Annotated in this window: 52 protein-coding genes, 1 tRNA gene, 1 pseudogene and 1 riboswitch (1 of these 55 cut by a window edge); of the genes and pseudogenes, 31 read left to right on the forward strand and 23 right to left on the reverse strand. The window is 71.1% G+C overall.

Annotation, left to right across the window (positions count from 1 at the left end):
• Both ABZT47_RS34745 and ABZT47_RS34750 read right to left on the reverse strand, forming a co-directional pair.
• A pseudogene (locus tag ABZT47_RS34745) lies at nt 1-317 on the reverse strand (SGNH hydrolase); the annotation flags it as partial.
• A 624-nt stretch (nt 318-941) separates the two neighbouring features.
• Nucleotides 942-2,015: a PLP-dependent cysteine synthase family protein gene (locus tag ABZT47_RS34750; RefSeq protein WP_354851879.1), complete on the reverse strand. Its 1,074-nt coding sequence runs from the start codon at nt 2,013-2,015 to the stop codon at nt 942-944.
• Between the two features lie 286 nt (nt 2,016-2,301).
• Between ABZT47_RS34750 and ABZT47_RS34755 the strand changes: the two genes are divergently transcribed.
• Together ABZT47_RS34755 and ABZT47_RS34760 are read left to right on the forward strand one after the other, a co-directional pair.
• Nucleotides 2,302-2,898, forward strand: a complete 597-nt coding sequence (locus ABZT47_RS34755; RefSeq protein WP_354851880.1) for a sigma-70 family RNA polymerase sigma factor — start codon at nt 2,302-2,304, stop codon at nt 2,896-2,898.
• A 108-nt stretch (nt 2,899-3,006) separates the two neighbouring features.
• Complete coding sequence (locus ABZT47_RS34760) at nt 3,007-3,390, forward strand: RidA family protein (RefSeq protein ID WP_354851882.1); 384 nt, start codon at nt 3,007-3,009, stop codon at nt 3,388-3,390.
• Between the two features lie 101 nt (nt 3,391-3,491).
• On the opposite strand, the gene ABZT47_RS34765 is transcribed toward ABZT47_RS34760, so the two are convergent.
• Complete coding sequence (locus ABZT47_RS34765) at nt 3,492-4,328, reverse strand: DMT family transporter (RefSeq protein ID WP_354851884.1); 837 nt, start codon at nt 4,326-4,328, stop codon at nt 3,492-3,494.
• Nucleotides 4,329-4,412: 84 nt separating this feature from the next.
• On the opposite strand from ABZT47_RS34765, the gene ABZT47_RS34770 reads away from it, so the two are divergent.
• The 3 genes from ABZT47_RS34770 to ABZT47_RS34780 all read left to right on the forward strand — a co-directional run bounded on the left by ABZT47_RS34770 (nt 4,413) and on the right by ABZT47_RS34780 (nt 6,391).
• Nucleotides 4,413-4,994, forward strand: a complete 582-nt coding sequence (locus ABZT47_RS34770) for an XRE family transcriptional regulator (protein ID WP_354851886.1) — start codon at nt 4,413-4,415, stop codon at nt 4,992-4,994.
• 174 nt (nt 4,995-5,168) lie between these two features.
• Entirely contained in the window at nt 5,169-5,474 is a 306-nt protein-coding gene (locus tag ABZT47_RS34775) for a hypothetical protein (protein ID WP_354851888.1), read from the forward strand.
• 152 nt (nt 5,475-5,626) lie between these two features.
• Nucleotides 5,627-6,391, forward strand: a complete 765-nt coding sequence (locus ABZT47_RS34780; RefSeq protein ID WP_354851890.1) for a polysaccharide deacetylase family protein — start codon at nt 5,627-5,629, stop codon at nt 6,389-6,391.
• Nucleotides 6,392-6,397: 6 nt separating this feature from the next.
• Here ABZT47_RS34780 and typA read toward each other — a convergent pair whose 3' ends face one another.
• Nucleotides 6,398-8,251, reverse strand: coding sequence for a translational GTPase TypA (gene typA / locus ABZT47_RS34785; RefSeq protein WP_354851892.1), 1,854 nt, complete (start codon nt 8,249-8,251; stop codon nt 6,398-6,400).
• A 509-nt stretch (nt 8,252-8,760) separates the two neighbouring features.
• Between typA and ABZT47_RS34790 the strand changes: the two genes are divergently transcribed.
• Together ABZT47_RS34790 and ABZT47_RS34795 are read left to right on the forward strand one after the other, a co-directional pair.
• Nucleotides 8,761-9,516: an alpha/beta fold hydrolase gene (locus ABZT47_RS34790; protein WP_354851894.1), complete on the forward strand. Its 756-nt coding sequence runs from the start codon at nt 8,761-8,763 to the stop codon at nt 9,514-9,516.
• A complete protein-coding gene (locus ABZT47_RS34795) occupies nt 9,513-10,640 on the forward strand; it encodes an acetate kinase (RefSeq protein WP_354851896.1) in 1,128 nt (375 codons plus the stop codon). Before ABZT47_RS34790 ends, ABZT47_RS34795 begins: the two co-directional genes overlap by 4 nt.
• A 212-nt stretch (nt 10,641-10,852) precedes the next feature.
• Here ABZT47_RS34795 and ABZT47_RS34800 read toward each other — a convergent pair whose 3' ends face one another.
• Nucleotides 10,853-12,289, reverse strand: a complete 1,437-nt coding sequence (locus ABZT47_RS34800; RefSeq protein WP_354851898.1) for an aldehyde dehydrogenase — start codon at nt 12,287-12,289, stop codon at nt 10,853-10,855.
• Nucleotides 12,290-12,710: 421 nt separating this feature from the next.
• Between ABZT47_RS34800 and ABZT47_RS34805 the strand changes: the two genes are divergently transcribed.
• Entirely contained in the window at nt 12,711-13,610 is a 900-nt protein-coding gene (locus ABZT47_RS34805; RefSeq protein WP_354851899.1) for a hypothetical protein, read from the forward strand.
• 246 nt (nt 13,611-13,856) lie between these two features.
• Here ABZT47_RS34805 and ABZT47_RS34810 read toward each other — a convergent pair whose 3' ends face one another.
• Entirely contained in the window at nt 13,857-15,194 is a 1,338-nt protein-coding gene (locus ABZT47_RS34810; protein ID WP_354851900.1) for a GH1 family beta-glucosidase, read from the reverse strand.
• 70 nt (nt 15,195-15,264) lie between these two features.
• On the opposite strand from ABZT47_RS34810, the gene ABZT47_RS34815 reads away from it, so the two are divergent.
• Both ABZT47_RS34815 and ABZT47_RS34820 read left to right on the forward strand, forming a co-directional pair.
• Complete coding sequence (locus ABZT47_RS34815) at nt 15,265-15,921, forward strand: TetR family transcriptional regulator (protein ID WP_354851902.1); 657 nt, start codon at nt 15,265-15,267, stop codon at nt 15,919-15,921.
• Between the two features lie 90 nt (nt 15,922-16,011).
• A complete protein-coding gene (locus ABZT47_RS34820) occupies nt 16,012-16,437 on the forward strand; it encodes a MerR family transcriptional regulator (RefSeq protein ID WP_354851903.1) in 426 nt (141 codons plus the stop codon).
• Between the two features lie 85 nt (nt 16,438-16,522).
• Here ABZT47_RS34820 and ABZT47_RS34825 read toward each other — a convergent pair whose 3' ends face one another.
• The 3 genes from ABZT47_RS34825 to ABZT47_RS34835 all read right to left on the reverse strand — a co-directional run bounded on the left by ABZT47_RS34825 (nt 16,523) and on the right by ABZT47_RS34835 (nt 20,370).
• Nucleotides 16,523-18,670: an ABC transporter ATP-binding protein gene (locus ABZT47_RS34825; RefSeq protein ID WP_354851905.1), complete on the reverse strand. Its 2,148-nt coding sequence runs from the start codon at nt 18,668-18,670 to the stop codon at nt 16,523-16,525.
• 92 nt (nt 18,671-18,762) lie between these two features.
• Complete coding sequence (locus tag ABZT47_RS34830) at nt 18,763-18,942, reverse strand: hypothetical protein (protein WP_354851907.1); 180 nt, start codon at nt 18,940-18,942, stop codon at nt 18,763-18,765.
• 804 nt (nt 18,943-19,746) lie between these two features.
• Nucleotides 19,747-20,370, reverse strand: coding sequence for a pentapeptide repeat-containing protein (locus ABZT47_RS34835; RefSeq protein ID WP_354851909.1), 624 nt, complete (start codon nt 20,368-20,370; stop codon nt 19,747-19,749).
• A gap of 186 nt (nt 20,371-20,556) precedes the next feature.
• Between ABZT47_RS34835 and ABZT47_RS34840 the strand changes: the two genes are divergently transcribed.
• From ABZT47_RS34840 to ABZT47_RS34855, 4 genes are all read left to right on the forward strand, one after another.
• Complete coding sequence (locus ABZT47_RS34840; protein WP_354851911.1) at nt 20,557-21,849, forward strand: extracellular solute-binding protein; 1,293 nt, start codon at nt 20,557-20,559, stop codon at nt 21,847-21,849.
• Between the two features lie 72 nt (nt 21,850-21,921).
• On the forward strand, nt 21,922-22,809 hold the full coding sequence (locus tag ABZT47_RS34845; RefSeq protein WP_354851913.1) for a sugar ABC transporter permease: 888 nt from the start codon (nt 21,922-21,924) through the stop codon (nt 22,807-22,809).
• Nucleotides 22,806-23,681 (forward strand): carbohydrate ABC transporter permease, encoded by an 876-nt coding sequence (locus ABZT47_RS34850; RefSeq protein WP_354851915.1) that lies wholly within the window; start codon nt 22,806-22,808, stop codon nt 23,679-23,681. The genes ABZT47_RS34845 and ABZT47_RS34850 overlap by 4 nt, the downstream gene beginning before the upstream one ends.
• A gap of 93 nt (nt 23,682-23,774) precedes the next feature.
• Entirely contained in the window at nt 23,775-25,091 is a 1,317-nt protein-coding gene (locus tag ABZT47_RS34855) for an MATE family efflux transporter (protein ID WP_354851917.1), read from the forward strand.
• 80 nt (nt 25,092-25,171) lie between these two features.
• Here ABZT47_RS34855 and ABZT47_RS34860 read toward each other — a convergent pair whose 3' ends face one another.
• Nucleotides 25,172-26,119: an ArsR family transcriptional regulator gene (locus tag ABZT47_RS34860; RefSeq protein WP_354851918.1), complete on the reverse strand. Its 948-nt coding sequence runs from the start codon at nt 26,117-26,119 to the stop codon at nt 25,172-25,174.
• A 142-nt stretch (nt 26,120-26,261) separates the two neighbouring features.
• Between ABZT47_RS34860 and ABZT47_RS34865 the strand changes: the two genes are divergently transcribed.
• Nucleotides 26,262-27,845 (forward strand): MFS transporter, encoded by a 1,584-nt coding sequence (locus tag ABZT47_RS34865; protein WP_354851920.1) that lies wholly within the window; start codon nt 26,262-26,264, stop codon nt 27,843-27,845.
• On the opposite strand, the gene ABZT47_RS34870 is transcribed toward ABZT47_RS34865, so the two are convergent.
• The 3 genes from ABZT47_RS34870 to ABZT47_RS34880 all read right to left on the reverse strand — a co-directional run bounded on the left by ABZT47_RS34870 (nt 27,823) and on the right by ABZT47_RS34880 (nt 30,635).
• Nucleotides 27,823-28,257 (reverse strand): nuclear transport factor 2 family protein, encoded by a 435-nt coding sequence (locus ABZT47_RS34870; protein WP_354851921.1) that lies wholly within the window; start codon nt 28,255-28,257, stop codon nt 27,823-27,825. The two genes, ABZT47_RS34865 and ABZT47_RS34870, sit on opposite strands and share 23 nt — an antisense overlap.
• Nucleotides 28,258-28,400: 143 nt before the next feature.
• The gene (locus tag ABZT47_RS34875; RefSeq protein ID WP_354851923.1) at nt 28,401-29,372 is read right to left on the reverse strand and encodes a zinc-binding dehydrogenase; all 972 of its coding nucleotides are present in this window, start codon (nt 29,370-29,372) and stop codon (nt 28,401-28,403) included.
• A 57-nt stretch (nt 29,373-29,429) separates the two neighbouring features.
• On the reverse strand, nt 29,430-30,635 hold the full coding sequence (locus ABZT47_RS34880; RefSeq protein ID WP_354851925.1) for an MFS transporter: 1,206 nt from the start codon (nt 30,633-30,635) through the stop codon (nt 29,430-29,432).
• Between the two features lie 70 nt (nt 30,636-30,705).
• Here ABZT47_RS34880 and ABZT47_RS34885 point away from each other — a divergent pair, with 70 nt between their 5' ends.
• Nucleotides 30,706-31,197 (forward strand): MarR family transcriptional regulator, encoded by a 492-nt coding sequence (locus ABZT47_RS34885; RefSeq protein ID WP_354851926.1) that lies wholly within the window; start codon nt 30,706-30,708, stop codon nt 31,195-31,197.
• A gap of 61 nt (nt 31,198-31,258) precedes the next feature.
• Here the strand turns inward: ABZT47_RS34885 and ABZT47_RS34890 are convergent, their stop codons facing one another.
• Entirely contained in the window at nt 31,259-31,699 is a 441-nt protein-coding gene (locus ABZT47_RS34890; protein ID WP_354851928.1) for an ATP-binding protein, read from the reverse strand.
• A gap of 140 nt (nt 31,700-31,839) precedes the next feature.
• Here ABZT47_RS34890 and ABZT47_RS34895 point away from each other — a divergent pair, with 140 nt between their 5' ends.
• From ABZT47_RS34895 to ABZT47_RS34905, 3 genes are read left to right on the forward strand one after another with little or no spacing between them, the layout of a single operon-like run.
• Complete coding sequence (locus ABZT47_RS34895; RefSeq protein WP_354851929.1) at nt 31,840-32,724, forward strand: helix-turn-helix transcriptional regulator; 885 nt, start codon at nt 31,840-31,842, stop codon at nt 32,722-32,724.
• Nucleotides 32,658-32,852 carry a DUF397 domain-containing protein gene (locus tag ABZT47_RS34900; protein ID WP_354851931.1) on the forward strand — a complete coding sequence of 65 codons (195 nt, stop codon included), beginning with the start codon at nt 32,658-32,660 and terminating at the stop codon, nt 32,850-32,852. The genes ABZT47_RS34895 and ABZT47_RS34900 overlap by 67 nt, the downstream gene beginning before the upstream one ends.
• Complete coding sequence (locus ABZT47_RS34905) at nt 32,843-33,028, forward strand: DUF397 domain-containing protein (protein ID WP_354851933.1); 186 nt, start codon at nt 32,843-32,845, stop codon at nt 33,026-33,028. The genes ABZT47_RS34900 and ABZT47_RS34905 overlap by 10 nt, the downstream gene beginning before the upstream one ends.
• 6 nt (nt 33,029-33,034) lie before the next feature.
• On the opposite strand, the gene ABZT47_RS34910 is transcribed toward ABZT47_RS34905, so the two are convergent.
• The 5 genes from ABZT47_RS34910 to ABZT47_RS34930 form a co-directional block, all read right to left on the reverse strand.
• Complete coding sequence (locus ABZT47_RS34910; RefSeq protein WP_354851935.1) at nt 33,035-33,262, reverse strand: substrate-binding domain-containing protein; 228 nt, start codon at nt 33,260-33,262, stop codon at nt 33,035-33,037.
• 917 nt (nt 33,263-34,179) lie between these two features.
• The gene (locus ABZT47_RS34915; RefSeq protein WP_354851937.1) at nt 34,180-34,662 is read right to left on the reverse strand and encodes a MarR family transcriptional regulator; all 483 of its coding nucleotides are present in this window, start codon (nt 34,660-34,662) and stop codon (nt 34,180-34,182) included.
• Between the two features lie 17 nt (nt 34,663-34,679).
• Nucleotides 34,680-35,543 carry an MBL fold metallo-hydrolase gene (locus ABZT47_RS34920; protein WP_354851939.1) on the reverse strand — a complete coding sequence of 288 codons (864 nt, stop codon included), beginning with the start codon at nt 35,541-35,543 and terminating at the stop codon, nt 34,680-34,682.
• Between the two features lie 176 nt (nt 35,544-35,719).
• Complete coding sequence (locus tag ABZT47_RS34925; protein WP_354851941.1) at nt 35,720-36,841, reverse strand: LacI family DNA-binding transcriptional regulator; 1,122 nt, start codon at nt 36,839-36,841, stop codon at nt 35,720-35,722.
• 110 nt (nt 36,842-36,951) lie between these two features.
• Nucleotides 36,952-37,734, reverse strand: coding sequence for an IclR family transcriptional regulator (locus ABZT47_RS34930; protein ID WP_354851943.1), 783 nt, complete (start codon nt 37,732-37,734; stop codon nt 36,952-36,954).
• Nucleotides 37,735-38,231: 497 nt separating this feature from the next.
• Between ABZT47_RS34930 and ABZT47_RS34935 the strand changes: the two genes are divergently transcribed.
• On the forward strand, nt 38,232-39,695 hold the full coding sequence (locus ABZT47_RS34935) for a benzaldehyde dehydrogenase (protein ID WP_354851945.1): 1,464 nt from the start codon (nt 38,232-38,234) through the stop codon (nt 39,693-39,695).
• 271 nt (nt 39,696-39,966) lie between these two features.
• On the forward strand, nt 39,967-41,151 hold the full coding sequence (locus tag ABZT47_RS34940) for an MFS transporter (protein WP_354851947.1): 1,185 nt from the start codon (nt 39,967-39,969) through the stop codon (nt 41,149-41,151).
• On the opposite strand, the gene ABZT47_RS34945 is transcribed toward ABZT47_RS34940, so the two are convergent.
• Nucleotides 41,102-42,397, reverse strand: a complete 1,296-nt coding sequence (locus ABZT47_RS34945; protein WP_354851949.1) for an ABC transporter substrate-binding protein — start codon at nt 42,395-42,397, stop codon at nt 41,102-41,104. The genes ABZT47_RS34940 and ABZT47_RS34945 overlap by 50 nt on opposite strands.
• Before the next feature lie 219 nt (nt 42,398-42,616).
• Between ABZT47_RS34945 and ABZT47_RS34950 the strand changes: the two genes are divergently transcribed.
• The gene (locus ABZT47_RS34950) at nt 42,617-44,056 is read left to right on the forward strand and encodes a glycerophosphodiester phosphodiesterase (RefSeq protein ID WP_354851951.1); all 1,440 of its coding nucleotides are present in this window, start codon (nt 42,617-42,619) and stop codon (nt 44,054-44,056) included.
• Here ABZT47_RS34950 and ABZT47_RS34955 read toward each other — a convergent pair.
• Both ABZT47_RS34955 and ABZT47_RS34960 read right to left on the reverse strand, forming a co-directional pair.
• On the reverse strand, nt 43,989-44,498 hold the full coding sequence (locus tag ABZT47_RS34955) for a cysteine dioxygenase family protein (protein ID WP_354851953.1): 510 nt from the start codon (nt 44,496-44,498) through the stop codon (nt 43,989-43,991). The two genes, ABZT47_RS34950 and ABZT47_RS34955, sit on opposite strands and share 68 nt — an antisense overlap.
• Nucleotides 44,495-45,394, reverse strand: a complete 900-nt coding sequence (locus tag ABZT47_RS34960) for an amidohydrolase (protein ID WP_354851954.1) — start codon at nt 45,392-45,394, stop codon at nt 44,495-44,497. The genes ABZT47_RS34955 and ABZT47_RS34960 overlap by 4 nt, the downstream gene beginning before the upstream one ends.
• Nucleotides 45,395-45,596: 202 nt before the next feature.
• Here ABZT47_RS34960 and ABZT47_RS34965 point away from each other — a divergent pair, with 202 nt between their 5' ends.
• Nucleotides 45,597-46,613 (forward strand): LacI family DNA-binding transcriptional regulator, encoded by a 1,017-nt coding sequence (locus ABZT47_RS34965; protein ID WP_354851956.1) that lies wholly within the window; start codon nt 45,597-45,599, stop codon nt 46,611-46,613.
• An 8-nt stretch (nt 46,614-46,621) separates the two neighbouring features.
• Here the strand turns inward: ABZT47_RS34965 and ABZT47_RS34970 are convergent, their stop codons facing one another.
• A complete protein-coding gene (locus ABZT47_RS34970; protein WP_354851958.1) occupies nt 46,622-46,999 on the reverse strand; it encodes a phage holin family protein in 378 nt (125 codons plus the stop codon).
• Between the two features lie 189 nt (nt 47,000-47,188).
• Here ABZT47_RS34970 and ABZT47_RS34975 point away from each other — a divergent pair, with 189 nt between their 5' ends.
• The 8 genes from ABZT47_RS34975 to ABZT47_RS35010 all read left to right on the forward strand — a co-directional run.
• Nucleotides 47,189-47,464 (forward strand): hypothetical protein, encoded by a 276-nt coding sequence (locus ABZT47_RS34975; RefSeq protein ID WP_354851960.1) that lies wholly within the window; start codon nt 47,189-47,191, stop codon nt 47,462-47,464.
• 30 nt (nt 47,465-47,494) lie between these two features.
• A complete protein-coding gene (locus ABZT47_RS34980) occupies nt 47,495-47,893 on the forward strand; it encodes an OsmC family protein (protein WP_354851961.1) in 399 nt (132 codons plus the stop codon).
• Nucleotides 47,894-48,863: 970 nt separating this feature from the next.
• Nucleotides 48,864-49,011, forward strand: a riboswitch (cyclic di-AMP (ydaO/yuaA leader).
• A gap of 336 nt (nt 49,012-49,347) precedes the next feature.
• Nucleotides 49,348-49,923, forward strand: coding sequence for a hypothetical protein (locus ABZT47_RS34985; protein WP_354851963.1), 576 nt, complete (start codon nt 49,348-49,350; stop codon nt 49,921-49,923).
• A 141-nt stretch (nt 49,924-50,064) separates the two neighbouring features.
• Nucleotides 50,065-50,141 (forward strand) — tRNA-Lys (locus tag ABZT47_RS34990).
• Between the two features lie 157 nt (nt 50,142-50,298).
• The gene (locus ABZT47_RS34995; RefSeq protein WP_354851965.1) at nt 50,299-51,897 is read left to right on the forward strand and encodes an ABC transporter substrate-binding protein; all 1,599 of its coding nucleotides are present in this window, start codon (nt 50,299-50,301) and stop codon (nt 51,895-51,897) included.
• An 11-nt stretch (nt 51,898-51,908) separates the two neighbouring features.
• Nucleotides 51,909-52,862 carry an ABC transporter permease gene (locus tag ABZT47_RS35000; protein ID WP_354851967.1) on the forward strand — a complete coding sequence of 318 codons (954 nt, stop codon included), beginning with the start codon at nt 51,909-51,911 and terminating at the stop codon, nt 52,860-52,862.
• A complete protein-coding gene (locus ABZT47_RS35005; RefSeq protein WP_354851969.1) occupies nt 52,859-53,707 on the forward strand; it encodes an ABC transporter permease in 849 nt (282 codons plus the stop codon). The genes ABZT47_RS35000 and ABZT47_RS35005 overlap by 4 nt, the downstream gene beginning before the upstream one ends.
• On the forward strand, nt 53,704-55,411 hold the 5' portion of the coding sequence (locus ABZT47_RS35010; RefSeq protein ID WP_354851971.1) for an ABC transporter ATP-binding protein. 323 nt of this gene lie beyond the right edge of the window; the window shows 1,708 of its 2,031 coding nt (coding positions 1-1,708); the start codon lies at nt 53,704-53,706; its stop codon lies off the right edge, out of view. Before ABZT47_RS35005 ends, ABZT47_RS35010 begins: the two co-directional genes overlap by 4 nt.

Below are 55,411 nucleotides of genomic sequence, written 5' to 3' on the forward strand. Positions count from 1 at the left end.
CCGGTGATGTTGGCGTCGATCTGGTCGATGCGCCAGCCGGGGTGTCCCTCGTGGTCGTGGTCGCCGAGGTTGCCCGGCCCGTTGAACTGGGATCCAACGAAGTCGATCGTGTAGCGGCCGGAGGCCAGGCGCTGCCACAGCCCGATGCGGTATCCGCCGGGCACCTGAGTGCCCTCGGTGATCGAGTCACCCAGCGGCATCACCCGCACTCCGCCGTTGGACTCGGCGCTGGCGACGCCCATCCCGGTCGCCGTTCCCGTCGCCACCACGGCGACGGCCAGCAGCGCGGCGGTCAGCCATCGCTTCCATGCGTACATGCTTCGATCTCCCGACGTCAGCAGGTGAAGGTGGTTTGAGCCGGCAGGCCGTGCCGCCAGGGCGGTGGGTCGTGGTCGCCGCCGAGGCCCATGCCTCGGTAGAGGTGCCGGCCGATCGTCCGTCCGGCGCGGAACGGCCGTCGGGACCTCGGCGGTGCGACGGCCGATGGGTATGAGCCGAACTCAGGCGTTCTGGCCCAGGAGCACAAAGATCGCGAATGCGATGTTAGCGTTAACATCCGCTGGAGCGCGCCCCTTCTTCTCAGCCGGGGTGAGAGGTGTGGTGCGGCGGAGCCAATACGACGCGCCGGGGTCGCGTCAAGTGGCGGTGCCGCCGCCTCCACCCGCTGTGATGAGGCGTCATCGGGGCTTGCTGGCAATTGCCCGCGCGCGGCCGCACCGGCCGGGATGGACGGTGCTGAAAATTTCAGGCATGTGTCGGGCGCTGTCGCAGGCGGAGATCCTGCCCGCCAGCCCCGTGAGGACCCGCCGGCGAAGGTCGTCGAAACTCGCGGTGGCGCGGCATGGCGTCCGCGCCGCACCCGGCTTTCCACGCGGAAGAACGGCCGGGACTATCCGGTCGCGTCCGCGTGACCGGGCGACGTCCGTCGGTGGGCGGCCGGGTCAGTGGGTGAGGAAGGTCCGCAGGTCGGCGAGGGCGGGCTCGATGTCGACGCCGCGTTCGGCGAGCCAGTCGTCATCGTCGTAGGTGCACCGGTAGCGCTCGCCGCCGTCGCAGATGAGGGTGACCACGCTGCCCTGCTTGCCGTTCTCGCGCATGCTCCTGATGATCTGGACGGCGGCCGCCACGTTGGTCCCCGTGGACCCGCCGACGTGGCGGCCGGTGACCTCGCGGACCCACCGCATGGCGGCGATGGAGGTGGCGTCGGGCACCTGGATCATGCGGTCGATCACCGAGGGCAGGAACGACGGCTCGACGCGGGGCCGGCCGATGCCCTCGATCCCGGAGCCGGAGGCGATCATCCGGGAGTCGCCGGCGACCCAGGCCGGGTAGAAGGCCGACCCCTCCGGGTCGACCACGGCCAGGCGGGTGGCGTGGCGGCGGTAGCGGATGTAGCGGCCGATGGTGGCCGAGGTGCCGCCGGTGCCGGCGCCGACGACGATCCAGGACGGCTCCGGATGCCGTTCCAGGGACATCTGCTGGAAGATGCTCTCGGCGATGTTGTTGTTGCCCCGCCAGTCCGTGGCGCGCTCGGCGTAGGTGAACTGGTCCATGAAGTGGCCGCCGGTGTCCTGCGCCAGGCGGCGCGACTCCTCGTAGATGGCCCGGGCGTTGTCCACGAGTTGGCACTTGCCGCCGTAGAACTCGATCAGCGCGATCTTCTCGGGGGAGGTCGAGGCGGGCATCACCGCGATGAACGGCAGGCCGAGCATGCGGGAGAAGTACGCTTCGCTCACCGCCGTCGAGCCGCTGGAGGCCTCGATGACGGTGGTGTCCGGCCCGATCCAGCCGTTGGCGAGCCCGTACAGGAACAGCGAGCGGGCCAGACGGTGCTTGAGCGAGCCGGTCGGGTGGACCGACTCGTCCTTGAGGTACAGGTCGATGCCCCATTGCGGCGGAAGGGGGAACACGTGCAGGTGGGTGTCGCAGCTGCGGTTGGCGTCGGCCTCGACCGTACGGATCGCTTCGGCCACCCACGCCCGGACTTCCGGATCATGCCTATCCACGTACTTCATGGGCATACGTTAACTTGTGGTCCCTCTATGTGACCCTTACCACACTTTCCCGTGATTTGTCCGTTGTCTGTTACTATAATGAGACTTGTCCGGCCTGGAGGTGTGTCGACGCCACTCCGAGCCAGCTACCGATGAACCCCAGCTGACCTGCTTGGACCCCTAACGTCACCCTTACGAGTGAACCGCAAGCATGTGATCAGCCGTCGTACGGAGTAAAGCGGTTAGAGAGCCTGCATGGGTTCATGTCGGATGGGTAACGGGGGACAGCAGGCATGAGGGGGATGAGATGATCTCGATGACCGAACAGCAGCGTCAGGCATGGTTCGAGCGCGATGTCATGCCCGTGACGAGCCAGCTTTACGCGTCGGCCATGCGCCTCACCCGCAACACGGCCGATGCCGAGGATCTGGTGCAAGAGACCGTCGCCAAGGCCTACACCTCCTACCACCAGTTCCGGCCTGGCACGAACCTGCGGGCGTGGCTGCATCGCATCCTGACCAACAATTTCATCAACGACTACCGCAAGCAGCAGCGCTCTCCCAAGCTGTCCGCCGCCGAGGACATCGAGGACTGGCAGCTCGCCGCCGCCGAGTCGCACATGTCCACCGGTCTGCGCTCGGCGGAGACCGAGGCGCTCGAACTGCTGCCCGACAGTGTCGTGATGAACGCTTTGCGCTCGCTGCCGGACGACTTCAAGGTCGCGGTCTACCTGGCCGACATCGAGGGTTTCGCCTACAAGGAGATCGCCGAGCGCATGGGCACTCCGATCGGCACGGTCATGTCCCGGCTGCACCGCGGACGCCGCCAGCTCAGGACGATGCTGGAGGGCTACGCGCACGAGGAGGGTGCGCTGCGCGCGCCCGCCCAGTTCCAGGCGGCCTGATCCAGGGACGACGTCCGAAGGCCGGCACGGCGTCCGCCGAGGCGGCCTTCACGCGTTTCGCTCCGCCCCTGGTGGACGTACGCCTCGCCGTCTGCCTACGGTCTCGCCATGCAGACTCGCAGATTGATCTCAAGTGGTTCCACGTTCGAGCAGGCGGTCGGGTACTCGCGGGCGGTGGTCGACGGCGACTGGGTGCACGTCGCGGGGACGACGGGGTTCGACTACACGAGCATGACCATCGCCGAGGGCATCGTGGAGCAGGTCGAGCAGTGCATGAAGAACATCGGCGCCGCGCTCGAGGAGGCGGGATGCTCCTTCGCCGACGTGGTCCGCGTCCGGTACATGCTGCCCGACGCGGATGACTTCGAGCCGTGCTGGCCGGTGTTGCAGCGGTACTTCGGCGAGGTGCGGCCCGCCGCGACGATGTTCGTCTGCGGCCTGTCCGACCCGCGAATGCGCATCGAGATCGAGGTGACCGCCCACCGGGTCTGATACGACCGGGACCAGGCGCAAGGGGCGGGGTGGCCCTCGCCGGGCCGAGGCGCCGAGAGCGTGGCTTCCGTTACGCCGAGGCGATGAGGGCGTGGTGTTCGCTACGCCGAGGCGATGAGGGCCACCGCGCCGAGGGCCAGCCCGACCCCCGCGGCCTGCAGGGCGCTGAGCCGCTCTCCGAGCACGTACCTGGCGAGCAGGAGGGTGCTGGCCGGGTAGAGCGAGGCGAGCACCGCGACGACGGTCAGCAGGCCGCGCTGGACCGCCATCAGATACAGCACGTTGGCGAGCATGTCGAGGATCCCGGCGGTGACGATGGCCGGCAGGGCGCCCTTGCCGGGCCTGACCGTGCGCCCGCTCGCCAGGGCCAGCGCGCCGGCGGCGACCGCTGAGGCGAGGCGGGCGCCGAACAACGGCCACAGGCCGGCCTCGGCGGGCACCTGCTTGAGCAGGACGAAGAAGGCGCCGAACCCCAGGCCGGACACCAGGGCCTGGACGACCGGCGCCAGCGCGGCCCGGCTCCGGCCCGTCCCGGGCTCGCGGCTGACCAGCACCACGGCGGCCAGCGCCAGGGCGACCCCGCACAGGGCGGCCGCCTCGGGGCGTTCGCCCATCGCCAGACCGGCCAGGACCGGCAGCGCCGCCGAGGTGGTGGCGGTGGTCGGCGCCACGACCGACATGACCCCGGAGGCCAGGGCGCGGTAGAACAGGACCACGCCCACGCCGCCGCACAGTCCCGCTGCCATGCCCCACCCGAGCGCGGCCGGGCTCGGCGTCCCGGGCAGCAGCGGGAGCAGCGGAAGCACGAAGACCAGGCCGGTGAGCTGGGTGAGCATCACCACGGCCAGGACGCGGGAGCGTCTGGTGGCCAACCCGCCGAAGAAGTCCGCCGTCCCGTAGACCACGGCGCACATCGTCGCGAGCATCACCGCTGCCATGTCCGCTCACCCCCAATGAATTGCACTGTTAGTGCAATATATTGGGGTCAATGCGTTGTTCACAAATGCCACTAGACTGCACCTATGGCTGATCCGGGGACCGTCACGGCGGCGATCGCCAACAACGTCCGCGCTCAGCGCGCCCACCGCGGGCTCACCCTGGACGCGCTCGCCGCGCGGTCCGGCGTGAGCCGCGGGATGCTCGTCCAGATCGAGCAGTGCCGCACCAACCCCAGTGTGACCACGCTCACGCGCATCGCCGACGCCCTCGGGGTCACCGTGGCCCGCCTGGTCGAGGTGTCCGACACCCCGGTCGTCCGGGTGGTGGCCGCCGCCGACGCGGCCACCCTGTGGCGCAGCGACCAGGGCGGCTCGGCCCGCCTGCTGCTCGGCTCCGACGCCCCGGCCATCCTGGAGCTGTGGGACTGGACGCTGCAGCCGGGGGAGTTCCACGACGGGGACGCCCACCCGCCCGGCACGCGCGAGATGCTCACGGTGCTGTCGGGCGAGCTGACCCTGTCGGTGTACGGGAGCAGCCACGTGCTCAAGAAGGACGACGCCGTGCTCTTCAGCGCCGACCGTCCGCATCGTTACGCAAACGAGGGCGGCGAGGCGCTGCGCTTCGTCATGGTCGTCACCGAGCCGCGCGAGGCGCTCGACCGGTGACGACACCGCCGGTCACTCCGCCGGCCGCGGGGAGATCCGGCTTCTTGACCGGCCTCTGTCCACTCCAGTAGGTCACGTCTCGACCACGGGAGTGCAAAGGCGCGCCCATCGGGGGTACATCACCGGTGTGTGCTTATCGCTCTGGCCCGCTGTGGCCCTACTGGGGGTGGATGGGTGACTGAGGCCCGCGCGGCTCTGGCGAAGCTCCGGGTGGAGCTCGTCAGCCTGGGGGTGACCGACGCGTACGACGTATGCGATGACGCGATCCTGTCTGTCTGGATTGGCCTGGTAGTGACCTTCCGCGATGGTTTTTACCGTTGGCAGGAGGGTGTGGTGAAACGTCGCCATCTGGGTACGGATCCGGTGGGTTGCGCCATTCGCGTGGCGCGTCGTTACGCCGAGTTGCAGGCCGATGCTCCTCCCTGGTGGGACGAGCTGGCCAAGGCTCTGCGGGGGGAAGCGGCCGATCACTATCCGTGACCCCTGCCGCTGTACGGGGGGAGCGCGCGGTGGCATCGGTGCGGGTGGTTCTGCTGTGGCTGGCATGCTTGTTCGGGCTGGTCGTGGCCTTGCCTGGCTGCGGTCAGGTACGGGCGCCAGTTCGGGGAGGGTCGAAGGATGAGGTCATCCGGGTGCGGTCGTCCGCGCCGGTCAGGGCCGTTTCCGATCCGGCGCTGCTGGCCCTGCGGGTGATCGGCCAGCAGCCCGGCTGGCCGGGCACCCGGCCCGTCGTGGCGCCGGCCGAACGGTCCATCGCCTGCGCGCACGCCAAGTGCGTGGCGCTGACCTTCGACGACGGCCCCTTCGACTACACCGGCGCGGTGCTGGACGCCCTGGCCCGGCACAACGCCAGGGCGACGTTCTTCGTCGTCGGGCAGATGGTGACGCCGACGACCGCGCCCCTGCTGCGGCGGATGGTCGCGGAGGGCCACCAGCTCGGCAACCACTCGTGGGACCATCCCGCCCTCACGTCGCTGTCCCGCGACGGCCTGCGGGGGCAGCTCGACCGCACCCAGCAGGTGGTCAGGTCGATCACGGGGGTCACCATGCGGCTGATGCGCCCGCCGTACGGGTCGACCGACGGCAAGGTGGCCGAGGAGACCGGCAGGGCCGGCCTCGCGCAGATCCTGTGGGACCTGGACACCCTCGACTGGCGCGACCGTGACAGCGCCCTGGTGGCGCGGCGGGCCTCGGCCGCCCGGCCCGGCTCGGTGGTGCTGCTGCACGACATCCACCGGACCACGATGGAGGCGCTGCCCCACCTGCTGGCCGACCTCAGCGCCAAGGGGTACACCTTCGTGACGGTGTCGGAGCTGTACGGGGCGCGTGAGCTCGTGCCCGGCAAGCGCTACGCCGGCGAGACCGGCGAGCGCCAGGACCAGAGCACGAGCCCGTAGCCGTCGTCAGTTGCCGCGCTTGGCGCGGGCGGCCGAGCGGCCGCGGGTGGCCGCGTCCAGGACGACCTTGCGCAGGCGGACGTTTTCGGGAGTGATCTCCACGCACTCGTCCTCGCGGCAGAACTCCAGCGCCTGCTCCAGCGAGAGCACCCGCGGCGGGATGACCTTCTCGGTCTCCTCGCTGGTGGAGGAGCGCATGTTGGTGAGCTTCTTCTCCTTGGTGATGTTGACGTCCATGTCGTCGGAGCGGGAGTTCTCCCCGACGATCATGCCCTCGTAGACCTCGGTGGTCGGCGAGACGAACAGCGTGCCGCGCTCCTGGAGGTTGAGCATGGCGAACGCGGTGACGGCGCCGGCGCGGTCGGCCACCAGCGAGCCGTTGTTGCGGGTGCGCAGCTCGCCGAACCACGGCTCGTAGGCCTCGAAGACGTGGTGCACCAGGCCGGTGCCGCGCGTCTCGGTGAGGAACTCGGTGCGGAAGCCGATCAGGCCGCGGGCCGGGACCACGAACTCCATGCGGATCCAGCCGGTGCCGTGGTTGGTCATGTGCTCCATGCGGCCCTTGCGGACGGCGAGGAGCTGGGTGATCGCGCCGAGGTACTCCTCGGGGGCGTCCACGGTGAGCCGCTCGACCGGCTCGTGCACCTTGCCGTCGACCGTCTTGGTGACGACCTGCGGCTTGCCGACGGTCAGCTCGTAGCCCTCGCGGCGCATCTGCTCGACCAGGATGGCCAGGGCCAGCTCGCCGCGGCCCTGGACCTCCCAGGCGTCGGGCCGGTCGGTGGGCAGCACGCGCAGCGACACGTTGCCGACCAGCTCCTTCTCCAGGCGGTCCTTCACCATGCGGGCGGTGACCTTGGAGCCCTTGACCTTGCCGACCAGCGGGCTGGTGTTGGTGCCGATCGTCATCGAGATGGCGGGCTCGTCGACGGTGATCAGCGGCAGCGGGCGCGGGTCATCGGGGTCGGCCAGCGTCTCGCCGATCATGATGTCCGGGATGCCGGCGATGGCGATGATGTCGCCGGGGCCGGCCTGCTCGGCGGGCTTGCGCTCGAGGGCGTCGGTCATCAGCAGTTCGCTGATCTTGACCCGCTGGATGGTGCCGTCGGTGCGGCACCAGGCGACCTGCTGGCCCTTCTTGATCGTGCCCTGGTGGACGCGGCACAACGCGATGCGGCCCAGGTAGCTGGAGGCGTCGAGGTTGGTGACGTGCGCCTGCAGCGGCGCGGAGGGGTCGTACACCGGCGCCGGGATGGTGTTGGTGATCGTCTTGAAGAGCGGCTCGAGATCCTCGGAGTCGGGCATGCCGCCGTTGTCGGGACGGTTGAGGCTGGCCCGGCCGGCCTTGGCCGAGGCGTAGACGATCGGGAAGTCGATCTGCTCCTCGGTGGCGTCGAGGTCGATGAACAGCTCGTACACCTCGTCGACGACCTCGGCGATGCGGGCGTCGGGGCGGTCGACCTTGTTGATGCACAGGATGACCGGCATCTTGGCGCCGAGCGCCTTGCGCAGGACGAAGCGCGTCTGCGGCAGCGGTCCCTCGGAGGCGTCGACCAGCAGGACGACGCCGTCGACCATCGACAGGCCGCGCTCGACCTCGCCGCCGAAGTCGGCGTGGCCGGGGGTGTCGATGATGTTGAGGGTCATGCCGCCGTGCTTGACCGCGGTGTTCTTGGCGAGAATGGTGATGCCCTTCTCGCGCTCCAGGTCGTTGGAGTCCATGACCCGCTCGTCGACATCCTGGTTGGCGCGGAACGCCCCGGACTGCCACAGCATGGCGTCCACGAGCGTGGTCTTGCCGTGGTCGACGTGCGCGATGATCGCGATGTTCCGCAGGTCGTCGCGGCTGTTCAAAGGCATGATGGAGTCTCGCTCTGGGTCGTGGAGGCCGGCCGCGGACACTGCGGCCTCCACCATTTTAGTTGATCGGGGTTACCACCACGTGCCGCGCCCGCGCAAAGCAAACATTTCTGGCAATGTTCACAAATTCGTGATGCGGTCGTCCACTAGCGCCCGACCAGCGGAGACGACCCGCCGGCCCGTCCGCCGGACCGCCGCCGGCGGGCCGCGCGAGCGGCTCCGGGACTAACAACGGCTCGCCCGGGAAGACATGCCAGCATGGTGGACGAAGGACTCATGCGACCGGCCGCCTCCGTGCACCGGGTCACCGACTCGGCGGTGGACCTTCTGACATGCAGGCGGCGCAAGGGCGAACGGTGCCGCATCGCCGTCTGGGGCCTGGTCATGGGCGCGTTCGTGGTCGCCTGCGTCACGCCGGTGGCCGCCAAGGCACAGGCGCTCGGGGCGCAGGCCCCCACGGCATGGGCCTCCTCCACCTGCGCGCCGGGCGTTCCCCATAAGCTTTTTCCATGCCCCTTGCCGCAGCATTCCCCGCGACGCTGATGACCAAGGACGGCGTACGGATCGACGCCGCGCACACCCCCTCCCGGGGCGACGCCGATCTCGGCATCGTCCTTGCCCACGGGTTCACCGGTTCCTGGCGAGAGAGCGCGACACGGCGCATCGCGCACGTGCTGAGCGGCTACGGCGGGGTGGTGGCCTTCGACTTCCGCGGCCACGGCAGGTCGGGCGGCCGCTCCACGGTCGGTGACGTGGAGGTGCTCGACCTGGACGCGGCGGTGGCGCACGCCCGCTCCATCGGATACACGCGGGTCGCGTCCGTCGGCTTCTCGATGGGCGCCGCGATCGCCGTCCGGCACGCCGCCCTGCACAGAGGCACCGACGCGGTGGTGGCCGTGAGCGGTCCCGCCCGCTGGTACTACCGCGGCACCCGCCCCATGCGGCAGGTCCACTGGGCCATCGAGCGGCCCTCCGGACGGCTGGCCGCCCGGGTGGCCAAGCGCACGCGCATCCAGTCCGGCACGTGGGACCCGGTGCCGCTCGCGCCGCACGAGGCGGTCGGGCGCATCGCGCCCACGCCGCTGCTGATCGTGCACGGCGACGCCGACGCCTTCTTCCCGCTGGAGCACGCCCACCAGCTCTTCGACGCGGCGCGCGAGCCGAAGGAGCTGTGGATCGAGCCGGGGTACGGCCACGCCGAGTCCGCCGCCACCCCCGGCCTCATCAGGCGCATCGGATCGTGGATCACGGAGGTGCCGCGGTGATCCTGGTGATCAATTCCGGGTCGTCCTCGGTGAAGTACGAGCTCATCGACGTGGAGGGCCCCACCCGTCACCAGGCGGGCAAGATCGAGCGCATCGGCGAGCCGGGGTCGCCGTACCCCGACCACGCGGCCGCGCTGGAGAAGGTCGCCGAGGAGGTCGCCCCGCACGCGGGCGGGCTCACCGCCGTCGGCCACCGCGTGGTCCACGGCGGGGCCGCCTTCACCGGTCCCGTCCTGATCGACGACGACGTCGTCAAGCAGATCGAGGAGGCCGTGCCGCTGGCCCCGCTGCACAACCCGTCGAACCTGGCGGGCATCGAGGTCATGCGCCGGCTCCACCCCGGCCTGCCGCAGGTGGCCGTCTTCGACACCGCCTTCCACAGCACGCTCCCCCCGGCCGCCCGCACCTACGCCATCGACCGCGAGGTCGCCGAGCGGGCCGGCGTGCGGCGCTACGGGTTCCACGGCACCTCCACGGCCTACGTCTCCCGTGTGGCCGCCGAGATGGTCGGCAAGCCCGACATGGCCAACGTCATCGTGCTGCACCTCGGCAACGGCGCGAGCGCCTCGGCGGTGTCGGCGGGCCGCTGCGTCGACACCTCCATGGGCATGACCCCGCTGGAGGGGCTGGTCATGGGCACCCGCTCCGGCGACGTGGACCCCGGGGTGATCTTCCACCTGATCCGGGGCGGCATGACGCCGGACGAAGTTGAGGAGATGCTCGTCCACCGCAGCGGGCTGTACGGCCTGTGCGGCGACAACGACATGCGGACGGTCCTCGACCGGGTCGCCGCGGGCGACGACGAGGCCGCGCTGGCCTACAACGTGTACTGCCACCGGCTGCGCAAGTACATCGGCGCCTACACCGCGGTGCTCGGCCGGGTGGACGTCATCGTGTTCACCGGCGGGGTCGGCGAGAACTCCGCCCCGGTGCGGCGCAAGGTGCTCTCGGGCCTCGCGCCGATGGGCATCCGCCTCGATCCGACGCGCAACTCCTCGGTGCGCGGCGCCCGGCTGGTCTCCGCCGACGACTCGGCCGTGGCGGTCGCCGTCGTGCCGACCGACGAGGAACTGGAGATCGCCATCGAGACCGCCGCCGTAGTGGCGCGAACCAATTCGGAATAAATGTCGTCTACCTCCTCAGGAGGTATGAGGTCCACCAGGGGACAGCCTTTACCCGGGCAGTACCTCTGACGGGGGCGACCTCGGACATCCTTGTAATGCGGGGCCGTCGCCCAGCGACGCGGGGGCGCGCTGGGCGGCGGTTGCGCACGACGTCGGCCGTGGTGGGCAGGACATCGGCCGTGGTGGCACGACGTCGGCCGTGGTGGACGGCCTCAGCCCAGGCGGGCGATCGACTTGTACTCCAGGTATCCGGCCAGGCCCTCGGGGCCGAGCTCGCGGCCGACGCCGCTGGCCTTGAACCCGCCGAACGGCGTGGACGGCTCCATGGTGTTCATCATGTTGACGCCGTAGGTGCCGGCGCGGACCCGGCGGGCGACGTCCATGCCGTGGTCGGCGTCGGCGGTCCACACCGTGCCCGACAGCCCGTACTCGCTGTCGTTGGCGATGCGGACGGCGTCCTCCTCGTCCTGGTACTCGATCACCGAGAGCACCGGGCCGAAGATCTCCTCGCGGGCGATGCGCATGTCGTTCGAGACGCCCGCGAAGACGGTCGGCGCGACGTACCAGCCGCGGTCGCGGGGCCGGTCCAGGCCGCCGAGCACCGGCTTGGCGCCCTCCTCGATGCCGATCTTGATGTAGCCCTCGACGCGCTCCTGCTGGCGCTTGGCGACCATCGGGCCGATGCCGGTGGCCGGGTCGGCGGGGTCGCCGACCGCCTGCCCGGCGACCATGTCGGCGATCGCCTGGACCACCTCGTCGTAGCGGGAGGCGGAGGCGAGGATGCGGGTCTGCGCCACGCAGGCCTGGCCGTTGTTCATCAGCGAGGCGATGGACAGGAACCCCATGGCGGAGGGCAGGTCGCAGTCGTCCAGGATGATCGCCGCCGACTTGCCGCCCAGCTCCAGGCTGCAGCGCTTCAGCTGCTCGCCGCAGATGCCGCCGATGCGCCGGCCGGCGGCGGTGGACCCGGTGAAGGCCACCTTGTCGACGCCCGGGTGCGAGACCAGGTGCTCGCCGGCCTCGCGCCCTGCGGCCACGATGTTGACCACGCCCTCGGGAATGCCGGACTCCTTGACCATTTCGGCCAGGAGGTAGGAGTCGAGCGGGGTCTCGGGGGCGGGCTTGACGACGACCGTGCAGCCGGCGAGGAGGGCGGGGGCCAGCTTGGTCATGATGACGAACTGCGGGACGTTCCACGGCACCACGGCGGCGACGACGCCGACCGGCTCGCGCCGGACGGTCACCGGGCCGAACAAGCCGGGACGTTCCTCCTCGATCGCGAAGCTCTTGCCGAGCTCGCTGTAGTACTGGAGCATGCCGAGCGGCTGCGGGGCCTGGGCGAGCTGGGAGAAGGTGATGGGCGAGCCCATCTCCAGGGTGATCAGCTCGGCCATCTCGGCCTGCCGGGCGGCGTACAGCCCGGCGAGCCTGCCGATCACCTCGGCGCGCTCGGCCATGGACATCCGCGGCCACGGCCCGTGGTCGAAGGCCTGGCGGGCGGCGGCCACGGCGCGGTCCATGTCGGCGGGGGCGCCGTCGGGCACCCGGCCGACGACCTCCTCGGTGTGCGGGGAGACGACGTCGATCGTCGCGGTGCCCGAGGGAGCCACCCAGTCGCCCCCGATGAACAGACGGTCGTGCTGGAGCATGAGACTTGCCTCCTGGTCGGGCGGGGCCTGGTCCGGTCTGACCGGACGCCCGCTGGACGATCATGCCGCGAGGGCGCCCACGGGCGGTCCGCGGTGTCCGGTGGATACGACAGAACCATGTTCTACACAACTCGACAAGAGCCGGGGAGCGGAAGGCCCGGCGCGGCGCCCCTCGCCGGCATCGCCCGGGCCGGTCCGCCGGCCGGCGCGGGCCGTGGTCACCGGCAGTGGGCGCGGTGGGCATCGTGAGGTGCCGCCGGTCGTCGGCGTGTGACCCGGGGCCCAATTACCGGGATTCCCGCACCCTGCGTAGTCGCGAAGTGGTAGATACTTCGCCAATGGTGTATAGGTTCCTCCGATCGTGTGACAGGCCCGAAGATCGGCTTCTATAGTTTCGGGGCGTCGGGAATGGGGAGGGCTGATGCGATCAGGCCGTGCGGTCGCGCTGGCGGCCGTCCTCCTGGGCCTGTTCACCGCGCTGGTGATCCCGCCCGCCGATGCCAAGCCCACCCCGCAGTCCCAGCTCGACAAGCTGACCAAGCAGGCCGCCGATCTGCAGAAGGCCTACCGCGGTGAGATCCAGAGCCTGCAGGACACCCGCGACGCGGTGCGGAAGGCCGGGCAGCGGGTCAAGAAGCTCCGCGGCGACCTGGTCGACGCCGAGCGCCGGATGGGGCAGTTCTTCGCCACCTCCTACATGGCAGGCTCGGTCGACGGCCCGCAGGTCATCAACTACACCGGCGACCCCGACGCGATCCTCGGGCAGGCCGCCACCGTCACCTACCTGGCCGAGGAGAAGAACCAGCGGCTGAACCGCATCTCCGGACTGATCAAGGAGTCCAAGGATGCCAAGAAGCAGGCCGACGGCAAGATCGGCGACCTGAAGAAGGAGATCGCCCGGCTGGAGGACAAGAAGGCCGACGTCGAGCGGCTGCTCAAGAAGTTCGGCTTCCAGACCCCCGACGCCGGCAGCGGCCTGACCTCGCGCATGGTGAGCATCCGCAACGTCATCATGCAGAACTTCCCGATGCCGTTCGGCGTCGGATGCCTGCGCGCGGGCGACCCCGGCGAGCACGGCAAGGGCCGCGCCTGCGACTTCATGATGAGCACCGGCGGCCGCATGCCCGACGCCGCCTCCAAGGCGCGCGGCGACGCCCTGGCCCAGTGGTGCATCGAGAACGGCCGCCAGATCGGGATCATGTACATCATCTGGCAGCAGCGCTACTACGACATCCGCACCGGAGCCGGCTGGCGCATGATGTCCGACCGCGGCGGCATCACCGCCAACCACTACGACCACGTCCACGTCTCGGTCTTCTAGGGCGCTGTCCACGAACGTTCACCGGCTCGGGCGCCGTGGCAGGCGTCGGCATCGCCGTACCACGACCCGCCGACCCGGCGCCGATCACTGCGGCACGTGGCCGGGGGTGGAGATCTGCGCCCGGTGAACGTATGTGGTCACCGCACTGACCCCGACGGCTCGCCTGCCGTACCCCGCTCCGGGCGTCTCGCGTGCTCCGGTGTTCTCCAGACGGGGGTGTCCTGTCGCGGCGTCCGGTGGAGAGCTCTAGGCCGGCGTCCCGTGGTGGTGTTCGGCGGCGAGGCGGTTCTTGAGCCAGTGGTAGGACGCCTTCGGCGTGCGCTTCTGGGTGGCGAAGTCGACGTGGACCAGGCCGAACCTCTGGTTGTACCCCTCGGCCCACTCGAAGTTGTCCAGGAGCGACCAGACGTAGTACCCCCGCACGTCCACCCCCTCGGCCATGGCCGCGCGCAGCGCCGCGATGTGGCCGTCCAGGTAGGCGATGCGCGCCTGGTCGTCCACCACGCCGTCCGGGCCGGGCTCGTCGGTCTGCGAGCACCCGTTCTCGGTCACGTACACCGGCGGCAGCGCGTCGCCGTAGCGGGCCCGCAGGCCCGTGAGCAGCTCGCGCAGCCCGTCCGGGACGACCGGCCAGCCGAAGGCGGTCGTCGGGTGGCCGGTGACGCCCGCGTCCACGAACGGCAGCCCACCGGTGTCCGCCCCGGGGACGGGGGCGGCCACGCGGGTCGGGTTGTAGTAGTTGACCCCGAGGCCGTCCAGCGGCTGGGCGATGACCTCGAGGTCGCCGTCGCGGACGGCGTCGAGCGCGGGCACGCCGAAGGCCGACAGGTCCGGGTAGGAGCCGAGGAGCACCGGGTCGTTGAACAGCCTGTTGTGCAGGGTGTCGTAGGCGTCGGCGGCGCGCGCGTCCCGCTCCGCGTCCGAGGCGGCCCAGACCGGCGTGCAGTTGTTGGTGACCAGCACCCGTCCGGCGCCGTTCGCGCGCAGCGCCTGGGTGGCCAGGCCGTGCCCGAGGAGCTGGTGGTGGGCGGCGGGCAGCGCGTCCAGGAACAGCGCCCGGCCTGGCGCATGTGTGCCCAGGGCGTAGCCGAAGACCATGTGGATGAACGGCTCGTTGAGGGTGATCCAGATGGGCACCCGGTCGGCGAGGCGGGCGGAGACGGTGTGGGCGTAGTCGGCCAGGCGGTGGGCGGTGTCGCGGTTCAGCCAGCCGCCCCGGTCCTCCAGGGCCTGCGGCAGGTCCCAGTGGAAAAGCGTGGCCGCCGGGGTGACGCCCTGGGCGCAGAGCCCGTCGACGAGGCGGTCGTAGAAGTCGAGGCCGGCCTGGTTGACCTCCCGGTCACCGCGCGGGTGGATTCTCGGCCACGATATGGAGAAGCGGTAGGAGTTCACCCCCAGATCCGCCATGAGCGTGACATCCTCTGACCAGCGGTGGTAATGATCGCAGGCGACGTCTCCGGTGTGGCCATCGCGCACGTTGCCGGATTCATGGGCGAAGGTGTCCCAGATGGACGTTCCCCGGCCGTCCTCCGCGGCGGCGCCCTCGATCTGGTAGGAGGCGGTCGCGGTACCCCAAAGGAACATGGTGACCTCCAGCAATATGAGTGATTCTCATGTTAAGCGCAGCAACCGGTTTCGGGAGGATGATGGGGAGATGATGAACGTCTCCGCAGGGACGCTTCGCCGCCGTCCCGCCCAGCGCCGCAGCCTCGAGCGGGTCGAGCGGATGCTGGACGAGTGCGCGCGACTGCTGGACGAGGTGGGCTACGACGGGCTGACCACCAAGGAGGTCGCCCGCAGAGCGGGAGTGCCCATCGGCACCTTCTACCAGTTCTTCCCCGACAAGCAAGGGCTCGTGCGGGCGCTGGCGCTGCGCAACCTCGACGGCTTCCTCGACCGGTTGACCATCCGGCTCGGCTCCGCCGAGATCACCGACTGGACCGACGCGGTCCACCTGGCCGTGGACGAGTTCGTCGCGATGAAGCGCACCACCCCCGGGTTCGCCATCGTCGACTTCGGCGAGATCCTGTTCTCCCCGGGCGGGCCGGCGCTCAAGGGCACCAACCGCCTGCTGGACGCGGCGCTGGAGAACAACGTCATCGTGGCCGACCGGCTTAGGGCGCTCACCATCGACCTGCTCGGCGCGCCCCGCGGGCCGGGTCTCGACCGCGCCCTCGTGGTGGCCGTCGAGGCGGCCGACGCCGTGCTCAAGCTCGCCTTCCGCCTGCACCCCGACGGCGACCCCGACCTGATCGCCGAGTGCAAGAACCTCGTCCGCCGCTACCTGGCCGACCACCTGCCCGAACGCTGAGGCCGCCGGCCGGGCGGGGCCGCCGTACGGGAGAGGGCGGCGCCACCGGAGGCTTGACCAGGAGCCCACTCCAGGTGGCATTCTCGGCGGGTGAGCATCTACACACCGGGACAGGTCGCGGAGGAGACCGGCTTCAGCCTCGACACCCTCCGCTACTACGAGCGCATCGGCCTGCTCGAGCCGATCGAGCGCAACTCCGCCGGGCAGAGGCGGTTCAGCGAGGAGGACGTCGGCTGGCTCGGCATGGTGCGGTGCCTGCGCGACACCGGGATGCCCATCGCCGAGATGCTGCGGTTCACCGCGCTCGTGCGGGGCGGGCGGCAGACCATCGGCGAGCGCATCACCCTGCTCGAGGCCCACGACCGGGAGGTGGAGGAGCAGATCTCCCGGCTCAGGGAGCGGCAGGCCGCCATCCAGCGCAAGATCCACCACTACCGCGACCTCCTCACCGAGCAGGCCGACCCGGCCCCCTGCGCCCACCCCGCCGCCCCCGGCGACCACGCCGCCTCCAACTGACCGGGCACACCCGCTCCCGGTCACCTCGGCAGGCGGCCGCGGCCGCCGGCTGGCGTCGTGGCGTCATCCGTCAGGTCGTGCGCGGTCAGACGGCGTTGGTGGGGGCTTGGCGGTCGTCGTGGGCGCGGCCGTAGGCGCTGGCCTGCAGGGTGTAGAGGTCGGCGTAGATGCCGTCGAGGGCCATCAGGTCTTCGTGGGTGCCCTGTTCGGCGACCTTGCCGTGGTCGAGCACGTAGATGCGGTCGGCGTACCGCACGCTCGCCAGGCGGTGGGTGATCAGCAGGACGGTGCGGCCGTCGGCGTGCCCGCGCATGCGCTCGAACAGCGCGTGCTCGGCGCGGGCGTCCAGGGCGGCCGTCGGCTCGTCGCAGATCAGCAGCGGGGCGTCGCGGTGGAAGCCGCGCGCCACCGCGATGCGCTGCCACTGGCCGCCGGACGGCTCGTGCCCGTCCTTGAAGCGCCGGTCGAGCAGCGTGCGGTAGCCGTGCGGCAGCTCGGCGATCACCTGGTCGGCGCCCGCGACCTCGGCGGAGGCGCGCAGGGCCGGCTCGCCCCTCTCAAGGCCCATGCCGATGTTGTCCCGCGCCGTGAGCGGCCAGCGGGTGTGGTCCTGGGCGATCACCGCGATGTTGCGCCGGAGCTCGTCCGGATCGACCTGGGCGATGTCCACGTCGTCCCACAGGACCCGCCCTTCGGCCGGGTCGTACAGACCCGCGATGATCTTGGCCAGCGTGGTCTTGCCCGAGCCGTTCTCGCCCACGAGCGCGACCACCTCGCCCCGGTCGATGTGCACCGAGACGTGGTCGAGCGCGGGCTCCTCCTTGCCCGGATAGTTGAAGGTGACGTCGTCCACGGCGATGCGGTCGAACGAACCTGGCGCGTGGCGCTCGCGCGGCGGCTCCGTGCGCCGGCCGGCCTGTTCGCAGAAGTCGAGGAAGTCGGTGAAGTACAGGCCCTCCTCGTACAGCCGGTTGGTGGCGTACATGAGGTTGGAGAGCGAGCTCTGGCCGGAGCGGATGGCGAGCACGGCCGTGCCGGCCACGGCCAGCGGCACGGCGCCGATGGCGAGCAGAACGCCCAGCGCCACGTAGACCAGGGCGGTGCCGGCGCCGCCCAGGGCCTCGCCGATGACGCGCGCCACCGCCTGGCGCCGGGCCATGCGCAGTATGGCGTCCTGCTCGGCCCCGGCGACCGCGTCGTACAGGCGGGTGAGGAACCGCCGCATGGTGAACGAGCGCACCTCGGCCGCCGTCGGCCGGGCCGCCATGAGGTCGCTGAGGATCCATTTGCGGCGTCGGACCGGGATCAGGGTGTACATCGTCGTGTAGCGCATGCGGGCCGCGCGGACGGCCGCCCAGGCGTCGGGCAGGACGGCCAGCAGGAGCAGGGGCAGCAGCACCGGGTGGAGGATGCCGAGCACGCCCGCGGCGGCGGCGATGCCGATGACGCCGGTGAGCAGGTCGATGGCGGAGTTCACCACGCTGTCCACCATGGACACGCCGCGCTGGCGGGCGCGTTCGAGGGCGTCGTGGAAGTCGGGGTCGTCGTAACGGATGAGGTCGACGCGGCTGGTCAGCTCGTAGAGCTTCCGCTCGGCGATGCGCTCGACCTGCGGTTCGAGCCGGGCCTGCGCCCAGCCGGCCCCGGCCTGCAGGGCGGTGCGCAGCGTCGCGGCGGCCCCGACCAGCAGCAGGCTCGGCACCGCGGCCCTGACCCGCTCGGGCGTCGGCCCCGCGGTGAACAGTGCCTGGAGCACGCCGGTGGTGGCGAGCAGGCCGAAGGCGGTGAACACCCCGCCCAGCACGCTCAGCGCGATGGTGGCCGCCGTGTCGCGGCGGCTGGCCTGCCAGGCCAGGCGGACGGCGTGGCGGATGAGGGCGGGCAGCCGTCGGGCCACGGTGAGGAACCCGACGCCGGTCATCTTGTCGGCGTGGGCGTACCAATCGCCGAGGGTGACCTCGCCGAGCTCGATCGACGCGTCGCCGGGAGCGAGGGCATCGGCCTGGTGCGGTGCTTCGTCGAAAGCCGGGCGATCGGCCTGGTGCGATGCGTCGTCGAAAGCCGGGACGTCGGCCTCGTGCGGGGCGCTCGCGGACGGGGACGGGGCGCTCGCGGACGGGGAGGCGTCGGGGGGAGCGGTGACAGGGGCGGGGGTGTCGTGGGCGGGCTGGGGCGGGGCGCTCTTCGGCGTGGAGCCGTCCGGAGCGGATGGTTCCTGAGGAAGGTCGGCCATGCTCGCAGTGTGACCGCCGCCACCGACAAATTAAAGCGGCGGTGGTAAAGCATCACTTTTAAGTTGAAAGCGCAATTATTGCAGTAGGCGACTTATGTCCGGGCCGAGCGGCCGCGGGGCGAGCGCGGCGGCCCGCCGGGACGCGGCTCGCGCCGGCCGGCCGGACCCGCCGCGGGCCCCGGAAGGTCGGCGGCGAGGCGCTCGGCCTCGTGGTGCAGCGCGGCTATGAGGAGGAGTTCGAGGCTCAGGTCTTCGAGGTCGACGGTTTCCATCTGCGTCTCCCGACGTGAGGTGCCTTGCCGGCCCGGAGGTCGTCCGCGAGGTCGGCGCTCGGGGAATCTTACCTTCCGTGATGGCAGATCGCAGTCGTGGCCAGGGTAGATCACTCTTTGTAGGTAACGGGCGAACCGAAATCGGCGTTTGAGCAGGCAGGTTGCCGGGAGCGCCGGAGGAAGCGCCTGGCCCCGTCGTCGCTCCGCCATCGATCTCCTGCCGTCCGGTCGTCCGCCACTGCCCGGCTGATCGTCTCTCGTCCCGGGAACGTGCCAAGCGGAGGTGGCCCGCATCCTGGCCCGGCGTCTTCCCTGTACGTGATCAGAGCAGGGTAACCAATACGGTCACAATTACGGAAGGTGGTATTTCGTGAAAATCTACCTATTCGGCGACGGGTGCCAGGGTGCACGGTGGCCTTGACATGCCTGCATCGGCCCACTGCCAGGAAATCACGATTCTTCCCCCGAAAGCCTGTTGTCCCGAAGCGCGGCGTTCGCCAGCCTTCATACATGCGAATCGTGACGGGAAATGAGCGGGACGCGGTGCTTGGTGGAACACTTGCGTGTTGGCCGAGCCCTCTCGCCGGGGAGGCGAGAGCCGCCGGCGGGTGACCGCCGGGCGTGCGGAACGTCCCCGGCGGGGCCTCATCGAAGGCCGGCCGCCACGACGGCCCGTGTCCCGCGTGATGGGCGAGGTCACCTCGGAGGGGTGGAGACCGGACCCGGGGACATGCGGCCCGCGAGCTCGGGTCCCGGCGCCTATGGTGCCGACGACCCGGGCTCGCCCCCGCCGTGGACCACGGGTCAGCCGGAGCGCACGTCCAGCCCGAGGGCGGTGGCGATCAGCACCGCCTGCGCGAGGTCGACCACGGCCCCGCGCAGGTTGACGCTCAGCGGGTCGAGCGAGGACAGGTCGCTGCCGCGAAGGTCGCATCGGGACAGGTCGGCGAGCCGCAGCGAGGCGCCCGACAGGTCGGCCCGCTGGAGCGTGGCGCCCTCCAGCCGGGCGCCGGTGAGGTCGGCCTCGCGCATGCGCACGTCCGTGAAGGAGACGCCCCGCAGCTCGGCGCCGGACAGGCGGGCGAACGACCAGTCGCCGCCGTCGACCTTCAGCAGGTCGAAGGAGCAGCCGTCGAACTCGCTGCCGACCATCTTGCACCCGGTGAAGGCGGCGTCGAAGAAGTTGCACCGGGTGAAGGTGCAGTTGAGGAAGGCCGCGTCGGTGTGCCGTGAGGCGTTGAACCGCACGCGCCGGAAGGCGCAGCCGGAGAAGACGGCGCCCTGGTCGATCATCTCGGTCATGTCCACGTCGACGAAGGCCACCTGGTCGTGCCGCTCGCCCATCACGTCCCGCCCGTCCCAGTCGTCGGACTCGATGGAGGTGAGGATCTCGGGCGCGGGACGGTCGCCGGTGGTACGGGAGCTCATGGCAGTGCCTTTCCGTGTGGTTCGCGCGGTGGCGGGGCCGCTATATGGAGACGTTATTCGCACACCCTTGACGGTGCGGGTTGTGAGATGGGTTGATTGCGTACTGACAACGTTGTCACCTTGGGCCTGGTACACGGGGGCGGGCTTACGTGCGACAGCTCCTCGAACCGTGAAGGGACCAGAGCAATGCGACGACGCTGGATGTCGGCCGTCGCGGTGACCGTGGCAGGCCTCCTGTCCCTCGCCGCCTGTGGCGGCGGTGGTGACGAGAAGGGCACCGGCGCCGATGGGAAGACCGCGAACAAGCAGGTAGAGGTCTTCTCCTGGTGGACGGGCCCCGGTGAGGCCGACGGCCTGAAGGCCATGCGCGAGATCTTCCAGAGGCAGAACCCGAACCTGTCGTTCTTCGACGCCGCCGTGGCCGGCGGCTCGGGCGACAAGGCCCGGGCGCTGCTGTCCAGCAAGCTGCAGGCCAACCAGCCGCCGGACACCTTCCAGGGACACGCGGGCGCCGAGCTGCAGGGCTACATCAAGGCCGGCAAGCTGGAGCCGCTGAACTCCCTCTACGACGAGCTCAAGCTCAAGGACGTCTTCCCGCAGCAGCTCGTGGACCAGATCACCTACGAGGGCAACGTCTACTCGGTCCCGGTCAACATCCACCGCTCGAACGTTCTGTGGTCCAACCCCAAGGTGCTGAAGGACGCGGGCATCTCGGCCGCGCCCAAGACCATCGAGGAGTTCATCGCCGACCTCGAGGCCGTCAAGAAGACCGGCAAGATCCCGCTGTCCATCGGCTCGGAGTGGACCGTCGTCCACCTGATGGAGAGCGTGCTGCTCGGCTCGCTGGGCACCGACGGCTACAACGGGCTGTGGGCCAAGGGCGCCGACTGGTCGGGCCCGAACGTCACCAAGGCGCTCACCGACTTCAAGACGATCCTGTCCTACGCCGGTCCGCCGCAGGACGACTGGCAGCCCGCCGCCAAGCAGGTCGCCGACGGCGCCGCCGCGTTCAACATCATGGGCGACTGGGCCTACGGCTACTTCCACAACGCGCCGGACGGAGGCCTGGGCAAGAAGTCCAAGGAGGACTTCGACTGGGCCGCCTCGCCGGGCACGGACGGCACGTTCATGTGGCTGTCGGACAGCTTCACCCTGCCGAAGGGCGCGCCGAACAAGGACGGCGCCCTCGCCTGGCTCAAGGTCGCGGCGAGCAAGGAGGGCCAGGACGCCTTCAACCCCAAGAAGGGCTCCATCCCGGCCCGCAAGGACGCCGACAAGAGCCTCTACCAGGACTACCTGGAGTGGGACCTCGGCCAGTGGGCGAACGACAAGCTGGCCGGCTCCATCCAGCACGGCGTGGTCGCCAACGACGCCTGGAAGACGGCCATCACCGAGGCGGTCGGCCTGTTCCTGCAGAGCAAGGACCCGGCCAAGCTGCAGCAGGCCCTGGTCGAGGCCGCCAAGACCAACAATCAGTGAGTTGATCTCTTACGGCTCGCGCCCGCGTCGCTCTTCAGGCGCGGCGGGCGCGGGCCTTCGCTGGGGGTAAGTGTGTCGCGCGTCCGCAGATGGCTGCCGGGTCTGCTCCTGGTCACGCCGTCGATCATCGCGATAGCGGTCTTCGTGTACGGAATGCTCGGCTGGAACTTCAAGCTGGCCATGACCGACCGGCACGACGAGATCTCCGCCGGGAAGTTCGTGGGCCTGACGAACTTCGTCTCGTTGTGGGACCAGGAACGCTGGGGCATCTCGGTCAGGCACGCCATCGTGTTCACCGTCGTGTTCGTGGGCGGCGCCCTGGCGCTCGGCTGGCTCCTGGCGTTCCTGATGGAGAAGGGGATCAGGGGTGAGGGCGGCTTCCGCGCCATCTACCTGTTCCCGATGGCCATCTCGTTCGTCGCCACGGGCGTGGTGTGGCGCTGGCTGATGAACAGCGGCCAGGACGCGCAGGCGGTGGGGCTGAACCGGCTGTTCGACGCCGTCGGGCTGGGGTTCCTGCAGAACGAGTGGTTCCGGGGCCAGGACTGGGGGATGGCGGCGATGGCCATCCCCGCCGTCTGGCAGATGTCCGGATATGTCATGGCATTGTTCTTGGCCGGGTTCCGCGGTGTGCCGGACGAACTGCGCGAGGCCGCGCGGGTGGACGGCTGCAAGGAGTGGCAGGTCTACCGCTACATCGTCTTCCCGTTCCTGCGGCCGGTCACCCTGTCCGCCCTGATCATCCTCGGGCACATCTCGCTCAAGGTCTTCGACCTGATCGTGTCGGTGTCCGGCAAGCAGATCATCACCGACGTGCCCGCCGTCTTCATGTGGGTCGCCGTCTTCGACGCCCACGACCCGGCCAAGGGCGCCACGATCGCCGCCTACATCGTCCTGACCGTCGCGGTCTTCGTCGTGCCCTACCTCGTCTGGAACGCCCGCAGGGAGAAGCGCTCATGAGCACGGCCGTCGCGGCCCCGTCCAAGACCCGGCACCAGGCGCCGCCGGCGGCCCGCCGGGCCCGCTGGCCGCTGTACCTGCGGTTCGCGCTGCTGCTCATCTTCGTCCTGGTCTTCCTGATCCCGATCTACGTCCTGCTGGTCACCAGCTTCAAGCCGCTGACCGAGGCCGATCCGAGCCAGGCGTGGAGCCTGCCGAAGGTCTGGACGACCGAGGCGTGGCAGGTGGCCTGGGAGAAGCTCAAGCCGGGCATCGCCAACAGCTTCCTGCTGGCGGTCCCCGGGTCGCTCATCTCGGCCGCGCTCGGGGCGATGAACGGGTTCGTCCTGTCCAAGTGGCGCTTCCCGGGCGCCGACGTGGTGTTCACGCTGTTCCTGTTCGGCATGTTCATCCCGTACCAGGGGGTGATGATCCCGCTGGTCCAGCTCATGGTGGATCTGGGGGTGTACGGGGGCATCCCCGGGCTCGTGCTGGCCCACGTCGTCTACGGCATCCCGATCTGCACGCTGATCTTCCGCAACTACTACGTGACGATCCCGGACGAGCTCATGGAGGCGGCCAGGGTCGACGGCGCGGGGATGCTGCGCACCTTCTGGTCGATCGTGATCCCCGTCTCCGGGCCCGCGGTCGCCGTGGTGATCATCTGGCAGTTCACCTCGATGTGGAACGACTTCCTGTTCGCGGTGTTCCTCACCGGGCCGACGTCCTGGCCGACGACCGTGATGCTGAACAACATCGCCGGCGCGCAGACCGTCCCCTACAGCCAGCAGATGGCCGCCGCCATCCTCGCCTCGATCCCGACGATGGTGGTCTACGTGCTGCTCGGCCGCTTCTTCATGCGCGGCCTCATGGCCGGCGCCCTGAAGGGCTGACGCGGTGTAAGTGGCATTGCCGCTTGAAGACCCTTACGGATAGGGTCGGCGTGTAAGTGGCGAGAGCCGGTGCCGATCCTTACCGGAGGGCGCATGACCGCGCATGCCGATCCGGCCGGGTCCACGCTGCGGCAGCTGATCAGGCTGGCCTTGCCCGCCCTCGGCGTCCTGGCCGCGGAGCCGCTCTATCTGCTCGTCGACACGGCCGTGGTCGGCCATCTCGGCGCGGTGCCGCTCGCGGGACTCTCGGTCGGCGCGATCGTGCTGGCGCAGATCGCCACCCAGATGACGTTCCTGTCGTTCGGCACGACCGCGCGCGCGGCCCGGCTGCACGGCGCGGGCCGCCGGGCCGACGCCGTTGCCATGGGCGTGCAGGCGACGTGGCTCGGCGCGATCACCGGGCTGGCGCTGGTCGTGGCCGGGCAACTGCTCGCCGGGCCGATCGCCCGTCTGCTCACCGGTGACGACCAGGTGGCCGAGGCCGCGGTGAGCTGGCTGCGCATCGCCCTGTTCGGCGCCCCGATGATCCTGGTCACCATGGCCGGAAACGGCTGGATGCGCGGCGTGCAGGACATGCGGCGTCCGCTGCGCTACGTCCTGACGGGCAACGCGATCTCCGCGGTGCTGTGCCCGGTGCTGGTGCACGGGCTCGGCTGGGGGCTCGACGGCTCGGCCGTCGCCAACGTGGTCGCGCAGCTCATCTCCGCGAGCCTGTTCGTGCGGGCGCTGGTGAGCGAGGGCGTGCCGCTCGCGCCGGTGCCCGCCGCGATGCGCGCCCAGCTCGGCATGGCCCGCGACCTGGTGCTGCTCGGGCTGGCCTTCCAGGCGTGCTGGGTGTCCGCCACCGCGGTGGCCGCGCACATCTCCACGGCGGCGGTCGGCGCCCACCAGGTGGTGTTCCAACTGTGGATGTTCCTGGCCTTCGTGCTCGACGCGCTGGCCATCGCCGCGCAGGCGCTGGTCGGAGCCGCGCTCGGCGCGCGGGACGGAGAGCGGGCGCGCCGGCTGGCCTGGCAGGTGGCCGGCTGCGGGCTCCTCTTCGGGACGGTGCTCGGCGTCGTGTTCGCCGCTCTGGCCGGCACCCTGCCCCACGTGTTCACCGCCGACGCGGCCGTGCTGGCGGAGATGCCGCGCGCGTGGTGGTTCTTCGTCGCGCTGCAACCGGTCGGCGGCGTCGTGTTCGCCCTGGACGGCGTGCTGCTGGGCGCCGGCGACGCGGCGTACATGCGCACCGCGACGCTGTGCGCGGCGGCGCTGGGGTTCCTGCCGGTGGTGTGGGCGTCGCTGAGCCTCGGCTGGGGGCTGGTCGGGATCTGGTCGGGGTTGTCGCTCTTCCTGCTGATCCGGATGACCACCCAGCTGGCCCGTCTCCGATCCGGCCGCTGGGCCGTACTCGGCGCGATCCGCTGACCCGCTCCCGGACGGCGGACGGCGGGGGACGGACGCCGGGGGACGGACGCCGGGGGACGGGGCCGCGGGACGGGGGCCGGTCAGGCGCCTTCGGACAGCGCGTCGCCCAGCGGGGTGCGGTGGTACAGCACCGAGCGGCCCACCCGCGTGCCGGTGATCAGACCGGCCTCGCGGAGCGCCGCCACATGGTCGCCGGTCCCGCCGACGCTCATGTCGAGCAGGGCGGCGAGCTGCGTCGTGGTGGCGGGCAACCGCAGCAGGATCGCCGTCCGGGTGGCGCCGATGAGCCGGGTGAGCCCCCGCGGCGCAGCGTGCTCCGCCGCGATGCCCCGGGCCTGGTAGACCAGCGCGTACGGCCAGGCGTCCTCCAGGTACGCACCCACCCCCGGTCCGAAGACGGTGGGGACCAGCAGCAGCCCCCGGCCGCCGAGCCGGTGCCGCTCGTCCTTCCCCGCGGCCTCCATCCGCACCGCGATGTGGCCCGGGCCGTCGGCGGCGCACCAACGCACCCGCGGGTCGAGGTCGTCGAGCGCCGCCGCCCACCCGTAGGCGGCCAGGCGCCCCGCGCGGTAGGCGACGTCGCGTTCGAGGATCGCCTGGAAGCGCGGCCAGCCGGGCGCGAGGATCTCCTCCCACGTGGCCCGCAGCACGTCGGCCAGCAACTGGACGATGTCGGGCCGGTCGAGGACGGCCAGCGCCTCGGGGGAGGGCGCAGGGCCGCCGTGCAGGTTCCTCGCGATCTCCTCGCGCGCTTGGGCGAGGGGCGTGGCCCGCATCACCGCCAGCTCGTCGTCGAAGGCGACGTTCACCCCGGCCGGGGGCGGGGCGATGAAGTCGGCGTTGTACTCGCCCCGCCGGAACAGCGGGACCAGCGCTCCGAGCGCGGGCAGTCGCGCCAGCAGCCGCTCGTAGGCAGGCCGGTGCCGTTCCACCCACGGCCGGTGCACCCCCGCCTCGTACCGGCCGGACAGCAGCCACAGGGCGTGCATGGTCTCGATCAGCCGCGAGACCGCGAACCGACTGGTCATCACATCCTGCGGACTGACCTCGACCCGGATCACCCTCCCCACGTCACGTCCCCCTCCCACGCCCGTTCGATGACCTTTCGGTTATTTCCGAAACCTTAGCCATGGGCTGGCGGAGGCCGCAGCATCGTGGCGGGAGGTGGCGGTGACCGGGACAGACCACACGCGACGGGCGACGTTCGGCCAGGTGTTCGCCGTGCCGGAATTCCGCGTGCTCTTCGGGAGCTTCGCGTTGCTGGTGGCGGGCGACACGGTCAAGATGCTGGCGTTCGCCGCGCTGGTGTACGGACGGACCGGTTCGGCCGGTCTGTCGGCGCTCGCCTACATGAGCGGGTTCCTGCCGTACGTGCTCGGCGGGACGTTCCTGCTCTCGCTGGCCGACCGGATGCGTCCCCGGCGGCTCATGATCGCGGGCGAACTGGTCCGTGTCGCGGTCTGCCTGGCCCTGGCCTCCGGCGGGATGCCCGTGTGGGCGATGCTGCTGCTGGTCGTGGTCACCGGGACGCTCAACCCGGTGTTCGGCGCCGCGCGCACCGCCACGCTCCCGGAGTTGCTCCCCGGGGACTCCTACGTCCTCGGCCGCTCGGTGCTCACGATCACCTCCGCCGGCGCGCAGATCGGCGGCCTGGCCGCCGGGGGCGCCGTCCTGTCCCTGGCCGGCCCCGGGGGAGCCCTGCTGATCACCGCCGCGCTGTCCGGGGCGGGCGCCGTCCTTCTGCGGCTGGGCCTGCCCGACCACCCGCCCCGCGCGGCCGTCCCCACCGCCGTCCCCTCGTCGCCGAGCAGGGCCGAGACCGCGGCGAGCGGTACGGGAAGCGTTCTGGATCGGCCGTCGGCGGAGAGCACGGAGATCAGTGGCGGCGGGGCGGGGGTCGGTGGCGGCGGGGCGGAGGCCGGTCGCGGACGGCACGGGGCAGGGCACGCAAGGCGGGACCTGGGGGCGGCCGGGGGGAACGCGGTGCGGGCGTCGCTGCGGGTCAACCGCCGGCTGCTGGCCGACCGGCGTGTCCGCGCGCTGATGCTGTGCAACTGGATCCCGGTGATGTTCGTGGCCGGCGCCGAAGCCCTCGTGGTCCCCTATCTCAACGAGCGAGGCGCCCCGTCCCAGGCGGGGTTCGTGCTCGCGGCGTTCGCGGTCGGGATGGCGCTCGGAGACCTCGTCGTCGGCAGGTTCGCCGCGCCGGCCATGCGCGAACGGCTCTCCTTCCCGCTCGCCGTGGCCTCGGGGGTGCCGCTGGCCGCCTTCGCCGCGCGGCCCTCGCTTCCGTGGTGCCTGGCGCTCGGCGTGCTGACCGGGGCGTGCCTGGCCTACAACCTGGGGCTCCAGCGCCGGTTCGTGGACGCCGCGCCGCCGGACGCCCTCGGCCAGGCGTTCGGCCTGTTCACCTCCGGCCAGATGACCACGCAGGGCCTCGGCGCCGCGCTGGCGGGCGCGATCGCCTCGCTGCTCCCCGCGCACCTCGCCATCGCGGTCATCGGCGGCGCCGCCGTCCTCGCGGCCCTCGCCCTCGCTCGCCACCTCCGCCCCGAGCACGCAGAGCCGGCACGGTCCGCGGAACCCGGACGACCCGTGGAGCCTTCAGGGCCCGGACGACCCGTGGAGCCTTCAGGACCCGGACGGACCGCGGGGTCCTCACGGCCCGCACGGTCCGATCAACCCGCGGACGCCGCCCCGCCCGTCCAGGCCGGTGAGGGTGGGGCCGCGGTCATCGAGGTTGGGAGAGGCTGAGCCGGGCGCCGAGACAGGTGAGAAGTTCCAGCTGGTCGTAGTAGATGCAGTGCATGGTGATCAGGCCGTTCCGGAAGGCCCGCGTACTGCACCCGCGGATGGTCACTCCCCGCCCGGTGGCTTCGATCACCTCGCCGTCGGGCATGAGGAACGGCCCGTTGTGAGTCCCGGTGAGGATCCATTCCATGATCACGCAGTCACCGCAGAGCAGCTTGTTCCACGGGGTCAGCTGGAGATCGGGGAAGGCGTCCAGGAAAAGGGCCCAGAAGGACCCGATCTCGTCGCGGCCCTCGCCCTTGCCGCTGGGCGACATGTAGAACGCGTCCTCGGTGTAGCAGCGGGTCAGCGCGCCGAGGTCGTGCTTGTTGATCGCGTCGACCATCCGGCTGGTGACTTCCTCGAAGTCGGACATCGCGAGCCCCCTTTTCCTCGCGTCACCTGTCACGGTACTCCGCCCGCCCCGGCGCCGCCCGACGGGAAGACCCGCCACCGCCCCCTTGGGCAACCTCATCGTGAACCTCAGGCCACCGGTGGGAAAAGCCGCTCTCGTGAACCTCAGGGCAGCAGCAAAGCCTTGCCGGGGACCTCGCGCGCCTCGATCGCCGCGTGCGCCTCGGCGGCCCGGACGAGGGGGAAGGTGCGGCCGATGACCGGTTCCAGCCGGCCCGCCGCCGCCTCGGCCATGGCCCGCTCGGCCAGCCGGTTCCGCTCGGCAAGACCGAGCTGCACGTCCTGGATGCCGCGAACGGTGATCTGGCGCCGGCCCGCCTCCGCCGGATCGATCGCGCTGAAGCCGCCGCCGGCCGCGCCGTGCGCCGAGAAGCGGGCGCCCGGGGCGGCGATCGCGAACGCCGCCTGCCCGATCCGGCCGCCCGCGCCGTCGAACACCACGTCGGGGCCGCCGCCGGTCACCTCCCGGACGTGCTCGGCCCAGCCGGGCTCGGTGTAGTCGACGACGACGTCGGCGCCCATCCGCTGGGCGAGGTCCAGTTTGCGCTCCCCGCGCGCCGCCGCGGTCACCCGCGCCCCGGCCGCCCGCGCGAGCTGGACGAGCAGGATGCCCATGCCGCCGGCAGCCGCCGTGATCAGCACCCGATCACCCGGCTTGACCTCGGCCGCGTCGAGGACCGCGAGCCCCGTCACGCCGTCGTGCATGAGGGCCGCCGCCCACATGGGGTCCAGGCCGTCCGGGACGGCGAGCAGCGCCTCCGCCGGGACGGCCACCCGCTCGGCGTACCCGCCCTGGGAGTCCGGGGTGCAGGCCGCGACCGTCCGGCCGGCCCAGGCGGCGTCCACGCCCTGGCCCGTGGCGCTCACCCGCCCGGCCACCGCCCCGCCCGGCACGTACGGCGGCTCGATCGCGAACCACTGCCGGGCCGTCCCGGAGCGGATCTGCGTCTCGACGAACAGGGTGTCGGCCGCCGCGACGTCGATCACGACCTGTCCCGGCTCCGCCACCGGATCGGGCACCTCCGCCGCCACCAGCACCTCGGGGCCGCCGAACCGCTCCACTCTTACAGCGCGCATGCCGCCACTCCCTCTCATGGGACGACCGTCGTCCGAGGGGCAGTCTCGAACTTCAACTCAAGGTGAAGTCAACTCCGCCGTCGCCTCGGCGGGCGCTCGGCGCACGTCCGGCAGCGCGAGCACGGCCAGATTGGCCGCGGCGACCAGGACCGCCCCGGCGACCAGCGGCGCCGCCGTGCCGGTCACGGCCGCGACCGGCGCGGCGACGGCCAGGCCGAGTGGCCGGGCGGCGAAGGAGATGAGCCCGTCGAACGCTCCCACGCGGCCCAGGGCCTCCTCCGGGATGCGCTGCTGCAACGACGTCTCCCAGAGGGGGGTCAGCACGCCGAGGCCGAACATGGCGACGCAGTAGGCTCCGGCGACCACCGCCAGCGGCATCGGCGGGCCGAAGGCCGCCAGGGGGAGCGCGTAGGCGGCGGCGCCGACCGCGACGGCCGCGAGCGGGCGGCGGACCGGCAGCCGGGGCGCGGCGTAGACGCCCACCAGCAGGCCGACGGTGCCGAGCTGGGTGATCAGCACCCACGAGGCCTCACCGCCGAGATCGCGCACGGCGATCAGCGGGCCGAGCGTCAGCAGGAAACCGGCGGCCAGGTGCCATACTCCGTGGCCGAGCACGCTGGCCAGGAACCACGGGTGCCGGCGGGTCTCCACCCATCCTTCGCGCAGGTCGGCGAGGAACGACCCGCGCGGGCCCCGCCGGACGGCGCGGGCGGGGCGCAGCCCGCCGAGCGTCAGCGCGGAGACGGCGAACAGCCCGCCGGTGAGCAGCGAGGACCAGCCCGGGCCGAGAGCGAGGACGAGCGCGCCGGCCGTGGCGGGAGCCACCACCTGGGCGAGCCCCTGGGCCACGCCGATGCGCGCGTTCACGCGCAGCCGCTCCTGATCGGCCACCACGGCCGCCACCAGCGTCCGCACCGCGGGCGTCCCGAGGGCCAGGCCCGCGCCGGTGATCGCCGACAGCACCGCGATGTCGGGGATGCGGACCACGCCCGCGAGCAGTTCCGCCGCGACGCCGAGCTGTGCCGCGCCGCGCACCAGGTCGGCCGCGAGGACGACCCGCTGCGGAGGGAAGCGGTCGGCGACCACCCCGGCGACCGGGAGCATGAGCAGCATCGGGATCATCTCGCAGGCGAGGACGAGCCCGAGGTCGCCGGCGGAGCCGGTGGCGCGGACGACCGCGAGGGTCAGCGTCGTCGGGATCAGCGCGGTCGCCAGGGCCGCGATCGTCCGCCCGACGAGCAGGCGGCGCACAGGTGAGCTCATGGGCCGAGAACATATTTCGCTAGCTAATCTTTTGTCAACGAAATACTTGTCGGCGTAGCATACTTACGGGATGGAGGACTCCGTCGATCGGCATCTGGCGCGGTGGCGCGACAAGGCGCCGTTCGACGAACGGGTCGAGGCGATCATCACGCGCATCCAGCTCCTGGGACGCCACGTCGCGCACGCCAAGGACCGCGCGCTGGCCGAGGTCGGCCTTCAGGGGTTCGAGTTCGAGACCCTGCACCGCCTCGTGGCCCGGGGCGAGCCCTGGCGGGCGACGCCGTCCGAGCTGGCCACCGAGCTGATGGTCTCGCCGGCCGGCATGACCGGGCGCCTCGCGACCCTGGAAAACGCCGGCCTGGTCCGCAGGCTGCGCGGCGTCGAGGACCGCAGGCGCGTCGACGTCGAGCTCACCGAGCAGGGGCACGCCCGGTGGTACGCCGCCATGGAACTGCGCGGCACCGCCGAGGACGGCATGGTCCACCCCCTGACCCAGGCCGAGCAGGACACCCTGATCGCCCTCCTTAAACGCATGCTCATCCAAGCCGAGTCCACCCGCTGACCCACCGCCCCTTCGACGCGAGCCTGACCCTCGACGCCCCCCCACGAAGGTGCGGCCGGTGTCAGAACTTGACCTCGCACCAGACGGCCCGCCCGTCGGCGTCCTCGTCCACTCCCCAGCGCTGCGAGATCTGCTCCACCAGGAACAGCCCCCGCCCACCCTCGCCAGAGAGGTCCTCGGAGACCCTGGGCGTGGTGTCTGCTCCCGCGTCCCTGACCGTCAGTCGGACTGTCTGATCTCGCTGTGCCAGCGTGATACCGATGAACCCGCCATGCCGCGAGTCGGAGTGAACGATGGCGTTCGTTGCCAGTTCCGACGCCAGCAGGGTGACATCGTCCAGGGCGGGATGTCCGTCTCCCAGCGTCGCCTGCACGAACGCCCGCGCCACCGGCACGGAAGCCTCCGTCCCCACCAGATCCAGTGATCCCCACGATTCGGGTACGTCGTCCGCGACCATGATGAACCTCGTTTCGCCGTCGAGGTGACACGTGGACTCCCTCACGCCTTGTGGGACTCCCTGTGCCATCTGCCGATTCCTCCTCCAGGATTGGCCGGGTTTGATTACCGTGTGCATTCAATCGATTGCACTTTGAACACACGATCTGGTGCGTCGTGGGTGCCACGTCGTAAGGAGGCAAGATCATGCCGCTGCCGGTCGAGCTGAACCCAGAAAGTTCGCTATTGGCCCGTTTTGGCTATGAAGTGCGGCGGCAGCGATTGGCGGCAAATCTCACCCAGAGGCAACTGGCGGACAAGGTCATGTTCTCGACCAGCATGGTGGGAATGGTGGAGCGGGCGGCGCGTAAGCCGGAGAAGGCGTTCGCTCGGCGATGTGATGAGATCTTCCAACTCGACGGCGTCCTCATGGGGTTGTGGCTCATGGCCTACAGATGGAAGGACGCCGCTCCTCTGTGGTTCCGCCATGGCCTGCAAGCCGAACAAGAGGCGACGGCCCTGCGGACGTGGGATCCGCTTCTCTTCTTCGGTCTCATGCAGACCGAGGGCTACGCGCGTCACGTGCTGGCCGGGGAGCCGGGGATCACTGCCGAAGTGCTGGAACAACGCCTCGCCACACGACTGCAGCGCCAGACCGTGCTGTCGAAGTCTGAGCCTCCCCATCTTTGGGCGATCATCGATGAAGGGGTGCTGCGCCGCCCTATCGGCGGCCCGAAGGTGATGCGCGAGCAGTTGGCCTATCTGCTGGAGCTGGCCGAGCGTCCGAAGGTGAGCATTCAGATACTGCCCTATTCGGCCTCATCGACGTGCGGGCTGTTGAGCGCCTTCGTCATAACCGAGCTTCCTGGAGACTGGACAACCGTATGGGCGGAGTCTTCTATACAGGGCAAGGTGACCGACGAACCTGACATAGTGCGATCGATCACCACTCGGTACGACGCCTTGCGGGTGGAGGCGCTTCCCCAGTACATGAGCTTGGGGATCATCAAAAGGGAGCTGAAGAGATGGACTGGAGCACGGTGGTGTGGCGGAAGTCATCGAAATCCGGGTCGGATGGAGGGTCGTGCGTAGAGGTCGCTACAGGGCCGATCGGGACGATGGGGGTTCGAGACAGCAAAGTCGCCGGGGGGCCGGTCGTGGTGGTGACCGCCGAGGAGTGGCGGGTGTTCCTTGCCGGGGTCGTGGCCAGATGGAGTTGAACGCGGCTGTATGGCAGAAGTCATCACGATCCGGTTCGAGCGGCGGACAATGCGTGGAAGTGGCTGGCCTGGTCGGGCGGGTGGCGGTCCGGGACGGCAAAGTGGCCGGGGGGCCGATTGTCGTGGTGAACCCTGAGGAGTGGCGAGTGTTCCTCGCCGGGATCAAGTCCCGGTAAGCGAGGTCATGCTAGTGGGGGGAGTTCGCCGGAGCCTCGGGGGATGAGGGTGGGGAGGCGGATGCGTTCGACCGGGCCGGTCTCGCCGGTGAGGCGCCGGAACAATAGTTCAGCGGCGGTGCGGCCGAGGCCGGCCGGGTCCTGGGCCACCACCGTGATCGCCGGGTTCAACAGGTCGGCGAGCCCGAAGTCGTCGAAGCCCACGATGGCCGACCGGACGCCTCCGACTTGCATTCGATCAGTCCGGGCATGAAACGGGTAGATCGTTATTGTGGCCGCAGAAGGAGTACGCCATGGCGATCCGCAGAGTCCGGTCGCGTCGATTGGAGACATAGTCGACGAGGAAGGCTGAGCTGTAACCACTGGCGTCGCCGGTCTGGTGGGAGAGCTGTAGCACCAGTTCGGTTCGTGGCTGTACCGATGAATGCCCGGACGAACACGTCTGGGTGACTTGACGGTTGCCTTCGGACAGGCCCATGTGCCGGAGGGTCGCGGGATCTCCGCCGTTTCCAAAGGAATCGTCGTTCGACGAGCCGTCGTGGGGGAGGAGCGCGAAATCTTCGAGCCGTATCCCCCCTCGCGGGTTCTCTAGGCGCACATTTCTCACTGTGATCGGTCCAGGCCGGTCCAGGCACAGGCGGAGACCTCCATATAAATAAGGTCGCCCGGGTGTGCTCGTGTGCATACCTTCGCCAATGATGCTGCCTCCTTCGCCGAGCCATCTGAGCGGAGGTCTTCCCTGATTGACGTCCGCAGAGCCTGATGTCGCGATCAGTGCGATGCATACCAGAGCCGTGCGGACGTTTCCCATGTGCAGTGACTCCTTCAGCCGCCCCATAAAGTATTGTGCCGAGGATCGGCCGTCGCATCTTGTGTATCGCGATTCTCGCGGAGTGGACGACGTCGCTGGGGGGCTTGACCTTCGGACTCCAGGGGTACGTGATGGGGTTGTAGTCCGCAATGGCAAGGCGTACAGGAGGCCGGCGGGGGCGCTGGGAAGTAACGGGTCCTATGCGGACCGTGACTCGTTCCCGCCGAGTTGGAACGTCAGCGCCAACAAGCGCGATTTGAATCGCGTCCGTTCGGTGGTGAATCGCTTGGCATCTTCGTGTCCGTCCCATTCGAGCAGACGGTAGGGGTCCTTGGGGGAGTCATAGGCACGATCCGCGGCCCTCGGTGTCGCCGACGATCGTGAGAAGCATGTGACGCAGGGCCTGGACCTGGTCCTGGCCGAAGCCGTCCAGGACTGAGGCCTCGACGGCGGCGCAGGCCTCGGCCACTTTCGAGCGCACGGCCTCGCCGTCGTCAGTGATCACGGGGATGCGAAGGCGGCGGTCGCGGGCGTCGCTGTGGCGCACGATGAGGCCCCTGCGTTCGAGCCGATCCAGCTGGCTCATCAAGGTGGTCTTGTCCAGCCCGAGGGATTTGCCGAGTTCGCCCTGGGTGAGCCCGGGGGCCTTATCGAGGGCGCTCAGCACGATGTAGTCGCGCAGCGAGAGCCCGTGCTGCTCGGCCACTTCACCGGTCGCGCCGCGCATGCGCTGAGCCGCCCGGTGCAGCAGCCAGGTGATCTCGGATTGGACGGAGGGGCTCGGGCCGACGACCTCGGTCGCCGACGACGGCAGGCTTCGCATCCAAGAACCGTACGTCTTCAACGGGACCGCGCCGCGGCCTCGGGTGTCAGCAGAGGGATGCCGTCGTAGCAGCCGAGGTCATGCGCGGGGACGATCCGCATCAGGCCGTCCAGGGCGATCATGCGGAGCAGGTCCTGGCGCAGCTGGTCGGGATCGCTGTCGGCGAGTCTGCTCAGCAGCCACGGCCGTTCGACCCGCCGGCGGATGCCGTCGATCTGCCAGGTCAGATCGCCGATGAAGGCGTACCGCTCGCCGGACGGCACGGTCACGAATACGATCACCGAGCCGGTCGTGTGGCCTCCCGCGAGAACGATGACCACCGAGCCGTCACCGTACACGTCGTAGCTCGACGGGAATCCGAAGTAGGACCGGCCGTCGAACCCGTACTCGTGTATCTCGTGCCCCGGCGACACGTGGCGGTAGACCTTCCCGTCCGGGTCCTCGGCGGCGTACCGCCGCTCGTTCGCGTTCATCCAGACCGGCGTGCCTCGCAGGCTGTCGAGGCCGCTCGCGTGGTCCCAGTGCGAGTGGGTCAGCAGCACGCCCAGCAGTCTGCCGCGGTCGTAGCCGGCGGCGTCGAGCTGCTCGCTGACCGTCCGGCCCACCTGATAGGGAGCGCGCACGAACCGGGGAAGCATCGCGACGTGTGCCGCCACGTCCGCGCCGAAGCCCGCGTCGATCAGCAGATCCCCTTCCGGGTGCCGCACCAGGACCGCGGACGCGGCGAAGTGGCGCTTGTCGCGGAACGATCCGCCGCGGAAGGCGAGGGCCGCCCGGGTCTCGTACGTGCCGGTGGGCAGGTGGTAGACGGCCATGTCTGCGGGTGGGTGAGCCTCGGGCAGAGGTCGCGTCCAGGTGGCGGGCTTGGCGAGAGATGGCATGCCGAGATCGTATGACTCAAGAAAGTCTGAGACAAGAATTTCTTCGTGGCAAACTTCCGGGCTGAGACGATCGCGATGGTCCTCGACATCACGGTGCGGCAGTGTGCGCCCGCCGGCTCTGCTCGGCGGCACCTGACGACTTCACCGAGGCCTTGGGCAAGGCCGGGTGTACGGAGTCAGGGGGGCGGAAGTTCGCCTGAACCTCGGGAGATGAGGCGGGTAGGGAGCCGGATACGCTCGACCGGGCCGTTCTCGCCGGCCAGGCGGCGGAACAGCAGCTCGGCGGCCGTACGGCCGAGGCCGATCGGGTCTTGGGCCACCACGGTGATCGCGGGTGTCAGCAGGTCGGCGAGCTGAAAGTCGTCGAAGCCCACGATGGCCGGACGCGGAGTCCCTCCGCCGTGCTGCCCTCCGCCGTGCTGCCCTCCGCTGTGCCGGCCTTCGCCGGGGTGGGTGACGTCGCGGTGGAGGCCGGATGGGGCGGCGAACAGGGTGGCCAGGGCGCGTAGGACGGCCACGGTGAGCTGGCCGTTTCCGGTGAACAGGGCGGTCGGCGGGTGGTCGAGCGCCAGCGCGCCGGCCAGGGCCGCGGTCACCCGGGTCTGCTCGGGAACGCCCATGGAGACCAGCGCCGGGTCGTAGGGCAGGCCGGCGGCCTCCAGCGCCTCGCGGTAGCCGCGCAGCCGTTCCTGGGCGGTGAAGATGGCGGGCTGGTCGCCGAGGAAGGCGATGCGGCGGTGGCCGTGCGCGATGAGGTGGGCCACGCCCGTCCTCGCGCCTCCCTCGTTGTCGCACAGCACGGTGTCCACCTCGACGGCGGGGCCGGGGGGACGGTCGGCGAAGACGGCGCGGATGCCCGCGGCCAGCTCGGGGGCGAGGTAGCCGTGGTCGTACCCCGCCGGCACGATGACCAGCCCGTCGACGCGGCGGGCGCAGAAGGCCAGCACCAGTGCGCGCTCGCGTTGCGGGTCCTCGCCCGAGGAGCCGGTGAAGACCAGGGAGCCGTTGCGCAGCGCGACGTCCTCCACGGCGCGGCTCAGGCCAGAGTAGAACGGGTCGGCGACGTCCTCGATGATGAGACCGATGCTGGCCGTGCGCCCTCGCCGGAGCACCCGGGCGCCGTCGTTGCGGCGGTAACCGAGCAGCTCGATGGCCTGGCGCACCCGTTCGGCGGTCGCCGCGTTGACGCCCGGCTCGTTGTTGACCACGCGGGACACCGTCTTGAGCGCGACGCCTGCCGTGGCCGCGACGTCGTTCATCGTGGGCCGCCCGCGCCTGGTCTCTGCCACGCTCCGCATCATTCCGTATCGGAGCGCGATGTGACAACGTTGTCACGAGCTCTGACCGGGGCGTCAGACCCCGAAGTGACGTCGCCGCCGGGGTCCGATGGTGCCGGGATGTGGGAGGTTCAAAGGGCCGAGGGGTGGGGGCCGGTGGTGGTGTGCAGGTCGGCCTCGACGCGGGCGGCGGTGGCGAGCAACGGGGGAAGCAGGTCGCGGCGGGCGGACTCCACGGTGGTGCGGCTGGCGTGCGAGGAGAGGTTCACGGCCGCGACGACCTGGCCCGCGCGGTCGCGGATGGGCGCGGCGATCGAGCGCAGGCCCTCCTCCAGCTCCTGGTCGACCATGGCCCACCCCTGGGCCCGCACCCGTTCGAGTTCGGCGGCCAGCGCGTCGCGGGAGGTGATCGTGCGGGAGGTGCGCCGTTCGAGGTCGGCGGAGGCGAAGTAGGCGTCGAGGTCGGCGGGCGGCAGCCAGGCGAGCAGAACCCGTCCCATCGAGGTGCAGTGTGCGGGGAAGCGCGTGCCGATGCTGATGGTCACCCGCATGATGCGCGTGGTCGGGACCCGGGCCACGTACACGATGTCGCCGTCGTCGAGCACCGAGACCGAGGCGGACTCGTGGACCTCGGCGACCAGCCGTTCCAGGTGGGGGAGGGCGACCTCGGGCAGCGACAGGCCGGACAGGTAGGCGTACCCGAGCTCCAGCACGCGGGGGGACAGCGCGAACAGCCGGCCGTCGGTGCGGACGTACCCGAGCTCGACCAGCGTGAGCAGGAACCGGCGCGCCGCCGCGCGGGTGAGGCCGGTGGAACGGGCCACTTCGCTCAGCGTGAGCTCCGGATGCGCGGCGTCGAAGGCCCGGATGACCGCGAGCCCGCGGGCCAGCGACTGGACGTACTCCTCCGCCATGGTCAGGTCCCCTCTCGCGGTGACCGTTATACCAGCAGGCGTACGCGCGGCCGCTCATACCAGCGGATGTCGGGGCGGCCGCAGGGGATGCGGCGACGGTGTGCGGGGCCGATGGTGGTGCGGGTGGCCGTGGGCGAGGTGCGCGGTGGCGGGTGCCGAGGTGCGCGGTGGCGGGTGCCGGGGTGCGCGGTGGCGGGTGCCGGGGTGCGCCGGGCGGCGGGGCAGGGGTGTCCGTGGTCGTTCGTGGTTCGTCGTTCGGGTGCCGAACGCATGTTCCGCGCTTACGGCGAGCATCTCCTGCGTAGCGACCGAAAGTGCGGTGGCGACGGGTGTTTTCGGACATTGACGCGGTTTGGTCGCAGGGATAGCTTGCACTGACACGTTCGTTCTGCGGAATCCATGTTCGCAGGGCGAACGAACGTTGACGGCCCCTTGGAGCGCCTGCGGCGGGCGGCGGTGCCGGCTCAGCGACAGAGCACCACGGAAAGGCGTTGACCATGGAATTCCTCGACCCGAAGATCTGGTCCGGATCGGTCTACGGCGGCAGCGGCTGGACGGGCTCCCAGGCCGGCGACGCGGCGGTGATCGAGCCCGCCACCGGCAAGGAGATCGGCCGCGCCGGGATCGCCGGTCCCGCCGACATCGCGACGGCGGCAGGGCAGGCCGCGCGGGCCCAGCGCGCGTGGGCCGCCGCCTCCTTCGAGGAGCGCGCGGCCGTCCTGCGCAGGGCCGGCCGGCTGTTCGAGGACCACGCCGCCGACATCCAGCACTGGCTCGTCCGCGAGTCCGGCTCCATCCCCGGCAAGGCCGCCTTCGAGACCCACGTCGCCGCGCAGGAGTGCTACGAGGCCGCCGCACTGGCCTCCCAGCCGCCCGGCGAGATCCTGCCGACCGCGAAGCAGCGCCTCAGCCTGGCCCGGCGCGTGCCGGTGGGCGTGGTGGGGGTGATCGCGCCGTTCAACGCGCCGCTGATCCTCGGCATCCGGTCGGTCGCCCCGGCGCTCGCGCTCGGTAACGCCGTGGTGTTCAAACCCGACCCGCGCACCGCCGTCTGCGGCGGCGTCGCCATCGCCCGCGTCTTCGAGGAGGCCGGACTGCCGGCGGGCCTGCTGCACATGCTGCCCGGCGGCGTGGACGCCGGCGAGGCGCTGGTCACCGACCCGCGCGTCCGCGTCGTGTCGTTCACCGGCTCGACGGCGGCCGGACGCAAGGTCGGCGAGCTGGCCGCGCGGCACCTCAAGCGCGTCCACCTGGAGCTCGGCGGCAACTCCGCGCTCATCGTCCTCGACGACGCCGACGTGGACCTGGCCGTCTCGGCCGGCGCGTGGGGCTCGTTCTTCCACCAGGGGCAGATCTGCATGACCGCGGGACGGCACCTGGTCCACGCCTCGGTCAAGGACGAGTACGTCGAGCGGCTCGCCGCCAAGGCCGACCACATGCCGGTCGGCGACCCGGCCACCCAGCAGGTCGCCCTCGGCCCGCTCATCGACCGGCGGCAGCGGGACAAGGTCCACGCGCTGGTCACCGGCAGCCTCGACAGCGGGGCCCGCCTCGCGGCCGGCGGCACCTACGAGGAGCTGTTCTACCGCCCGACCGTGCTGACCGACCTGACGACGTCCGCGCCCGCGTACGCCGAGGAGGTCTTCGGCCCGGTCGCTCCGGTGATGCCGTTCTCCTCCCTGGAGGAGGCGGCGTCGCTGGCAGGGGACAGCGAGTACGGGCTGTCGCTCGGCATCCTTACCCGCGACGCGATGAAGGGTCTGGCGCTCGCCGACCTCATCCCCACGGGCATCGTCCACATCAACGACCAGACCGTGGACGACGAGGCGGTGGCGCCGTTCGGCGGCGTCGGATCCTCCGGGACCGGGTCGCGGTTCGGTGGCACCCGGGCGAACATCGAGGCGTTCACCGACACCCAGTGGGTGACCATGCAGGGCGACATCGCGCGCTATCCGTTCTGATGGCCACCGATAGGCTCCGGGGTCTATGAAGCCCCCGGCCGCCCCCGGCCCCGGACCAGAACGCGAGCGGACGCCGGACCCCACCCCGGTCGGCCCCGACGCCGGACAAGAAGGCGAGGGGACGCCGGAGTCCACCTCGCCCCCCGGTTCCGGACAGGAACGCGGTCGGGGGTCCGAGTCCGCTTCGACGCCCGGTCGCGGACCAGGAGAACGCGAGCGGACGCCCGCCCCGCCGGCCGGGAGCGGGCGTCCGGCGGCGGGTGTGCTGCTGGTGGCGGGTTTCGTCCTGGCCGCGCTGAACCTGCGGCCCGCGCTCGCCGGCGTCTCGCCGCTGCTGAGCGAGATCATGGCCGACCTCGGCCTGACCCCGGCCGCCGGCGGGGGGATCACCACGGTCATGGTGGTCTGCCTCGGCCTGCTGGCTCCGGTCGCCCCCGCCCTGGCGGCCAGGGCCGGGCTCGACCGCACGCTGCTCATCGGGCTGCTCATCCTGGCCGCGGGCACCCTCGTGCGCGGACTCGGCGGCGTCGTGACCCTCTACGCCGGGTCCGCCATCGCCGGCACCGCCATCGCGATCATGAACGTGGTGATGCCCGGGGTGGTCAAGCAGCACTTCCCCGACCGCGTCGGCCTGTTCACCGGCGTCTACGTCTCGGGCCTGGTGACCGGCGCCGCGTCGGCCTCGGCGCTGATGGTGCCGATCGAGCAGCGGTACGGCTGGCGCGTGGCGGCCTGCTCGGTGGCCGTCCTGGCGCTGGCGGCGGCACTGCTGTGGGCGCCGCAGGCGTTCGGCCGGCTCGCGCGCGGCGGGCGCGCCGGCGCCGGGCACCGGCCGTACGCCGCGCTGCTGCGCAGCCGCGTGACCTGGTACGTCATGACCTTCATGGGCGTGCAGTCGCTGACCTTCTACATCCTGCTCGCCTGGCTGCCGACGATCTTCCGCGACTCCGGGTTGCCGGCGGACCAGGCCGGCTACCTGCTCGCCCTGACCAACCTCGCACAGCTCGCCGCCACCCTGACGGTGCCCTCGCACGCCGGCCGGGCCCGGTCGCAGGCGCCGCACATCGTGGCCGCCGCGCTGCTGACGGCCGCCGGGTACGTGGGCGTGCTGTTCTGGCCGGCCACGGTGCCGTGGCTGTGGATGATCATTCTTGGGGTGGGGCAGGGAGCGTCGATCGCGCTCGCGCTGCTGATCATCGCGCTGCGGGCGCCCGACCCGGCCTCGGTGACCGCGCTGTCGGCCGTGGCCCAGTCGTCGGGCTACCTGCTCGCCGCGCTCGGCCCCTTCCTGATCGGGCTGCTGCACCAGCTCTCGGGCGGCTGGACGGTGCCGCTGGCCGTCGGGCTGGCGGCGTGCGGGCTGCAACTGGTCTCGGGCGTGCTGGCGGGGCGCCCGCCCGCGCCGCTCACGGATTCGTCGGGGCCAGGTCGGCGCCGAGGGGGACGGCCGGGTTGAGGCTGTTGTCCACGACCATCATCTCGTAGGGGAACCGTCCGACGCCCCTCTTCCACTGCACCCCCACGGGCTGCTGGACGGCGACGCCCGGCACCGGCCCACGGGAGAAGTCCAGCACGCCGGACATGCCGGAGTAGTTCAGCGTCCTGAGCCGCGCGGCGACGGCCTGGCGGTCCCGCGGCGAGTCGACCTTCGTGAACGCCTGGTGGGCGATCTCGAACAGCGAGTAGACCGAGCCGAGGGTCTGCAGCCACTGCCGGCCGCTGGCCGACTGGTAGGCCTCGGCGAGGCTCTTGGCGCTCTCGCCGTCCAGCGAGGAGGTGTTCGGCATGTAGGGGCCCCACCAGGAGTCGGTGGCGATGTTGTCCACCAGGCCGCCCAGGGGCAGCGTGTCGGAGGGGAACAGCAGGACCTTGGCCACCGTGGCCAGCCGGGGACGGAACCCCTCGCTCGCCGCCTGCCGCCACATGCGGTTGAAGTCGGGGGTCAGCGGGGCGTTGATGAAGATCTCGCACCGCTCCCGCCGGAACTTGGCGATCATCCGGGCGAAGTCGCGGCCGTCGTTGTAGGCTCCGCCGTCCACCCAGGTGTATCCCGCCTTCTCGATGATCGCCGGCCAGGCGCGCCGGAAGGCGTTGCCGTCGGCGTCGTCGGGGAACATGCCGGCCACCACCTTGTTGGTGGGGACCCGGTTCCACATCGGGACGAAGCACCCGCCGAACTGGTCGACGCCGAGGAAGAACATCGTCGTGTACGTGAAGGGGCGGGGGTGGGCGGCGTCGGCCTGGCGGGAGAAGTACCAGGCCTCCCAGGGGACGACGGTCGCGACGCAGGGGATGCCCTGGGCCTCGCACACCGACGCCACCGGGTTGGTCGTCTCGGGGGCGGAGCTGGTGAGGACCATGTCGGCCCGGTGGTGCGCGATGAGCTCACCGGCCGCCCGCGCGGCCAGCCGGGGGTCGGACACGCTGTCCTTCACCACGATCTCCACGTCGTACCTGCGGCCGCCGACGGTGAACCCGTTGGCGTAGGGCGGGGTCTGGCGGACGCGGTCCACGACGAAGTCGTCTCCGGAGGCGAAGCCGGCGAGCGCCCCCGACCGGGGGCTGACGAAGCCGATCACGATCTTTCCGCTGTCGGTCCGGATCTCCTCGCCGGGCGCGCCGCAGGCGGCGCCGGCCGCGGCGAGGGCGCCAAGGCCCACGCCCTTGAGTAAGGCGCGGCGGGGGAGGGACGATCCGTGCATGCATGCCTCCGATATCGGTGCGGCCCGCCCGTCCGTCGCCGGACCCGGCGCGGGACGGCACCCGTCTTTCTGAAATGTCGGGATGATCGCTGTTCTGTGCAGATGATTACCGATAACGGAGCACGGTCGCTGGTGATCCTCCATAGTCGTCGTCCTCCGCCCACCGCGGTGCGCGTGTCATGCGCGAGGGAAATCCTCTGACCAGGCCTAACATCGAGCGTGACCTGCGTTCGATGGCCTGCGGCCGGCGCGCTGGCGGGCCTGCCGGCCCTGCTGTCTCTGCTGTCCCCGCTGCCGGGCGGCACCGCCTCCACCGCCTCCGCCGGCGCCTCGTCCGACATGTCCTCCCTCGCCTCCGTCGCTGTGGCCGCCCCACGGCCGGCGTCGCGCGAGGGGTCGCGGTCGTACCCGGTCGTCATCGCGCACCGGGGCGCCTGCGCGTACCGGCCCGAGCACACCCTGCCGTCCTACCGGATGGCCATCGCCATGGGCGCGGACTTCCTGGAGCCCGACCTGGTGTCCACCAAGGACCATGTGCTGGTCGCCCGGCACGAGAACGAGATCTCCCAGACCACCGACGTCGCCCGCCACCCCGAGTTCGCCGCGCGCAGGACGACCAAGGTGATCGACGGACGCACGCTCACCGGCTGGTTCACCGAGGACTTCACCCTCGCCGAGCTGCGCACCCTGCGCGCCGTCGAACGGCTGCCGGCCCTGCGGCCGGGCAGCGCCGCCTTCGACGGCCTCGCGCCCGTCGCCACCTTCGAGGAGATCGTGGCGCTCGCGAAGCGGTCGGGCGTCGGCGTCTACGCCGAGACCAAGCACCCCGGCTACTTCGCCTCCATCGGGCTGCCCCTGGAAGGGCCGCTGCTCGCGACGCTCGGCCGCTACGGCTGGCGCGAGCGGGCCGACCCGGTGTGGATCGAGTCGTTCGAGACCGCGAACCTGCGGGCGCTGCGCCACCGGACGCGGCTGCGGCTGGTCCAGCTCCTGGAGGCGGCCGGCGCGCCCCGCGACCTGGTGACCAGGGGCGACCGGCGCACCTACCGCGACCTGGCCACCCCTGGAGGGCTGGCCGAGATCGCCACCTACGCCGACGCCGTCGGCGTCCCCACCGATCTGGTGCGGCCGGTCGACCGCCACGGCCGGCTGGGCGCCCCCACCCCGCTGGTCGCCGACGCCCACCGGCACAATCTGGACATCCACGTCTGGACGGTCCGGCCGGAGAACGCCTACCTTCCCGCCCCGTTCCGCCTGGGCGACCCGGCGGCGCCCGGGTACGCGAGCGCGCACGGCGATGTGACCGGCTGGCTCCGGACGCTGTACGGGCTCGGCGTCGACGGGGTGTTCAGCGACGACCCGGGCGTCGCCCGGCAGGTCCGCGACGAGGTCGTCCGCGGCGCCGGCCTCGTGCACGGGGCGAGCGGCACAGCAGGCTCCCCCGCTGAGACGCCCGACGAGGAAGCGCCCAATGCTCAGGCGTCCGGCGGGGGAGCCCTCTACGCCCGGGCGGCCGGTGAAGGCGGACCCTCTGCTCAGGCCTCCGGTGAAGGGGGGCCCGTGGCCGGGCGCCCCTGGCAGGCGGCGCCGGTCAGACCAGCGCCTCCGCGTCCGCCGGGCGCAGCTCGTCCGCGTAGCTCACCGAGGCGCGGCGCATGACGCCGTCGTCGCTGATGGAGTACTGACCGAGGCGCCACAGCGGGGGAGAGTAGGCGTGGATCGACACGGTGGCGGGCGCGTGGCCGTTGATCCGGTGGATGTGCTCGGGCCCGAACGACAGCGCCTCGCCTTCGGAGACCAGCGTCTCCAGCGGCTCGCCCCCGATGCGCGGGTTGGACTCCTTCAGCGTGCCCGCGACCACTCGGACGGCGCCGGAGGAGACGTCGTGGTCGTGCCAGCCCGTGTCGTCCTCGGGCCGCCAGCAGATGACCCAGACGTCCACGAAGGAGTCGCGGTGGAGGGAGGCGTAGTGGCGCGCCTCTCCGCTGTCGCCGAAGGCGACGTGCGGCGCCCACACCTCGGGACGCGCCGCGAGGTCTTCGACGAGATCGCGCAGTTCGCGCTTGTCCAGGTATCGGTCGGGCAATGACTCCCAGGTCATCGGTGCACGGCTCCTTCCAGAGAGAGCAGGCGCGTGGGGTTGGTGAGGGATATCTGCTGCTCGATGGCCTCGCCGAGCAGCGTGCGGGCGGGCTCGGCGTAGGGGGCGTCCGAGCCGAGCACCACGACCTCGACGCCGACCACCCGGGTGATCGCGTCGATGGCCTGGTGGCCGTAGGAGGAGGTCTCGAGGTAGGCGTCGGGGTCGACCGAGCCGCGCGCCGAGCCGCCCCGGGCGATGAGGCGCTCCACGTGCAGCGGGGCCAGGCCGGCGAGCAGCGCGAAGCAGACCCGCAGGCGCGGGTGCCGCGGCCGGCCGAACGTGCGGAAGGCGTACCAGGCGGCGTGCATCTGCTGGACGTAGGGCACCAGCGCCGGCCACCACGCGGGCCCCTCGGCGGCGCCCGCCGGGCCCGGATGGACGAACAGCGGCAGGTCGCGGTCGTGGAGCAGGTCGAGCAGCGGCGCGACGCGGGCGAGGCCCTCGGCGTCCAGCAGGGCGGTCGCGGGGAGCTGGAGCCCGGCGAAGCCGCGGTCCAGCGCCTCTGCGGTGCGCGCGGGGTCGACCGCGCTGACGCAGGCGGAGGCCCAGGCCCGGAATGACGGCGGCAGGCTCAGCGCCCCCTCGTGGTAGGCGTCGAGCAGCGGCCAGGCGTCGCCGGGCGGCAGGTGCTCGACGCCGAGCGGGCTGGACAGCGACACCAGCGCCAGGTCGATGCCGTGGTCGCGGTTGAAGCCGAGCCGGTGGCGGAGGTCGTGGTCGCGGGGGTTCACCTCGTACGGCGCCTCGCCGTCGAGGTGCAGCGTCCAGCCCGACAGGAACGGCGGCGTGGCCCGCCGGCGCAGCGCCTCCACGAACCCGGCCGTCCAGATGTGCTGGTGCACGTCGATCCCCATGTCACCTCCTCGCCGACCAGCTCACCCTATATTACCTACTCGCTTTATAGGCTTCTTCTCGGGAATTGCGCTGAATCGATTCACTGATACGTTTCAGTGAAACGCTTCACCTCGGCCTCCGTCAACAGCGGGTCCATGCTGCGAGACGAGGGGGAACGTTCCGGACCCCACCCGTCGCGCGGGTTCGGCATAAGCTGGCGAGATGCCGCGTTCCCAGCCGCGCAAGCGGGCGACGATCCGCGAGGTCGCGCAGGCGACCGGACTGTCGCCGGCGGCCGTCTCCTACGCGCTGCGAGGCATGCAGGTCTCCGAGGAGACCATCGAGCGGGTGCGCCAGGCGGCCGCCGAGCTCGGATACGAGGCCGACCCGATCGCGCGGGCCCTGGCCAGCGGCCGCACCGGCATGATCGGCGTGCTGTGCGGCTCGCTGGAGGACCTGTGGCAGCAGTCGCTCGCCGTCGGGCTCGGGCGGGCCCTGCGCGACAAGGACCGCTACGCGCTGATCCTGGACGCCGCCGGCGACCCGGCCCGCGAGCGCGCGCTGGCGCTCCAGCTCCGCGACCAGCGCGTGGACGGGCTGATCGTGCAGCCGGTCGACCCGGCGGCGCCGTTCTGGGCGCAGCTCGCCGACGGCCTCCCGGTGGTCGCCATCGGCGACGCGCTGCTCGACGCGCGCACGGCGGGCGAGGTCGTCTTCGACAACCGCAACGGGGTCACGCTGGCCCTTGAGTACCTCCGCAACAAAGGCCACGGCCGCATCGCCGTCCTGACCCCCACGCGGCCGAGCACCCCCGACCGGCCGGCCGACGTCCACGTGACCGCCGAGGCCGAACGCCTGAAGCTCGACATCGAGGTGACGACCGCGCCGCACGGGCTGGCCGCCACGACCGCGGCCGCCCGTGAGCTCCTGGCGGACGACGCGCGGCCGAGCGCGGCCTTCTGCTTCTCCGACTCCATCGCCTACGGCGTGTACGCGGCGGCGGCCGAGCTGGGGCTGTCCATCCCCGAGGACATCTCGGTCATGGGTTACGACGACCATCCGATGTCGGGGCTGCTCACTCCCGGCCTCACCACCGTCAACTGGGACATCGGCGGCATCGTCCGCGCGGCCGTCCGCCTGGTCGTCGCGGCGGCGGACGGCCGCAACCGCAGGCGCAGGATCATCCAGGAGCCCGAACTACGCGAACGCGGCTCGGTCGCCGACCTCGGCCTCGGCTGACGCCGGGCTCAGTCTTCGTTCAGGCCCAGCACCATGTCCAGGATCCAGGTGATCACGCCGACGAGGATGGCGCCGAGGAAGGCGGCCCAGAAGCCGTCCACGTGGAAGGGCAGGTCGAGCTGCTCGGCGATCCAGCTGGTCAGCAGCAGGAGCAGGGCGTTCACCACCAGGGCGAACAGTCCGAGCGTGAGCACGTAGAAGGCGCAGCCGAAGGTCTTGATGATCGGCTTGAGCACCGCGTTGACGATGCCGAAAATCAGGGCGACGGCCACGAGCGTGCCGGCGGTGCGCGTGGAGGTCGCCCCGGAGACGGTGATGCCCGGGATCAGTTGTGTCGCCGCCCACAGCGCGCCCGCGACGATAAGGATCTTGATGATGATCTTCACGCTCTCGATGGTCGCACCAGTCACGGGCGGGCGGTAGAGGCTGAGGACCTGGGGCACGCGCTTTTCCGGCTCGCGGGACCGGTCGCCCTGGACCTCCGTGACGGCCGTTCGCGCGAACGATCTCCCAGGCGTTCGAACGTGCATATCCCTGTTATCGGGGGGAAAGTGGCTAAAAGGGGGTGAGCCCGTATGGACCGGGACGAGCTGCAGTCGCTGTCGCCCAGGGAACTGCACGACAGGGCGGTGCACTATGCGGTCACGCACGGCGACTTCGGCTTCCTGTGGGACCTGCTCAAGGTGATCCCGGCGGCCGAGGCGGCGAGCGGTCACTCCGAGGAGACGGCCAACGACCTCAGCAGGGTCTCGGCGCTTCTCAGCGACGCCATGGCCTCCGGCGAGGGAGAGCTCGGCGAAGCGCTGCGGCCGGTCTACCTCTCCTACCTGTCCAAGCACCCCGACGCCTGAAGACGCCCCGCCTGCTCCTAGGCTCCAGGCATGGCATCGGTGAATGTTGAGCGTACTGAGAACGGCTTCGTGGCCCGCAACGGGCGCGGAGCGGAGATCGTCATGGGCAGTGGCGACGACGAAGGCGTCTTCACCCCGGTCGAGCTGCTGCTCGCCGCGGTGGGCGGCTGCAACATCGTGACCGTCGAGCCGCTCACCGCCAAGCGCGGCCACCGCCTCGTGCGGCTGGCGATGACGGTCCAGGCCGAGAAGGTCGAGCCCACACTGCTCGGCCCGGTCACGATCACCTACGACGTCGAGCTCCCCGAGGGCGATCCCGAGGCGGACGAGGTCTTCCGCGCCGTCGCCCACCGGGTGCACGAGCGCCACTGCACCGTCAGCCGGTCGCTGCAGAAGGGCACCGAGGTCGTCGTCGAACTCCCCGAATAGCCGCTCGTCCCGCCGGGTCATCCCGTACCCGGTCATGCCCGCGACTTAGACCGAATCTATACCGTGCGATGACGAGCAGCTCAGGCCCCGGTATGTAGTGTTAAGGCAGGTCAAGGGGGATGCGACCAGCGCCCGAGGGGCGCAGCGAAGCTTTCACCATAAGGACGCGGTGGGGGACCGTGTCCGAACAGCGGGACCGCCCGATGCGTTTGGGGGAAGGCATCGGCGCTGGACCGTGAAGTGGTCGGGGCCGGACAGGCGGGGGACTGTCCGGCCCCGACTCATGTCCACCCCCACTTCGCGGCCCTCCCTTCGCCCCCGCTCCGTACGGCCGCCCCACCTCTGCTCGTCCTCGTCTTGGGCCGCCTCGTCTTGGGCCGCCTCGTCTTGGGCCGCTCCTCCCTTTCGTAGCCTCGGACCGTTCCTCGCCTCTGCCGCACCCTAGGGCCGGGGCGGCCACGCTCTCGCCCCGCCTCGGGCCGCTTCCCCTTCCGCCGCCTTGGGCCGTCTTCATCGGGCGCCGGCACGGCGGGAAGCGGGTCGGTGGCGTCGGCGCCCTGTTACGGCGACGGGCCCGGTCAACTCTCCGGCCGTCGCCGGTCATTGCGGGTGCCTCTGGGGGGCGGCAGCGGGGCGACGCAGCGGGTTCGTCCGGGCTCCGTGGGCGCCCCTTGGCCGTGGGCCATGAGGAGTTGTTTACCTGTGGCGGCTTTGCCGGGAGGGGTGGAGCTTGGGGGAAGAAAGGTTTTGCCCAGGCGGTGGTGCACCTCACAGGTCACAGCAGTAACACGGGTATCGCCTGTCAGCCTCGTCGGCCTTCTCTGGCGCATAAAATGCCCGATATGTGGGGCTTACGGCATGATAGGTAGATCTTCTGATGCTTTGTACAAACATCGTTTGCTTTGTCCTGACTTGACCGGTAACGTCTTGTACCAGATCGGACGGTGACCTGGTCTTCAGCCGGAAGGCCGCCGCCCGAACGTCGAGTCCCAAGGGCCTGAACCCGGCCCGCGGGAGCCGGGGACCCACGTTCTTCGGGGTGAATCCGCGTCAGCGGTAGGGCGAACTCCACGCCCGAACCCGTCAGCTAACCCGGTAGACGTCGTTGGAGAGGAGACTCGAGTGGACACACCGCCCCACTCCGTCCTCCGGGCGACCCTAGGCCCGGATCTCGCCGTCAGAAGCGGCACAGCAGTCGGCTTGTAGGAGCCGGCCGGGCGATTCGCAGCCTTGCGACATGGTGGCCGTCCAGCGCCACCGCCCGAAAGACCCACGTAAGAAAAGCGCTCGCGCAGCGATGGACCATGCCCTTGTCCACCCGCTTGTGCCTCAGAGAACGCTTTCCTCTCCCGGCGCCGAACCCTCTTGACCGAAGTCGGAGCCCGGGTCCCTTGTCTTCTGATGAAAGATCCTGACCTCCCATGTCTTTTTTCACGAACACCCCCAAATGTCGTGTGGTTTCGAGCATCATCGGTGCCGCGATGATGTGCACGGCGACGGTCGGCACGGCCACCGCGGCCCACGCCAACTCGCCCGAGCGCAAGGACGGCGTCGCGGCGGCGACCACCCAGCGAGTCATGTTGAAGGGCTCCACCACCGCCTCCTACTTCTGGGACGACGCCTCCGGGCGCGCCGGTGACACGGGCATGCCGGCCATCGGCAAGCCGATGCAGAAGGGGCTGTTCGCCAGCCCGTGCTGGCCGCTCGGCACCGAGGGTTACGTGATGTACAACGGCAAGAAGGCGCCGTTCTTCATCGGCGACCGCGGCCCGGGCATCCCCTCCGAGAGCGGCGTCATGCTCGACATCGACGGCAAGACCTTCGCCGAGCTGACCGGCGGCGACTTCAGCGACTCCAGCCTGATGGTGACCGGCTTCGGCGCCGGCCACATCAAGGTCGACTACGTCATCACCAAGTGGGGCAGCGGCCCGGGCAAGAAGAACGAGCCCGTCCCGTTCTCCGCCGGCGCCTGGGGCGTCTACGACAAGGACCCGGCCGAGCCGACCCTGGCGCTCACCTCCGCGCCCTGACCCGCGCGCACGCACCTGCGGGTTCTTCCACCAGCTTCCCCCGGGAAATGGGCGTGCCGGTGCTTCCCCCTGGCACCGGCACGCCGCCCCGGCGCCGATGTGCGTAGCTTCGCCGGGACTGCTAAAGTCACCGTAGTCAACGCGCCGCTAGCTCAGTTGGTTAGAGCAGCTGACTCTTAATCAGCGGGTCCGGGGTTCGAGTCCCTGGCGGCGCACCACGGTTAACGCCGATGACCTGGGCATCTTCCCCGATGGGGAGGGTGCCCACAGTCGTTTTCCGACCTGTGTCACCTCGGCGCGGGCTGCGGTCGGTTCGAGGTAGCCAGTTGAACGGCCATTTGACGATCATGATTCGCCCTTCGGATAGTGGTCCACATGGTCAACGACAACCCGTTCGACCGGCGCCGCTTTCTGGCCGGGTCAGGAGCCGCCGGGCTGCTCGCCCTGGTCGCCGCCTGCTCGGGCGGCGCGGGCACGAGCACCGGCGTGAACGCCGGGCCGTCCGGCTCCCTCCCGAGCACGCCCAAGCGCGGCGGAGTGCTCCGCGCGGGGTCGTCCCCGCCGCCCACGGCGGTGGACCCGGTCACCATGTACGACGGAACGGCGATCGCGATCGCCCAGCTCGTCGCCGACTACCTGATCTGGCTGGACAGGGACTACAAGCTGGTCCCGCGCCTGGCGGAGGCGTGGTCCGCCAAGGACGGCGGCAAGATCTGGTCCTTCACCCTGCGCGAAGGCGTGGTCTTCTCCGACGGCACCCCGCTGGACGCCGAGGTCGTCAAGGCGTCCTTCGACCGGTTGCTCGACCCGAAGAGCAAGTCGGCCGCGCTCTCGGCCTTCGACACCGTCCTCGCGCAGGGCGGCGTGCGCGTCAAGGACCCCCGGACGGTCGTCTTCACGCTGGAGCGGCCGTTCTCCGACTTCCCCTATCTGGTGTCGGCCGGCAACTACAACGCCCTGATCCTCAAGAAGGACTACGCGGGCGACTTCACCGCCAAGCCCATCGGCACCGGCCCGTTCGTGCTCGCCTCCTACGACCCGGCCAAGGGCGCCACCTTCACCCGCAATCCGAGGTACTGGGATCGGGGCAAGCCGTACCTGGACGGCGTGGAGGTCAAGTTCTACGCCGATGACCAGGCGGATCTGCTCGCGCTGCAGGGCGGCGACGTAGACGCCCAGCTTCTCAGCATTCCCGCCCTGGTCAACCCGCTGAAGGGCGTCGGGGACATCACCGTCGACCGGGTGGAGGGCACTGGGTTCACCGCCCTGACGCTGCGCGTGGACCAGGCGCCGTTCGACAGGAAGGAGGTCCGCCAGGCCGTCGCGTACGCCCTGGACCGGCCGGGTGTGAACGCCACCACCTACGACGGCATCGGGGCGCTCGCCAACGACCACCTGTTCGCCGCGCTGTTCCCGGCGGCGCCGGCCGACATCCCGCAGCGCGCCAAGGACCCCGCCAAGGTCGCGTCGCTGCTCGCCGCCGCCGGAGTGACCAAGCTGTCCTTCCCGCTGACCTTCGACCCGCCGGGCAAGGACTACGCCCTGGTCATCCAGAACCAGCTCAAGCAGGTGGGCATCGAGGTCACGCTGGACCAGCGCACCTCCGCCGACTTCTACGGCGGCGACCAGGAGAAGGACACGCCGTGGCTGTTCAGCCCGGCCACCCTGGTGCGCTGGGCCGGGCGGGCGGTGCCGAGCCAGTTCATCATCCCGATGGTGAAGAGCGGCGGGGTGTGGAACGGGTCCAAGTACGCCAACCCGGTGCTGGACGCCGCCGCCACCGCCTACGACGGGGCGACCACCGACACCGCGCGCAAGGCCCAGGCCGAGATCATCGCCAGGACGCTGTACGAGGACGTCCCTGTGATCATCAGCGTCTGGGGCGGCAGCGTCCGGGCCTTCAACGGCGGATTCGCCGGGATCCAGGCGCATCCCTCCAGCTACGTCGACTTCACGTCGGTGTCCCGGATCTAGGGCGGCCCGCGATGAGACGATTCCTGCTGCGGCGGCTCGCGGCGATCCCGCTCACGCTGCTGGTGGTGTCCGTGCTCGTCTTCACGGCCACCGAGCTGATCCCCGGAGACGTGGCCCGCACCATCCTCGGCCGTGAGGCGAGCGAGGCCGCGGTGCGCGACCTGCGCTCCCAGCTCGGGCTCGACCGGCCGCTCCCGGTCCGGTACGCCGACTGGCTGCACGGCTTCCTCACCGGGCAGTGGGGCGACTCCTCCACCCTCCGTGTCCCCGTGCGCGACCTGGTCCTCGGCCGGCTCGGCGCCTCGCTGCTGCTGGCGCTGCTGGCCTTCGCGCTGCTGGTGCCGGTGGCGGTGACGCTCGGCCTGGTCGCGGGGGTTCACCACGACCGCCCGGCGGACCGGGTGATCAGCGTCGCGGGCCTGGCGTTCGGCGCGACGCCGGAGTTCGTCACCGGGGTGGTCCTGCTGGTGGTGTTCGCGGTGAGACTGCGCTGGTTGCCCGCGTCCGCCCAGATACCGCCCGGGGCCACCCCGGTGCAGGCGCTCGGCCACCTGCTCATGCCGGCGCTCTCGCTCGTCCTGCTGTGCACCGGGTACGTCGCCCGCCACGTCCGCGCGAGCACCGTGACGGCCGTGGAGAGCCCGTACGCCCGCGCGGCGGAGTTGCGCGGCCTCACGCGCGTGCAGGTGGTGCGCCGGCACGTGCTGCGCAACGCCACGATTCCGGCGACCAGCGCCCTCGGCGTGCAGCTGCAGTTCCTGCTGGGCAGCCTGGTCACGGTCGAGCTGCTGTTCAACTATCCCGGGATAGGGGCGCTGCTGCTCCGGTCGGCCGTCGACAAGGACCTGCCGACCCTGCAGACCACCGCGATGGTGCTCGGTTGCCTCTACATGCTCATCTTCCTCGGAGCCGACCTGGTCTACCGCCTGCTCGACCCGCGCGTCCGGCTGGGGTCCGCCTCATGACCGGCCTGGCGCTGACGGGCACCGCGCGCCGTGCCCGCATCGCGGGGCGGTCCCGGGTGGCGCTGGCCATCGGCGGGTCGATCATCCTCGCCTGGGTGGCGATCGCGCTGCTCTGGCCGCACCTTGTCCCCTACGACCCCGACCTGCAGGACCCGCTGCGGCGCTTCACGCCGCCGCAGGCCGGGCACTGGCTGGGCACCGACCAGTTCGGCCGCGACACCTTCTCGCGGATGCTCGCCGGGGCGCGTCCGGTGCTTTCCGTGGCGCCGCTCGCGACGGGCCTCGGCACCCTGGCCGGAACGGTGATCGGGCTGGTGGCGGGCACAATGGGCGGGCTGGTCGAGGAGTTCACCATGCGGGCGCTCGACGCGGTCGTGGTGTTCCCGACGATCATCGCGGTCGTGCTGTTCGTGGCGCTGGCGGGCCGGTCGACGACGGTGGTGGTGCTGGTCATCGCCGCGTCGTTCACCACGATCGTGGCCCGCAGCGTCCGGGCCGCGACGCTGGTCGAGCGGGAGAAGGCCTACGTCGAGGCGGCCCGGCTGCGGGGCGAGCGCCGCCGGTCGCTGATGCTCCGCGAGATCCTCCCCAACCTCGCCCCGACGGTGCTGGTGGAGGCGACCTCCCGGTTCGGCGACGCGATCTTCGCGGCGGCGACGCTGTCCTTCCTGGGGCTCGGCCAGCCACCGGGCTCGCCGGAGTGGGGGGCATCGGTGTCGGACAACCGGACCTGGCTGCAGCTGGCCCCCTGGACCGTGCTCGCCCCCGCGCTGGCCATCGCCTCGCTCGTGGTCGCGACGGCGCTGGTCGCCGACGCCCTTCGCCACCGCCGGGAGGCTCGGTGAGACCACAGAGCGGCCTGCGGGTCGAAGGGCTGAGCGTGGCCTACGAGACCGCGCGCGGCCGGGTCGAGGCGGTGTCCGGGGTGTCCTTCGAGGTCGCTGCGGGCGAGACCTACGGATTGGTGGGCGAGTCCGGCTGCGGCAAGACCACGCTGGGCCGCGCTCTGGGCCGCTACCTGCCCCGCGGCGGCTCGATCACCGGCGGCCGGGTGGAGGTGGACGGGACCGACGTGCTCGGCCTGACCGCCGGCGGCCTGCGCCGCTGGCGGGGAAGTTCGCTGGCGGTCGTCCACCAGGAGGCGGGGAGCGCGCTGGACCCGACGATGCGGATCGGCGCGCAGCTCGCCGAGGCGCTCAGGTTGCAGGGGCGCACCCGCGCAGAGGCGAGGCGGGAGGCGACGCGGCTGCTCGACCGGGTCATGCTGCCCGACCCCGCGGCCATCGCCCGGCGCTACCCGCACCAGCTTTCGGGCGGGCAGCAGCAGCGCGTGGTCATCGCGGCCGCCCTGGCGGCCCGGCCCCGCCTGCTGATCCTCGACGAGCCCACCACGGGTCTGGACGCGACGGTGCGGCACGAGATCCTCGGCCTGATCGAGGCGCTACGGGCCGATCTCGCCGCCGCCGTCGTCCTCATCAGCCACGACCTGGCCATGGTCGGGCGGCTGTGCGACCGCGTCGGCGTGCTCTACGCGGGCCGCCTGATCGAGCAGGGCCCCGCCGCGGAGGTCCTGGCCACGCCCCGGCACCCCTACACCGCCGCCTTGATCGCCGCGGTCCCCCGGTTCGGCCGGACCTGGCGTGATCGCCCGCTCGCCACCATTCCGGGCCGTCCCCCCGCACCCGGAGAGAACTGCGCCGGGTGCGCCTTCGCCCCCCGCTGCCCGCACGCCGACGAGACATGCCGGGCACGTCGTCCGGCGCTGGAAACCGCCGGCGTCCACGACGCGCACACAGGGCGCTCCGTCCGCTGCCACCACGCCGCCGAGCTGATCGGCCGGCTGGACCCGGCCGAGGAGGGCCAGGACCCGGCCGGCGACCTCCGAGCATCCGCGCGGCCCGGCGTGGCCGGGCCGTTGCTGGAGATCCGGGCGCTGACCCGCCGCCATGCCGGGATCCCGGTGCTGCGCGACGTCGACCTCACCATCGGGCACGGCGAGGTACTCGGCCTGGTCGGGGAGTCGGGGAGCGGCAAGACGACGCTGGCGCGAGCCGTCGTCGGCCTCGGTCCGGAGGGGAGCGGGACCATCCGGCTCGACGGGCGGGAGCTGCCGGCCGCCGTGGCGCGGCGAGACGCGGGGGCGCTGCGGCGGATCCAGATGGTGTTCCAGAACCCCGACGCGTCGCTGAACCCGAGCCACACGGTGCGGACCGTGCTCGCCAGGGCGCTGCGCAGCCTTCGCGGCGGCCTCACCCCCGAGCGGCTGGCCGTCCGCGCCGGACTCGGGGAGCATCTGCTGGACTCCCGCACCGATCGGCTGTCGGGCGGTCAGAAACAGCGTGTCGCGATCGCCCGCGCCTTCGCGGGCGAGCCTGATCTGGTGGTCTGCGACGAGCCGGTCTCGGCCCTCGACGTGAGCGTGCAGGCGGAGGTGCTGCGGCTGCTCGCCGACCAGCGGCGCCGCACCGGGACGTCGTACCTGTTCATCTCGCACGACCTCGCGGTGGTGGGCTACCTGGCCGACCGGATCGCGGTCATGTACCGCGGGC

Source organism: Sphaerisporangium sp. NPDC005289 (genome assembly GCF_040607455.1).
GTDB lineage: Bacteria > Actinomycetota > Actinomycetes > Streptosporangiales > Streptosporangiaceae > Sphaerisporangium > Sphaerisporangium rhizosphaerae.

Coding starts and splice junctions, on each gene's coding strand:
- ABZT47_RS34920 (WP_354851939.1), bottom strand. CDS start 35,543: ATGCCATCTCTCGCCAAGCCCGCCACCTGGACGCGACCTCTGCCCGAG.
- ABZT47_RS34790 (WP_354851894.1), top strand. CDS start 8,761: ATGCCCCTTGCCGCAGCATTCCCCGCGACGCTGATGACCAAGGACGGC.
- ABZT47_RS34810 (WP_354851900.1), bottom strand. CDS start 15,194: ATGTTCCTTTGGGGTACCGCGACCGCCTCCTACCAGATCGAGGGCGCC.
- ABZT47_RS34765 (WP_354851884.1), bottom strand. CDS start 4,328: ATGGCAGCGGTGATGCTCGCGACGATGTGCGCCGTGGTCTACGGGACG.
- ABZT47_RS34760 (WP_354851882.1), top strand. CDS start 3,007: ATGCAGACTCGCAGATTGATCTCAAGTGGTTCCACGTTCGAGCAGGCG.
- ABZT47_RS34880 (WP_354851925.1), bottom strand. CDS start 30,635: ATGAGCTCACCTGTGCGCCGCCTGCTCGTCGGGCGGACGATCGCGGCC.
- ABZT47_RS34980 (WP_354851961.1), top strand. CDS start 47,495: ATGGCATCGGTGAATGTTGAGCGTACTGAGAACGGCTTCGTGGCCCGC.
- ABZT47_RS34770 (WP_354851886.1), top strand. CDS start 4,413: ATGGCTGATCCGGGGACCGTCACGGCGGCGATCGCCAACAACGTCCGC.
- ABZT47_RS34935 (WP_354851945.1), top strand. CDS start 38,232: ATGGAATTCCTCGACCCGAAGATCTGGTCCGGATCGGTCTACGGCGGC.
- ABZT47_RS34930 (WP_354851943.1), bottom strand. CDS start 37,734: ATGGCGGAGGAGTACGTCCAGTCGCTGGCCCGCGGGCTCGCGGTCATC.
- ABZT47_RS34915 (WP_354851937.1), bottom strand. CDS start 34,662: ATGCGAAGCCTGCCGTCGTCGGCGACCGAGGTCGTCGGCCCGAGCCCC.
- ABZT47_RS35000 (WP_354851967.1), top strand. CDS start 51,909: ATGAGACGATTCCTGCTGCGGCGGCTCGCGGCGATCCCGCTCACGCTG.
- ABZT47_RS34885 (WP_354851926.1), top strand. CDS start 30,706: ATGGAGGACTCCGTCGATCGGCATCTGGCGCGGTGGCGCGACAAGGCG.
- ABZT47_RS34840 (WP_354851911.1), top strand. CDS start 20,557: ATGCGACGACGCTGGATGTCGGCCGTCGCGGTGACCGTGGCAGGCCTC.
- ABZT47_RS34905 (WP_354851933.1), top strand. CDS start 32,843: ATGGAGTTGAACGCGGCTGTATGGCAGAAGTCATCACGATCCGGTTCG.
- ABZT47_RS34875 (WP_354851923.1), bottom strand. CDS start 29,372: ATGCGCGCTGTAAGAGTGGAGCGGTTCGGCGGCCCCGAGGTGCTGGTG.
- ABZT47_RS34900 (WP_354851931.1), top strand. CDS start 32,658: ATGGACTGGAGCACGGTGGTGTGGCGGAAGTCATCGAAATCCGGGTCG.
- ABZT47_RS34925 (WP_354851941.1), bottom strand. CDS start 36,841: ATGCGGAGCGTGGCAGAGACCAGGCGCGGGCGGCCCACGATGAACGAC.
- typA (WP_354851892.1), bottom strand. CDS start 8,251: ATGCCTTTGAACAGCCGCGACGACCTGCGGAACATCGCGATCATCGCG.
- ABZT47_RS34755 (WP_354851880.1), top strand. CDS start 2,302: ATGATCTCGATGACCGAACAGCAGCGTCAGGCATGGTTCGAGCGCGAT.
- ABZT47_RS34805 (WP_354851899.1), top strand. CDS start 12,711: ATGCGATCAGGCCGTGCGGTCGCGCTGGCGGCCGTCCTCCTGGGCCTG.
- ABZT47_RS34815 (WP_354851902.1), top strand. CDS start 15,265: ATGATGAACGTCTCCGCAGGGACGCTTCGCCGCCGTCCCGCCCAGCGC.
- ABZT47_RS34895 (WP_354851929.1), top strand. CDS start 31,840: ATGCCGCTGCCGGTCGAGCTGAACCCAGAAAGTTCGCTATTGGCCCGT.
- ABZT47_RS34800 (WP_354851898.1), bottom strand. CDS start 12,289: ATGCTCCAGCACGACCGTCTGTTCATCGGGGGCGACTGGGTGGCTCCC.
- ABZT47_RS34850 (WP_354851915.1), top strand. CDS start 22,806: ATGAGCACGGCCGTCGCGGCCCCGTCCAAGACCCGGCACCAGGCGCCG.
- ABZT47_RS34965 (WP_354851956.1), top strand. CDS start 45,597: ATGCCGCGTTCCCAGCCGCGCAAGCGGGCGACGATCCGCGAGGTCGCG.
- ABZT47_RS34750 (WP_354851879.1), bottom strand. CDS start 2,015: ATGAAGTACGTGGATAGGCATGATCCGGAAGTCCGGGCGTGGGTGGCC.
- ABZT47_RS34910 (WP_354851935.1), bottom strand. CDS start 33,262: ATGCAAGTCGGAGGCGTCCGGTCGGCCATCGTGGGCTTCGACGACTTC.
- ABZT47_RS34830 (WP_354851907.1), bottom strand. CDS start 18,942: ATGGAAACCGTCGACCTCGAAGACCTGAGCCTCGAACTCCTCCTCATA.
- ABZT47_RS34825 (WP_354851905.1), bottom strand. CDS start 18,670: ATGGCCGACCTTCCTCAGGAACCATCCGCTCCGGACGGCTCCACGCCG.
- ABZT47_RS34955 (WP_354851953.1), bottom strand. CDS start 44,498: ATGACCTGGGAGTCATTGCCCGACCGATACCTGGACAAGCGCGAACTG.
- ABZT47_RS34870 (WP_354851921.1), bottom strand. CDS start 28,257: ATGTCCGACTTCGAGGAAGTCACCAGCCGGATGGTCGACGCGATCAAC.
- ABZT47_RS34975 (WP_354851960.1), top strand. CDS start 47,189: ATGGACCGGGACGAGCTGCAGTCGCTGTCGCCCAGGGAACTGCACGAC.
- ABZT47_RS34995 (WP_354851965.1), top strand. CDS start 50,299: ATGGTCAACGACAACCCGTTCGACCGGCGCCGCTTTCTGGCCGGGTCA.
- ABZT47_RS35005 (WP_354851969.1), top strand. CDS start 52,859: ATGACCGGCCTGGCGCTGACGGGCACCGCGCGCCGTGCCCGCATCGCG.
- ABZT47_RS34835 (WP_354851909.1), bottom strand. CDS start 20,370: ATGAGCTCCCGTACCACCGGCGACCGTCCCGCGCCCGAGATCCTCACC.
- ABZT47_RS34860 (WP_354851918.1), bottom strand. CDS start 26,119: ATGACCAGTCGGTTCGCGGTCTCGCGGCTGATCGAGACCATGCACGCC.
- ABZT47_RS34960 (WP_354851954.1), bottom strand. CDS start 45,394: ATGGGGATCGACGTGCACCAGCACATCTGGACGGCCGGGTTCGTGGAG.
- ABZT47_RS34855 (WP_354851917.1), top strand. CDS start 23,775: ATGACCGCGCATGCCGATCCGGCCGGGTCCACGCTGCGGCAGCTGATC.
- ABZT47_RS34945 (WP_354851949.1), bottom strand. CDS start 42,397: ATGCACGGATCGTCCCTCCCCCGCCGCGCCTTACTCAAGGGCGTGGGC.